This window comes from Microbacterium sp. (assembly GCF_035556355.1).
Lineage (GTDB): Bacteria > Actinomycetota > Actinomycetes > Actinomycetales > Microbacteriaceae > Microbacterium.
Map to the genome: position 1 here is coordinate 1 of NZ_DATMFG010000054.1, position 56,891 is coordinate 56,891.

Genomic DNA, 56,891 nt, shown 5'->3' on the forward strand with positions numbered 1-56,891 from the left:
GGGACTGCTGCACGGATAGGTGACAGGTTGTAGTCACGCCGCCAGTGCGACGGTCGTGTTCATGATGGTCTCGAACTCGATGGGCGTCAAACGGCCCAGGCGGGGTTGGCGCCTCCGGCGGTGGTAGGTCCTTTCGATCCAGGTGACGATCGCGATGCGTAGCTGCTCGCGGGTGACCCAGGAACGGCGGTTGAGGACGTTCTTCTGCAGCAGGGCGAAGAACGATTCCATGGCGGCGTTGTCTCCGCTGGAGCCGACTCGTCCCATGGATCCGACGATGCGATGCCGGTTGAGGGCGCGGAGCATCTTCCGGCTTCGGAATTGAGATCCCCTGTCGCTGTGAACGATGCAGCCGGCGACGTCGCCGCGCATCTGAACCGCGTTCTCGAGGGCTTGGACGGCCAGCCGGGACTTCATCCGGGAGTCGATGGAGAAGCCGACGATCCGGTTCGAGTACACGTCCTTGATCGCGCAGAGGTAGAGCTTGCCCTCCGCGGTCTTGTGCTCCGTAATGTCGGTCAGCCAGAGCTGATTCGGCTCCTCGGCGGTGAACACGTGCCGAGTCCGGCCGTCCTCGTCGATGACGGCGCAGAGGTCGTCGTGGACGGGCGGGCCGGGCTTACGTCCCTTGCCGCGCTTGGGTTTCCCGAACGCGCTGAACCAGCCGTTGCTCGATGCGATGCGCCACGCGGTCCGGTCGGCCATAGCCTCACCTGCTTCTGCGGCTTCGTCAGCGAGCAGCCGGTGCCCGAACTCGGGGTCGTCCTTGTGCGCGTCGAACAGCGCGTTCGCGCGATACGCCTCCACCACCTCGCTGGGCGTGATGGGGTTCGCCAGCCACCGGTAGTAGGGCTGGCGAGAGAGCTTGAGCACCCGGCACGTCACCGTCACAGGGATCCCTGCTTCGGCGAGCTCTGTCACGAGCGGGTAGAACCTTTTCCCGGCAGGTTCGCCTGCGACAGATACGCCGCCGCGCGGCGCAGCACCTCGTTCTCCTGCTCCAGCAGCCGGTTCCGCTTCCGCAGCTCACGGATCTCCGCCGCCTCGGACCGGGTCTGACCAGGCGCGGTCCCGTCCTCGACCTTGGCTCGGTGGAGCCACTTCTGCAACGTCATCGGGTGGACACCGAAATCTTTCGCGATCTGCTCGATCGTCACTCCGGGCTCGCGGTTCTGAGCGACGCGCACCACGTCGTCACGGAACTCGCTCGGGTAGGGCTTGGGCACGATGACATCCTTCCAGGCCAGCCCCCCGGGCTAGCCAACTCAGATGTCACCTATCCGTGCAGCAGTCCCGGTGAAGCAAGATTGTGCGGGAGCGGCATGTAATCGACGTCAGCTACTGGCAGGCGAGTTCGTACCCGCTCTGCTGGGCGATGGCGCGGTAGGTGGCGCCTGGATGGAGTCGGGTAGCGACCTCAAGAGCGTTGCCCCATTCGGCTGGTGTGCCTCCGGCTACCCGGTCGATGAGGATGCAGTCCGGGGTGGGGTTGGAGTTTCCGAGCCAGTAGACGTCGTGGTCGTCGACGAGATAGGACATGAGGCCAATGTCGGTCTCAACCGAGGAGCCAGCAGGAATCGCCTCAAGGATTGTGGTCGCTGCGTCAGCCCGGTCGGGCTGATCCCACGAGTTGGGTGCGAGAAGTGACCATAGCGGGAGTGTTGGTAGGAGCACTGTTGCTGCTGTGACAGCGATCGCGGCGCCATGGCGGCTGTAGCTGCGAAGCCAGGTCCACCGGGAGGTGGGTCCGCGGTTGATGGCATCCAGGAGTGCGACGAACACGATCGGCATGAGGACGGCGCTGTAATGCCAGCTTGGCCCCCAGTAGCCATGGTTGCTTGAGAGGAAACGCCACGCGAGGGTCGGCAGGAGGACGAGCGCGATCGGTGACCGGAGGATGAGCCCGCCGCTGATCACCAGGATCAGGGCGAGCGTGAGCCCTTTCGATGGGTGAAAGAGCCCGCCAGGGTCGGCAAGGAGTGTCAGCGGGTTGGCGTTGCTCGCGTATGCCCAGGAACCTTGGGGGTTGAGGATTGGGAGCACGATGAACACCGCGATCGCGAACCAGCCCACGCCCCAGACCGCGAGCCAGAGCCCAAGCGGCTTGCGCGAGCGGTAAGCGACAAGCAGACCGATGATCGCGACGGTGAGGCCGAGGTCTTCCTTAACGAAGACCAGGGGGGCCGCCCACAGCACGGTAGCGAGATCGCGGCGCTCGAGCAGCGCGCTGAGCGAACAGGTCAGCAGGGGGACCGCGAGGGCGATCTCGTGGAACTGTGCTTCGGCGGCATATTGCAAACCCCAGCTGAAGCCGAACGCGAGGCCGAGGAGCACGCCGCCTGCGACGGAGCCAAGGCTGCGGCTCGCGGTGCGGGTGAAAATCGCGGCAGCGACCGCGAAACACACCGCTTGAACGGCGAGCAGTGTGAACGCGTGGGGCGCGATCGCGTAGACGGGTGCGATCAGAGCGAGGAGGGGGTGGAAGTGATCGCCGAGGAGGTTGTATCCGTCGCCTTTGATGTTCACGATGGGCGGTTGCATCCGGGCGTAGTTGTCGAGCAGCTGGGCGAAGATGCTCAGGTCCCAGGACTTCACGGTGAACTGCGACCACTGCCATGCTGCGTAGGCGATGTACATCATCGCGACGATCACCCCGACGACGCACGGCGCTATCCATCCCGTGCGCCTGTGCCGATCGGGTAGCCGCGGCGCCGTGGGCAGCGCCCGGATCGGCGTGATTGTCACCGGGGTGGCTCCAGGCTGAGATCGCTGCACGCCACGCCATCCTCCTCCGGGAAGACCGCGAGCGTCCCGTCACGCTGGGAGCAGACAAACAGCTCGGGCACGGGATGGATCCGCCCATCGTTGGGGGGCGGTCCGTCGTTCTCGCCACCGAGTACGCCGATACGCCATACGGACTCACACAAGTCGATGGCGCGGGCAACCCGGTCGTCTCCGACCGGCGACGGATCGCCGACCTGCTGCGCGCGGCTCTGCAACGAGGGCGACTCGTAGCAGTACGCGGAGTTGTGCCGAAGCTCCGCGGATGCAAGGGCGATCAGCGCCCCACCCGTGGTGGCAGCGACGAGCACACCGGCGCCGATGAAGATGCTGACCCGCTTGCGAGACCGGCTCCGGTTGCTACGTCGCCGGACCTCGCGCATCAGGTTGTCGCGCATCCGGTCGTAGTTCGGCTCGTCAATAGTCATTGGTCTATCTGCTTCCTCAACGCTCCGCGCACCCGGGACAGGCGGTTCCGTACAGCCGAGTGACTGGTGCGGAGCTGGTACGCGGCCTGCTTGTAGCTGAGTCCCTCGACAACGCAGAGCCGAAATACGTCTTGGTCGATCTGCGGAAGGGCCGCAACGATCCTTACGACCTGTTCGAGTTCCATGTTCCGCGCTGCTTCGGCGTCCACCTCGCGCGGGGAAGTGAGGTCGTCTTCACTCAGCACAGTCGTGACCCGCTGCGTCAGACGCCTACTTGCCCGCTGAACGTTGAGGGCAAGGTAGTTCGCAGTGGTCAGCAACCACGGCAGGCAAGATGTGCCGGCCAGGTCAATACGACGGCACTTGCGCCACAACAGCAGAAAGGCGTCTTGGGTCACTTCCTCGGCGTCTGACGCGGAGTCAACCTTGCTCCGCGCGAGCAGATACACCGCCCGGACGTGGCGGTCATGAAGTTCGCTCAGAGCGGTGTCGTCTCCATCGCGCAGTCGTCGCAGCAGTGGCACATCGTCCTCGACACGATCAGCCGAGGCGAGATCCTGCCGATCCCGGGACGCGCGCGCGGGCTCCGCCACCAGCGACTCCCTCCGACACACGACTCTTCTCGTACCCCATGTTCCCCCACCGTGTGGGTCGGCCGGGGCGACTGTCCGTTCGGACCAAAGGGTCTCAGTATTCGTCGAGGTCTGGCGTGTGAGCAGCGATCGTCGCAAGGCTCTGAACGAAGATCGCCGATCCGAAGGGAACAGACCAACATCATGAAACGTCCACTCGCCGCCCTCGCCGCATCGTTGCTCATGATCGGAGCCGCCGCCATCACGGCGCCCGCGGCAACTGCCGACACCATCGACCGCACTCAGAGCTGTTGGCAGGAGCTCGACACCGGGAAGTCCCTGTGCGTCGACGCCGACGCCAACCTGGCAGACGCCGTGTACGAGGCATACGGCATCGTCCTGTCCACGCCCGACGGGGCGCTCGAAGTCAGCGACGAACTCGTCAACGACTCCAGCAGTGCTCGCTCCGATGTCGCGCCGCTGGCAAGCACCGTGATCGGCATCTTCTACGAGCACAACAACTACGCCGGTGCCTCGTACGCAGCGAGCGTCACCCAGAACGGCTGCTACGGCTATGCCCACGGCTACACGAGCCTCGCCGGGATCGGCTGGGACAACCGGATCACGTCGTTCCGGTCGTACTCGAACTGCAAGACCGCGATCTTCGAGAACACCAACTACGGCGGCGCGTCCTACGGTTACTACGTGAACTCCAGCAACGTCGGCGCCGCGATGAACGACCGCGCCTCGTCGATCCGTTGGGCAGCGTGACCAACACCGCCGCGAGGGCGACGACCGTGCGCCCTCGCGTGATCGCTGCGGTTGCAGCGATCCTGTTCGTCATCGCGTCCGTGTGGGCGGGGCTTCCCGCCAACGCGACCGTAGAGGATGACCCTCTGAGTGGTTTCACACAGGCTGAGAGGGATCTGTTCGAGTCCGGCGCACCGGCAATCCTGACGGTGGACCCCGCAACCGGCGACTTCACGGCGATCGATGCTGCACCGTCGCTAGTGCAGCCGTTCGGCGTGGTGCCGAACTGCAGCGGTGACCGGGCCTGCTGGCAGGGCTACCTGTCACCGCACCTGTGGTACGGATTCGACGGTACCGGCGCCAGCGGAACCTGGCCCAACCGGGGCAACTTCAAGAGCAACAACTACCGAGCGAAGCTCTGCTGGTCCTACGCAGGCAACAACCCCTGCATGTCCGGATACAGCGGCCTCAACCAGACAATCACCTTCGGGACTGAAGTGACGGGAAAGAGCGTCGCGCTCACCCGATAGCCCAGCCAGAGACGCCGGAGCGGGACACACCATCGCAAGGGGTGTCCCGCTTCGCCGTTTGCTCATCGGTCTCCGAATCGGATGCTGGTGACGTTGGCTGGCTTTCCGGTGAGTTCGCGGATGGCGGTGCGTTCGATCGCGAGATCGTCCTCGAGACTGCGGACTTGTTCGCGCAGTTGGGAGACGGTGCGGAGCAGGTCGGCGTTCTGGGCGAGGAGTCGTTCAATCTCCTGGCCGCGGTGCTCGTATAGCTGGCGCAGTCGCTTTTCATCCCGGAGCTCGAGCTGCGCGGCGAGGCCGGCGTCGAGCTTCCGGTTCAGCTCGCGGGCTTCACCCTTGAGTCGTTTGATCGTGCTCTGCGCGTTCACCAGGTCCGCGGCGCGTGCCGCGTGGAGGGGGCGGTCGCCTGCGGCTGGGTGTCGTTCCTGGTGTCGGCGTAGGCCGTCCATGAGATCGGGACGGCTGTAGAGGAACTGCCGGCTCACGCCGGCCGCGGCCGCGAGAGTCGAGACCGTGAGCGCCTGGCCGTGTGCTGCGGCCGCGTGCAGAGTCGCGGCGACATCACGGTGCTTGCGGGCGCTGGCCTCGGCCCGCGCCTGGGCCAACGCAGCGGAGTTTCCTCGGGGTGGGGTGGGCGTCGTCGTCGTCATATCTCCCTCAGCTCGATGTGTTTCCCGGCGAGGGCAGCGCTGCGGGCGCGTCTCATCACCTCGGACATGGTGGAGATCTCACGCCGCTGGTCCTGTGGGAGCTGTTCGAGACGTTCCCGCATGGTGGTGAGCACCTTCTCGTAGTCGGCGATCAGGCCGCGCTGCGCGTCCAGCAAGTAGCCGGCGGTGTCGGAGGCCTCCGCGATCCGCAACTGCGACTTCAGCTTCACGATCTCCTTCTCGATCTCTGGGATGTGTGAAGGGTTGGGGCGGAAGAACCCACAGCCCGCGCACTGATACCGCAGCTGACACGCGGTACCGCCGGCGGCGACATTGCTCGGCTCCGCGCAGTCGCCGTAAGGGACCGGTGTGATCTTCAGCTGCATACGCCCGTTCGCGATGCCGACCTGTCGGCCGTGACGATCGTGGGCGAGCGGGGCGAGCGTGTTGACGGCCTTCCGGCGACGTTTCGAACTGACCTGGTAGTAGCCCATCGTGGTGCTCAACGAGACGTGGTCCATGAGCTGCCGCAACACGTCCGGGTCTGTCCCGTTGTCCGCGTGACGTTGCGCGTAGGCGCGGCGGAAGTCGTAGGGCTGCACCGTGGTCAGGTCGAAGTCGACCGGATGCCCGTCAGCGTCCGTCACCGGCCCGGGGACCTGGGGAAGGTTCGCTGCGAACTTGTGCAGGATCTTGCCCAGGTAGCGTTCCCCGATCGGAGGGATGTTCTCGTCCTGCAGCCGGCGCCTCCCGCTCGGGAACAGGTACGACGATCTGATGCCGCGCTCGGTGCGGATGCGCTCCCACCGCCGGATCGACTCGACGACAGGTGTCTCGACGGGGAGTTCCTTGGTCGCGCCGCCGGTCTTGTGCGCCGTGTAACGCAGCAGCCAGCCGCCGTGCCGATCCTGAACGAGACAGTCCGTCCGCAGCGTCGCGATCTCTGCCGGCCGGCGGCCGGTCTCCATGAGCAGTTCGAGCACGCACCGATACATGTCGGAATGGCGACCGATGTCGAGCTGGTCGGTGTGGCTTCGCAGATGCGCGACGACCGCGGCAGGGGTCACCCGATCGCTTTCGACCTTCTGGTCGCCTTTCCCCCGCAGGGTGCGGCGCTTCTGCGCGGCGTAGTTCTGCGCGAAGCTCTCCGGGATCTCATCCCAGACGCCGAACCGTCGTGCCAGCCGGCAGAGCTCCCACCAGACCGAGTAGGTGAACTTGATCCCCTGCGCCGACCAGCGCTGCTCGAACCGTGCGATGATCGCCGCCATGTCCTCGTAGGACAATCGCGTCGGATCCATGCCCGCGTCGGAGCGGCGATCGGCCATCACCTGGGATGCCTCGGCGCAGACGTCGAAGCACTTCCGGACCGCCCCACGCGGTTCCAACGTCGCACCCAGCCAGGTGCGGAACGCGGTCGCCAGCCACGGCTGCGTGAGCTGCCGAATGTCCAGCGGTGTGCCACCGAGGTCCGGGTTCCGTGCCGACTGGGTCTCTCGAAGCGGTAGGTCCTGGAGGAAGATCAGGTCGCCTTGGAGCGAGTCGTATTCCTCGAACCGGCGATGCGCCTTCTCCAGCAGCAGCATGCCAACCGCCCGCACCCCCTTTAGGCGGATGGAGTGCTCATGCGACCGGAAGCACTCCAGCAGATCGGTGTGAGGGTCGGCGGCGATGTCGTCGATGAACGGTCGCAGCTTGCTGATCATCACCCGACCCACGCCGCGATCGGCATACTGCTGGATGACGAACAGCAGCTCCGTGCGCAACGGCTCACTCAGCGACCCGAGCGCGAGCTGGTGACGCTCCAGCACCACGTTCGAGCCCATAAAGTCCTCGATCGTGAGGGCAGGCTGCTTGCGGCGCGCCGCCCGCAGCCCGGAGTCGTGATAATCGCAGAGGCCGCTGCTGATGCTGTGTGACAGGATCCTGCCGCACGACGCAATTGGGCACGGGACTGACGGGAACACGTACTTCCCCACCCGATCGGCGACGAATGCCTCCAGCCGGTGATCGGTGAGCGCGGCTTCCGACTTCTTGCAGCGTTTCGCGAACAGGTCGTAGTGCGTGGGGCAAAGACCCCGCGTGGTCATCGCCCGCCCGCAGCGGACGCCCGCCTCATCGGATATGCCGCAGAGCTCGAAGCCGCGGGTCGTCCTCCTCGCATCCAAGCTCACCTTCGGGTGGGTGCGGGCATACTCCTCAACGCTCACGCCCGCATGTCTGGCCCGCCGCTGGCATGGCGGGCAGTAGTCGACGCGCGAAGCGGGATTCGCGCAACCCGGCCGCCGGCAGGCACGGAAATCGTTGAGCTCGTTGAACGGATCGACCGTCAGGATCCCAGTTGCCGCATCCCACGCACCAACAGCCCACTCCTCGTTCAACATCCCCGCCAGGAAATCCCGCCAACCGCCGCCAGACTTGCTGCCTGCTGCCTCCGCGGTGTCGACGATGAGCGTCACGTGCGGTCCTCCGAATACATCGTCGTGCGTGCGACCGCCGCGCGCAGCGCCTCGTCGCTGGCGTGCGTGTAGATGAGCGTCGACGCCAACGATCGGTGCCCGAGCAGCACCCGCACGACATCAAGATCCACCGCCTGCCCCTCCAGCCCGCGCAACCAGATCGTCGCGCGCGTATGCCGCAGCAAATGTGGCCGCACGTAGAACCCCAGCCGGTCCGACCACCGACGGAACAGGTCCACCACCGTCGCGTAGGTCAACGCCCGGCCCGCCGTCGGGCCCTCCAGTGCAACAATCGCGTTCGAGCTCCCGTCGTCCCCGAGCAGCCTCAGCCGCTCCGACAACGCCTCCTGATACGACAACGCCAGCTCCGCCGGCACCGGGACACTCCGCAGAGATTTCGCCCGCGCGCCGTTGACGGAACGGTTCCGCACGACATGTAAATGAGGCCCGCGGAGCCGGCAGCCGTGCGCGCTGTTGTCGGCGAGCAAATGCAGATCCTGCCGAAACAGCGACAGTACTTCGCCGACCCGCAGCCCGGTGAAGTAGAGCAGATCCACCAGGAAACGGTCCCGCGGACGCAACGGCAACTCGAGCAGAGCCCGCCGCTCGGCTTCCTCCGACAACCACAACGGCGCCGTCTCCACCTGCACCGGCCGGACCTTCAACGATCTCGTCATCACACTCCGGATCCGCCCGTGCTCACCGCCCCGCGCACCCGGGCGCACCACCTGATCCTCCGTCAGCTGCACGACCAGATCCCTGGGCACGAGATCCTCAAGCGCGGCCCACCTGTAGAACTCCACCAGCGCGACCAACCACGCGGCGACCGTTGCCGGCTTGCGAGGCGTCGCCATCGTGGAGCCTCGCACCGGCGTCACCAACAGGTGGTTCTTCCACTGCACCAGGGTGGAAGCCCTCACCTGCGTCCAATGCAGTCCCTGAGCCAGAAGCCAACTCAGGAAGCCCGCTACTCGGAGACCGTAGTTCCGCACCGTGTTTGGAGACGCGCCCGACTCGGACAGAGAACGCAGCCAATCGCACGCGCCGGGGTGAATCGTCCCCTGGGTCCGATCGAACACCACGCCGGCATCGACGCCGGAAAAAGTCGGCACCCAGCGGAAGGCGAACAGCCCGAGGTCACTCATGATCGCACCGTAGCCGCCGTCACTGACACTGCTGCGGGAGCGTCCATCCAAGGACGATCTGCATCCGACGCTGACAACCACTTACAACCACACATGACTACAGATAACGAGCGCGGCATCCGCCGGGTGCCACCGGATGCTCCGCGAATTCGACGCGGCGTGCATCACGAGCGCGGACGACGTGTGGGAGCTGGTGGGGCTCGAAGGCGACTCGAGCCAGCGACGTTCTGGATCGATGGACAGCAGATCGCGGACGGACGACGCTTCGCGAGTGACGGACGCTCTGAGCGTCCGGGTGTGGCGGGGTGCGGACGACCTCGCCCGCCGCAGCGGCATGACCCGGCAGCAAGTCGAGGCCCTCTTGGGCGTCATGCTCCTGGAGGAGCGCGTCGAGCACGGGGAGCGAGGGTGGCGCCTGCGATTCGCGACGTCATGAGGGCGGACCCGCCCGTGGCTCGCCCGTGCCGGCGAAGGTCATACGCTGGACGCGGCGTCCGCGAGCCGTCGATTCTCACCGCCGTTCGGCGGACACCGGCGGTCCGAGGAGCGGCGTCCTCACCGGTGCGGCGGCGCCGACGGCGACGACGATCGCGTTTCCGAACGGGTTGACGATCGGGTCGGCATCGCGCTTCCAGTTGTTGGTGAGCCAGATGTTCCCCGAAGGATCGAACTGGCCGCCCGTGATCCGCTCGAGCGCATCGCTCCGATATCCGGTGTCCGGAGAGATCGGGTCGCCCGTCTTCGTCCCCTTCGGGCACGCACGCGTGTCGACGCCGCAGAAGCGGCTGATGCCGGTCGGGATGTCGCTCGTCTGCCCGACGGGCACGACGCCGAAGTTGAACACCCAAACGGTGTCCTTCCCGTCGACCGCGATGCCCCACGGCAGTGTCAGACCCCCGCCCGTGAACGGCGATCCAGGGAACGGCTTGCGCGTGTCCTGGCGGAAGGCGGTGATCGACGGATTCTCGGCTTCGCCGAGCTCCGCGCGCGTCGGACACGGCGAATCCAGCCAATCGGAGTTCGCGACCCACACGTTGCCCTTCGTGTCGGTCGCGTTGCCGACAGGGTGGCTCAGGACGGTTCGGCCCTGGAACGTTCCCGGGAGGGTGTCGATCAGACGGCCGTCGGGTGAGATCACCGAGACCGCGTTTCCGCGGTTGTTCGCAATCCACACGTTGCCGCGCGCGTCCACCGTGGCGCCGAACGGCTTGAGCTGGGGGTGCCCCTCTTCGGGCGCCGGCCCGAGCGGTATGTTGACGGCCCGTGCCGGATCCCCACCGGGGAGCATCGTCACCGAGTCGTTGCCGCAGTTGGCGATCCAGATGTTCCCCGCGCGATCCGAGACCGTGCCCTGCGGCCACGAGATGTTCCCGTCGGTGTATCCGTCCGGGCCGGACAGCGCAGTGCCGTCGACTTGGAAGACGGACACGCTGTTGTGCGGAGCCGGTCGGCTGCCCTGCTCGGCGGCGAACTGCGGGTCGAGACAGGGCGGATCCTGGAAGCCGAAGTTGCCCACCCACACTCTGCCGTTCGGGTCGAGGGTGATGCCGTACCCGGCTCCGTTGAGACCTCCGCCGAAGTACGGTGTGCCGGGTAACGGCTGCCCCGATGGGGTGAATCGGAGGAGTCTGAGGCCGGCGCACGCGTACTCTCCGGGCGGCCGCGGCACGGCGTTGTCGTTGACCCACACGAACCCCTTCTCGTCGATCGCGAAGTTGCCGGGGCCGTTCATCAGGTTGTCGCTGTCCTGGGCGCTGTACGCACCTCCGGTGATCTTGAGGAAGAGGAGCCAGCTCGTCGGCGCCGCGCTCAGCGCAGGCTGGTTCACGGGCGTCCGCTGCGACAGCGCGAACACCGGATCGCCCTTCGGCGCGCGGCTCGGCGGGAAGGCGGGGTATTTCACGACGTTCGCGACAGCCTCGAGGACGGTCTTCGAGGGAGGCCCGCCCGGCGGAGCACTCGCACGGAAGAGCGTCTTGCAGTCGGCCCGATCGGTGACGCAGCTCGCGATCGCGTTCGCGAGGGAGTTGAAGGTGGCGAGCGTCGACGTCTCCGTCCCGTTCGGCGCCGTGGCGAGCACCGAACCGACCGCACCGGTCACCGGATCGGCCAGGTTGGCGGCCATGCCGACCGCGTTCGTCATGCCGTATCGATTGCCCGCGATCCGATGACCGTCGATGAACTGGGCGAAGGCGTTCCCCGTCGCAACCGTCGTGCGTTCGTTGACGACGACGCGCTGCGGAACCGTGCCGAGTCCCGCGCTGATCGCGCTCGCGAGCATCGCCGGGCCGCGCGTCGCCTCGACGAACAGGAGCGGATCGCTGCCCGCAAGGCCGTGCGGCACCGCGAACTTCAGACGGAACTTCCCCTTCTTGTCGCTCTTGGCCGAGCCCAGCGGAACCCATCGTGGCTCGCGATCGACGAACGCCGCATAGAGCGAAACGGAGAAGTTCGAAAGGCCGGCGCCACCACTCTCGACCGTGCCCTGAAGAACGGAAGCACGGGGCGGCGTCGCGGCGGCCGTCGCGACCGTCCCCGCGAACACCATTCCGCAGACCGCGACGGCGGCGAGCAATGTCCTGCGCAAGAGACGCGACGGCATCCGGTGGCGAGGTTTCGACACGAGCGGTCCTCCTTGATCCCAGTCGACAAGACCGTCATGGGAGGACACATCGCCCAGCGACAGAACCGTCACGAGCCCCAGCCCGGTCGACGATTCGGAGGGGGTGGTGGCCGCCGAGACGACCGCGCTGTCGCCGTTCGCTCCGCCCTCGGGACCAGACGGTATTGCATCCGTTGCAACGCCGCTACCCCATGCGGAGAAGGACCCGACCCGGCGGTGAGCCGCGCGCGGGCCTCTGCGGTGCGGCTCCCAGCGGGCGGCGGCAAGGTCGGGCATGCTGGGCGCATGCGGATGTCCGAGGCCGCCGATGCTTTCGCGGCGCACGTCAGCGACGTGCGCCGGCTGTCGCCCGCGACCACGAAGGCGTACCGCACCGACCTCGCCGACCTCATCGCGGTGGTCGGCGACGTCGATGTGCGTGACGTACAGCTCGAGCACCTGCGCGAGTGGCTGTGGGTCGCGACGCAGCGCGGCGACGCGCGCTCGACCCTCGCTCGAAGAGCCGCCGCGGCGCGGGGATTCTTCGCGTGGGCGCTGGAGGCAGGACACGTGTCCGTCGATCCGAGCGTGCGCCTCATCGCCCCGAAACGCGCGAAGACCCTGCCGAAGGTCGCAAGCGCGGATGCCGTCGGCGACCTCCTCGATCGGCTCGGGCGCGCCGCCGCGGCGCAGGGGGACCCGATCGCCCTGCGCGATCATGCGGCGCTCGAGCTGCTCTATGCGACCGGCGTGCGCGTGTCCGAGCTGTGCGGACTGGACCTCGGCGACGTCGACCGGGAGCGCCGCACGGTGCGGGTGGTCGGAAAAGGGTCGAAGGAGCGCGTCGTCCCGTTCGGCGGCTCGGCGGCTCGCGCGCTCGACGCGTACCTCGTCCGCGGTCGCCCCGTGTTGCGCGATCGCCGGCTCGATGCGCTGGCGGCCGCGCGAGCATCCGCGCCCGAGACCGTGACGGATGCCCCGACTCCCGGCGACGCCGTCTTCCTGGGCGTCCGCGGCGGACGCATGGGCCCTCGCGCCGTGTACGACCTCGTCGCGCGGGCCCTCGGCCCGGTCACCGGCGGGGGAGTCGGCCCGCACGCGCTGAGGCACTCCGCCGCGACGCACCTGCTCGACGGGGGAGCCGACCTGCGGACGGTGCAGGAGCTGCTCGGTCATGCGAGCCTCGGCACCACACAGATCTACACCCACGTGTCGGCGGAGCGCCTCTCGGCCACGTACCGCCTCGCCCACCCGCGCGCCTGATCGCGCGCCGCCGTCCCGGGTCAGCAGCAGGGGAGGAGGACCGCTCGCGGGACTCCTCCGAGCAGGAGCATCGGATTGATGTACTCGCCGTCGAGGCGCACCCCGAAGTGGACCGTCCCCGGCTCCGCGTGGCCCCCGACGTCGATCGCTCCGATGGGCTCGCCCCGGCCCACGGCGACACCGGGCTGCAGCTCCGACACGACCGGTTCGAGCGTCGTGACGAGACCATCGCCGTGATCGATCGTCACGAGGGAGCGCCCGGCGACCGAACCGGAGAACGCGACCACACCCGTGGCCGGCGCACGCGCCACGGGCGCATCGCCCGCTTCGAGGTCGATTCCGCGGTGCCCGGGTCCGTACTCGTGGGCGGGCGCGACATAGGGCTGCACGAGGCGGAACGACGACAGCGGCCACACCCATGTCTCACTGCTCGACGGGACGGCGTCGCGCGGCCCCGGCGTCGACGCGGAGGGGAGAGGTGAGGCATCCGCCGTCCCCGCGCCGACCGGCGCACAGAACACGAGCGTGACGAGGGCGACGAACACGACACGACGGATCGCGCGGGGCATGGGCATGTTGCCAGCATCACGTAGCCCCGATTGCACGAGCACGACACCGACCTGGCTGTGCGAACAACGCCGGGCCGGGCATCCGTGGAGGACACGACGAGGGGACGGACCCGCGGGCCCGCCCCTTCGCCGTCGGTGCCCGGTCAGCTGATCGGAATCACCACCGAGCTCGCGGTACCGACCGGGGTCGTGATCGCGAACCGGGCGTCACCGGTTGCGCCGTCCGGGATGGTGAACGTCACCGTGGCCGTGCCGGTCTCGTCAGTCGCCACCGTGTACGCCCGCGTCACGGGAGCCGTCGCGAGCACGGTGCCGTCGAACGACACCGAGACGGTGCCGGCCGGAGGCTCGGTGCGCGTGAACTCCAGCGACGACAGCGTCAGCGTGACCTGGTCGCCCGGGTCGTAGCCGTCCGCGTCGGGAGGCGACACGATCACACCGACCGCGCGTTGCGCGAGGTCGGGGGTGATCGTCCCGAACTCCTCGAGGTAGTCGACCATCGACTCGAGGTCGATCTTGCCGCTGTCGGACTTGCCTCCGCCCTCGGCGAGAGTGAAGAAGTTGTCTCCACCCGCGGCCAGGAACGAGTTCGCCCCGACGGAGTACGTGGCGGTCGGATCGATCGGCTCGCCGTTGAGCAGGATCTCGGTGATCCTGTCGCCCGGCGCTCCGTTCGGGTTGTAGGTGTATGTCATCTCCTTGCTCACACCGAGCTTGAGGAACGGACGCGACGAGCCTGCGGGCTGCCACTGCTCCTCGAGCACCTGCTTGATCTGCGCCCCCGTGAGCGTGAACGAGACGAGTGTGTTCGCGAAGGGCTGGACGTTCGCCGCCTCGCGGTATGTCACCTCACCCGATCCCAGATCGGCACGCAGGCCGCCCGGGTTCATGAACACGACATCCACGTTGCGCATGCCGTCGACGTTGAGCGCCCACTTCTGCACGTCCGCGACGAGGTTGCCGAGCGTCGACTCGCCCCCGCGGTTCTCCGGGAACGAGGTCTGGCCCGCAGGGTCGGCGAACACCGCACGACCGAAGTCCGCCGTCGCCTCGCCGATCACGACGTTGCCGAGCTCGTCGGCGACCGCGACCGCCTCCTGGACGATCGGCACGACCGCCGGGTCGTCCTCGAACAGAGGTGTCGAGCCGTCCATGAGCGAGAAGATCTCGTTCTTCATCGTGAACGTCTTCGACTTGCGGTCGTAGCGGATGTCCATCCGCGAGAACCGCTCACCGTACTGACCGCTCGAGATCACAGGGCGCCCGTCGATCACGTGGTTGTACGCGAGATGGGTGTGACCCGAGACGATCGCGTCGATGTTCCCGTTGGCGCCGAGGACGATCTTCCCGAACCGGCTGTTCGGATCGACTGCCGACGAGATGTCGGTCGTGGCCGCTCCCTCGTGCACGAGCAGGATGATGATGTCGGCCTCGCCGTTGTTCTTCTTCCCGTCGCTCAGCTGGTCCGCCACCCGGTTGACCGCCTCGGTCGGGTCACCGACGGTGATGTCGGCGATGCCGGACGGGCTGACCAGCGACGGCAGCTCGTCGGTCACGGCCCCGATGAAGCCGATCGTGACGCCCTTGAACGTCTGGGTCCAGTACTCCGGCAGCGCGGGCTTGCCGGTCGCCTTGTCGTAGACGTTGGCACCGAGGTACTCCCACAGAGCGAGGGGCATCACGCGATCCGTGAGGTCGGCGAAGCCCTGGTCGAACTCGTGGTTGCCGACCGCGCTCACGTCGAGGCCCGCCGCGTTGAGCGCCTCGATCGTGGGGACGTCGTCCTGGATGAACGACGTGAACGTCGATGCCCCGATCAGATCGCCTGCCGCGGCGAAGATCGTGTTCGGGTTCTGTGCGCGGATCTGCTTCACCGCGGTCGACAGCGCCGCGATGCCGCCCGACGGCGCCGACTGCTCGATGCGGCCGTGGAAGTCGTTGACCGTCACGAGGTCGATGTCGACCGTGCCGGGCGTGCCCTCCGTGCCCACTCCGACCAGGATCGGATCGTGGTCGCTCGAGCGGAACGGAGTGCCGGCCTCAGCCGCCGGACCCCAGTACTCGCGTCCCGACCACTCGGGCGAGTTGATCGACCACACGCCGACGCCGGTGACCTTGTCGGTCGCCGTCGGCGACGCGAGCACGTGGTCGAGCGAGCCCAGCTCGCCGTCGAACGTGTACGTGTACTGACCGCGGGCACGCGAGAAGAGGAGGTCGGTGTAGCCGGCATCCGTGAAGACCTTGATCGGGTCCTCCTTCGCGTAGGCGTTGAAGTCGCCGACGAGGTACACGTCGGTCTTCTGCCCGCGCTCGAGCGACGTGGCGAATGCCAGCAGCGACTCCGCCTGCTTCACACGATCGGCGTTGTACGGGCTGTCCGTGCCGAACTCGGGGTCGCCCTCGGACGCGCTCTTCGACTTGAAGTGGTTCGCGATGACGGTCACGAACTGCTTGCCGAACTTGAACGTCTGAGCGATCGGCTCACGAGCGTTCCCCCACACCGTCTCGTCGACGATCGTCTGCGCGGCGCCGTTGGTCTTGACGACCGCGGGCTTGTAGATGATCGCGTTGGTGATGACGTCGACGATGTCGGGGTTGTGCAGGGCCTTCGGGGTGCGGACGTAGTCCCACACCTTTCCGCCGGCGGCGGCGTTGAGGCCCGCGACGAGGTCGGCGAGCGCCTCATCCGGCTTCTCGCCGAGCTTCACGGAGTTCTCGATCTCCTGCAGGGCGACGATGTCGGCGTCGAGGGCGTTGATCGCCGAGACGATCTTCGACTTCTGGATCGCGAACTCCTCGGGGGTGTCCGCACCACGCGCGTTGGGGTTCTCAGTCGTCAGCGTCGTGAAGTAGTTCAGGACGTTGAATGCGGCGATCGTGACATCACCGCCGACATCCGGCACCGACGCGGGGCGGGGGTTCAGCGATGTGAACGTCGGCTTGACGGATACCGGGCTCGCGTCGTTGATCGGCACAGGCGGCTGCAGCCGCCACAGGTCGAACCCGTAGTCGAGCACGTAGCCCGTGGTCGGGAACGTCACGCGATCGCCGTTGCGGACGACCTGCCCCGCGGTGAAGTAGGGCTGCTCGCCCGGGTGGTCGACGTTCGCCGTCGAGACGCTGTATCCGTCGTCGAGCGCGATCCGGCTGTTCCGGTTCGCCGCCGTGATGCTGTTCGCCGCCGTGGAGCCGACGGGCTGCGTCTCGTACGCCTCGACCGGCATGGCCGAGCCGGCGTTCAGCCACAGCTCGCCGAAGTTGGTGAGGTTGTGGCTCGAGATCACGCGGTACGGCGAGGACGCGGTGCTCACCGGGGCGACGAGCATGCCTTCGAAGCCCTCGCGGGCGCTGTCGCCGACGACCGTCGCCGGGAGCGGAATCGGCGCGGGCGTTCCCACAGCTTTCTCGACGATCTCGACGGCACCTGCCGCGGACCCGTTGATCTGCGTGATCGTGCGCGGGTCGCGTACGAGGCCGGAGTTGTCGCGCCGGAACTCCGACACGGGGCCGGTGACATCGACGAGGTCGCCGATCTCGACGCCGGTCGCGGGGTTGTTGTTGAGGAAGACGAAGATGCCGTCCGACACGCGCGGGTCGGGATCGGTGCCTGCGCCCACGCCCTGCGTCTGGATGTAGATCCCTCGGTAGCCGCCGACCCGGTGATCGGCGGTGACGACGCCCCGAACCGTGACGGTCTGGCCGGCGACGGGTGATGTGTCCGTCGTTCCCTGGACTTGGGCGATCGTGTGGGTCGGCGTCGCCGCGGACGCGGGTGGCGCCATCATGAGGCTCGCGAGAAGGGCGCCGACCGCGGTGACGGTGACGACGGAGATTCGCGAGGCGGTACTGCGTCGTTGCATGACTCTCCTCGAGCTGTGCATCGGATGCCGTCTGGGGTGGCGTCGGGAGCGATGCACAGACAACTCGCAGACTACGAACCCAGCCCGGACAAGCCAAGAGGATCGCGACGATTCCGATGGATTTCCTTTCGCGTTCACCTCCGCGCCGCCGCGGCTCTGCCGAAAGGCGGACGGATGCCGCCGGCTGGTACACTTGGTCCCGCACTCCGCTCGTCGGAGTGACTCCGCGTGCCCAGAGCGTCGCGAACCGCGTGTTCGCCGGCGTGGCATCAACTCCCAACGGTCTCCTGGCAGGTTCAGGGGCGGGCGTGTGCCGGGCACCAGGCATGCCGGATCCACCGGCACGAATCAACCGCAAGAGGCGCGTGAGCGCCAGAGAAGGAGACCGGCCATGGCCGTCGTCACGATCCGCCAGCTGCTCGACAGCGGCGTCCACTTCGGGCACCAGACCCGCCGTTGGAACCCGAAGGTCAAGCGCTTCATCCTCACGGAGCGCTCGGGCATCCACATCATCGACCTCCAGCAGTCGCTGGCCTACATCGACAAGGCGTACGAGTTCGTCAAGGAGACCGTGGCCCACGGCGGCACGATCCTCTTCGTCGGCACGAAGAAGCAGGCTCAGGAGGTGCTCGCCGAGCAGGCGACCCGCGTCGGCCAGCCCTACGTCAACCAGCGCTGGCTCGGTGGCCTCCTCACGAACTTCGCGACGGTGTCGAAGCGCCTGGCGCGCATGAAGGAGCTCGAGGAGCTCGACTTCGACGACCCGGCGGCGAGCGGCCTGACGAAGAAGGAGCTGCTGCTCAAGAAGCGCGAGCTCGACAAGCTGCACAAGTCGCTCGGCGGTATCCGCAACCTCCAGAAGACGCCGTCGGCGATCTGGGTGGTCGACGCCAAGCGCGAGCACCTCGCGGTCGACGAGGCCAAGAAGCTCGGCATCCCGGTCATCGGCATCCTCGACACGAACGCCGATCCGGATGACTTCCAGTACCCGATCCCCGGCAACGACGACGCGATCCGCTCCGTGAGCCTGCTCACGCGCATCATCGCGGATGCCGCGGCCGAGGGCCTCATCCAGCGCCACCAGCCCGCGGCGGACGCCGACGAGGCCGCCGAGCCGCTGGCCGAGTGGGAGCGCGAGCTCCTCGAGCAGGGTGCGCCGGTCGTGACCGACGTCGCCGAGGTCGAGACCATCGCGACCGAGTCCGAGGCAGACAAGGCCGGTGCCGAGGCCGCCGCCGCGACCGCGGAGACCGCCGAGGCTGAGCCCGCCGAGGCTGAGGCCGAGACCGCTGAGGCCGAGACCCCCGCGGCCGAGCCCGCCGCCGAGTCCGCCGAGTAATCACTCGAACTTCGAACTCCGCCACGGCGGGATCGCTTTCCGGAGCGGTCCCGCCGAGGCATCCACGAGAACTCACGAACATCTAGGAGCCACGACCCATGGCAAACTTCACGATCGCCGACATCAAGGCGCTGCGCGAGCAGCTCGGCACGGGCATGGTCGACACCAAGAAGGCGCTCGAAGAGGCTGACGGCGACGTCGAGAAGGCCGTCGAGATCCTGCGCCTGAAGGGCGCGAAGGGCAACGCCAAGCGCGCCGACCGCTCGACGAGCGAGGGCCTCGTCGCCGCCAAGGAGCTGAACGGCAAGGTCACGATCATCGAGCTCGCGTGCGAGACCGACTTCGTCGCGAAGACCGAGCGCTTCATCTCGCTCGCCGACCAGGTGCTCGACGCGGCCGCCGCAGCCGGTGCCGACTCGGTGGAGGCAGCCCTGGCCGCACCCGCCGGCGACAAGACCGTCGAGCAGCTCATCTCCGACGAGGCCGCGATCATCGGCGAGAAGGTCGAGCTGCGTCGCGTCCGCACGCTGACGGGCGACAAGTTCGAGATCTACCTGCACAAGACGAACAAGGACCTGCCCCCGCAGGTCGGCGTCGTGCTCGCCTACACCGGTGACGACGCCGAGACGGCTCGCGCCCTCGCCCAGCACATCTCGTTCGCGAACCCGACGTACCTGTCGCGCGACGACGTGCCGGCCGCCGAGGTCGAGAAGGAGCGCGAGATCGTCACCGAGATCTCGCGCAACGAGGGCAAGCCCGAGGCCGCCCTCCCGAAGATCGTGGAGGGCCGCGTGAACGCGTACTTCAAGCAGGTCGCCCTCCTCGACCAGGACTACGCGCGCGACAACAAGCTGTCGGTCGCGCAGGTCGCGAAGGACGCCGGTCTCACCCTGACGGACTTCGCCCGTTTCAAGGTCGGCGCCTGACACGCGCACAAGGGCCCGCATCGTTCGCCGATGCGGGCCCTTTGCCGTGTGCTCCGGAACCCTTCGATAGGTTGTCGTAAGCGACGAGAGGAAGACACCGTGATCAACGAAGCGACCGGACGCCGTCGCGTCCTGCTCAAGCTGTCCGGCGAGGCGTTCGGCGGTGGCCAGCTCGGCGTCAACCCCGACGTCGTGAGTCAGATCGCCCGCGAGATCGCCGCGGCGGTCGACTCCGTCGAGATCGCGGTGGTCGTCGGCGGTGGCAACTTCTTCCGCGGCGCGGAGCTCAGCCAGCGCGGCATGGACCGCGGTCGCGCCGACTACATGGGCATGCTCGGCACCGTCATGAACGCGCTCGCGCTCCAGGACTTCCTCGAGCAGGCGGGCGCCGCGACGCGCGTCCAGTCGGCGATCTCGATGACGCAGGTCGCCGAGCCGTACATCCCGCGCCGCGCCGAGCGTCACATGGAGAAGGGCCGTGTCGTCATCTTCGGCGCAGGTGCGGGGCTGCCGTACTTCTCCACCGACACCGTCGCGGCACAGCGCGCCCTCGAGATCGGCGCCGACGAGGTGCTCGTCGCCAAGAACGGCGTCGACGGCGTGTACACCGCCGACCCCCGTCACGATCCCGACGCGACGCGCATCGACAGGATCACGTATCTCGACGCGCTCCAGCGGGGGCTCAAGGTCGTCGACTCGACCGCGTTCAGCCTGTGCATGGACAACAAGATGGACATGCGCGTGTTCGGCATGGAGCCGGCGGGAAACGTCACGAAGGCGCTTCTCGGCGAGTCGATCGGCACCCTCGTCACGACATGAGGCCGACGCGGTTCGCGCCCGTTCGGGAGCGGCCGCGCCGATAGACTGAATCATCCGCAGCTACGAGGGGAGTCCCACTGTGATCGCCGACGTCTTGGCAGATGCCGAGGTGCGCATGGATCGTGCCGTCGAGGCCGCGAAAGACGACTTCGCGACGGTGCGCACCGGACGCGCGAACCCGCAGCTCTTCCAGAAGCTCCTCGTCGAGTACTACGGCACGCCCACGCCGCTCGCGCAGCTCGCTTCGCTCAACAACCCTGAGGCACGCACGCTCATCGTGACGCCGTACGACAAGTCGGCGCTCAAGGCGATCGAGCAGGCGATCCGCGACATGCCGAACCTCGGTGCCAACCCGACGAACGACGGCAACATCATCCGCGTGACGCTTCCCGAGCTCACCGAAGAGCGTCGCAAGGAGTATGTGAAGCTCGTCCGCTCGAAGGCCGAAGACGCGCGCGTGCACGTGCGGGGCATCCGCCGCAAGGCCAAGGACGACCTCGACGCCTTGAAGAGCGAGGTGGGCGAAGACGAGCTCGTCCGCGCCGAGAAGGAGCTCGACGCCCTGACGCGCACGCACGTCGACGCGATCGACGACGCGCTCAAGCGCAAAGAGGCCGAGCTCCTCGAGGTCTGAGGATTCCCGTGACCGACACATCCGGGCCGGGCTCCGACCCCGCGAACACCCCGATGACAGGGGCGGATGCCGCGGGCAGGGACCCACGACCGGCGGGCGACGCACCGTTGACGCGCAAAGACGCGGCGGCGCGCCGCGCAACGACCCCTCCGGCCGACCAGGGTCCCGTGTTCCAGTCGCACATCCGCGCGGCGCGCACCGAGTTCGAGAGCCAGGTCGCGCATGCGCGCGCCGAGTTCGAGGAGGCGAACGAGCGCATCAAGCAGCGCACCGGACGCGACCTCATCCTCGCGACCCTCATCGGCCTCGCGATCGGCGCCGTGCTCGTCGCCTCGCTCGTGTTCTTCAAGTGGCCGTTCGTGATCTTCGCGCTGGCGGCCGCGCTGCTGGGCATCTTCGAGTTCGGCCGCGCGCTCATGGCTGCCGGGCGCCGCGTCGACATCGTTCCGCAGCTCATCGCCGGCGCGGCGCTCGTGCTCGCAGGCTTCTTCCTGTCTCCGTGGATGCTGTGGGTCACGGCGTTCGTGGCGGTCGCGTTCGTGATCGTGTGGCGGATCATCGGCCAGATGGCCCGCCGCGACGGTCGCCTGTACGGCGACGTGCTCGCCGACGTGCTCATCGCAGGGTTCATCCAGGTCTACGTGCCCTTCCTCACCGCGCTCTGCCTCGTGCTGCTGCAGCGCGACGGCGGCGAGTGGTGGGTGCTCGCGTTCATCATCGTCGCGGTCGCGGCCGACACCGGCGCGTACGCGACGGGTCTCACGCTCGGGCGTCATCCGATGGCCCCGCGGATCAGCCCGAAGAAGACGTGGGAGGGCTTCGCCGGCGCGGCCGTCGCGGCGATGGTGGCGGCGGTCCTGCTCGCGATCTTCATGCTCGACTTGCCGTGGTGGACGGGTTTGATCATCGGCCCGGTCATCCTCGCGTCGGCCACGATCGGCGACCTCGGTGAGTCGATGATCAAGCGCGACCTCGGCATCAAGGACATGAGCTCGTGGCTGCCCGGGCACGGTGGCGTGCTCGACCGCCTCGACTCCATCCTCCCGAGCGCTCCCGTCGCGCTCGCGCTCTCGTACCTCCTCGTCCCCTTGGCGGTCTCATGACGACGGCACCCACCGCTCGCCCCGCGTTCCCGCTCGCGCCCGGTCGCCGCAAGGGCTACGACCGCGAGGCGGTCGACGCGTTCCTGCTCCGCGCACGCACGGCGTTCGAGGCCGGCGACGCATCCGACGATCCCATGACATCCGCCGACATCCGGCAGGTGGCGTTCCCCCTCGTGCGTCACGGCTACGCGATCGAGGCTGTCGACGCGGCACTCGGTCGCATCGAAGACGCGTTCGCGGCCCGTGAGCGGCAGCAGGCGGTGGCCACCACCGGCGTGCGGGAGTGGGTCGGCCAGGCCCGTGAGACGGCCCAGGTCGTGCTCGACCGTCTCTCGCGCGAGCGCGGCCGGCGCTTCGACCGCGTCGGACCGCTCCGCTACGGCTACCGCATCGACGAGGTCGACATCGTCGCGGATCGCATCTCCCGGTTCCTCGAGAAGGGCGAGCCTCTGACGGTCGAACAGGTGCGCGGCGTGGCCTTCCGGATGCAGCGCAACGGCTACCGCGAGCTGCAGGTCGACGCCGTGCTCGACGCCGTCATCGAGGTCATGCTCGCGGTCACGTGAGTGCCGCTGCGGGTCGGCGCCATCTCGATGAGCGGTGCCCCGGGCCGGTCGCGTGGCACGCGCGGGACGCGGCGGCTAGACTCGGCACACTGTGACTCCCGGCAACGAGATGATTCCCGCGCCGCCCCTGCGTCGTCGCGTCCCGGCCACCACAGCCGATTCGCCCGCGCCGGCGCGGCGTGTGACGCCTGCGAAGCCGGTCGAGACGCGCTGGTCGCGTCGGCGTGGTGTGATGGGGGTCTTCGCGGCGGTCGCGGCGATCGCGTTCGTCGCCGCGTGGGCGGGACCGAGCGGTCTTCCGCTCACCGAGCAGGCGAGCGCCGAAGAGATCGCGCCCATCTCGCTGTACGCGAGTTCGCTCGGAGACGTGCAGTCGCTCGAAGTCGAGGCTGCCGAGGCCGCCGTCGCGAAGTTCGACCGCCCCACCTACGAGGTCTACGTCAAGCCCAAGCCCACTCCGACGCCCGTCGTGCAGCGCACATCGACGTCGTCGGGATCGGGGTGGCAGCCGCCGTTCGTCGCACCCGACCCGGGCACGGCCCAGGCCATCGCGTACGACATGGTGCGCGCACGCGGCTGGGGAGACGACCAGTTCGCGTGCTTGGTGGCCCTGTGGAACAAGGAGTCCGGCTGGCGCGTCAACGCGTACAACCGCTCGAGCGGCGCCTATGGCATCCCGCAGGCACTCCCGGGGAGCAAGATGGCGAGCGCCGGCGCCGACTGGGAGACGAACCCCGCGACGCAGATCGCATGGGGCCTCGGGTACATCGGCGGACGGTACGGGACCCCGTGCGGCGCGTGGGACCACTCGCAGCGCGTCGGTTGGTACTGACGGATGCCGCGGGCCAACCGCCGACGCAGGGAATCGTCGCACGACGACTCCCTCGCGCGCATGATCGCGGGCTGGAAGCGCACCGAGACGCGTCGCGGCGTGGAGTGGACCGTGCAGCCGGTCTCGGCCGCCCAGGCGCAGAAGCCGTACACGTGCCCGGGGTGCGGGCGCACGATCGAGCCCGGCACGGCGCACATCGTCGCGTGGCGTGCGGACGGCGTGCTGGGCGATCAGGCAGACCTCGCCGGCCGCCGGCACTGGCATCAGCACTGTTGGAAGATCGCCTGACCTCGCCGGGGGAGTGCCCGGCATCCGCCTGTCGTTGGAGGTGTCCCTCACGTGGAGATCCGTGGTCCGCTCATGCTGCCCGCGACACGGGAGGACATCGAGCTGCACACGCTCGATGGACTGACCCTCGTCGGCGAGCTCGCGCGCCCGCTCGAGAAGGATCCGGTCGCGACGCTGGTGACGCTGCATCCGCTGCCCACCGCCGGCGGGTTCATGGACTCCCACATCCTCCGCAAGGCGGCCGCACGGCTGCCCGCCCTCGCCGACCTCGCGGTCCTGCGCTTCAATACGCGCGGCACGACCTCACCGCGGGGGACGAGTGAGGGCGCGTTCGACGGCGGCCGGAGCGAGGCCTTCGACGTCGCGGCGGCGATGGATTTCGTGCGGGAGCGGGAGCTGCCGCATCCGTGGATCCTGGGCTGGTCGTTCGGTACCGAGCTCGCGCTCAAGTACGCGCGCGATCACGACGACGTCGCGGGGGTGATCCTGCTGTCTCCGCCGCTCCACCGCACGACCCCCGAGGAGGTGGCGGCGTGGGCGGGCGATCCTCGTCCGATGGTGATCGTCGTGCCCGAGTTCGACGACTACCTCCGCCCGGCTGAGGCGGCCGAGCGATTCGCCTCGATCCCGCACGCGACGCTCGTTCCGGTCGAGGGCGGCAAGCACTTGTGGGTCGGTGAGAGCCAGACGCGCCGCGTGCTCACCGAGATCGTCGCGGCCGTCAATCCCGACGCGCTCCCGCTCCCGGTCGAGTGGCACGGATCGGCTGAGCAGGCCTGACACCGGCCCGTCGCAGCGGCGGCGTCAGCGCTCGTTCTGCCGCGGGATGACGACCTGCCGGTAGATGATGAGGATGCTCGCCGCGACGGGGATCGCGATGAGAGCGCCCAGGAGCCCGAGCAGCGCACCGCCCGCGAGGGCCGCGATGACGACGACCGCTCCCGGTACCGAGACCGCGCGGTTCATGACGCGCGGCGAGATGACGTACGCCTCGATCTGCATGTAGACGAGGTAGTAGATCGCCGCGATGATCGCCGTCGTCGGAATGCCGAGACCGCCCGGCACGAGCAGGAGGATCAGCACGATGATGGCCGAGCCGGTGAGCGTTCCGACGAGTGGGATCAGCGAGAAGAAGAACGCGATCACGGCGAGCACCGCGGGGAACGGTGCCTGGATGATCGTCAGGAAGATCGCGCTCAGCACCCCGTTGATCACGCCCATCGTGAGCTGGCCGATGACGTAGTAGCCGACCGAGTCGGTGATCTGCTCGGACAGGTCGATGAAACGCTCGCGCTTCGACGCCGGCACGAGCTGGTACACCGCGCGCTTGAGCGACGGCGTCGACGCGGTGAAGTAGATCGTGAGGATCAGCACGATGAAGGCGCCGGCGAGGCCCGACACGACCGCGAAGCCCACGTTGATGACGCCGCCGGTGATCGAGCCCCAGTTGTCGACGAACCAGTCCTGCATGTTCGCAAGAGCGTCGTCGAGGAACTCGGGGGAGAGGCCGGGGAAGATGCCCGCGATCCATGTGCTGACGTCGTCGAAGAACTGGGGCAGAGTGCGGCTGCCGACGAACTCCTGGATCTCGCCGACGAGCTGGGCGATCTGATTCACGATGATCGGCACGACCATGAGGACGATGCCCGCGAACACGGCGAGCACCGCGAAGATCGTGATGAGCACGGCCGCCCAGCGCGGAAGCTTGCGGCGCTCGAGCCACGCGACGAACGGGTCGAGGCCGAGCGAGAGGAAGAGCGCCGTGCCGATGTAGAGCAGGATCGTCGACAGCGTCTGGATGCTGCTGATCAGCACGAGCCCGAGTCCCACTCCGAGTGTCGCGACGAAGGCGGTGCGGAAGGGGTGGTGGATCTTCACGAGCTCTCCGGTTCGTCATCGGGCCCAGCGGGGTATAGGTCAGGATACGCACACGGCACGCCGAGGTCGCGGATTGGTCCCTCCCACGCTCCTTTCAGCCGCTCTTCGCTACTCTGGACTGTCGAGTTCCTAGGCCCGTGCCCCGACCCCGGGCCAGTGAGAGGTTTCATTCCGTGCGTTTCGTGTGGGCCGTGGTGGCGTTCATCGTCGCCGCCGTGATGATCGGTGCGGGCATTGCTCAGCGCACTGTCTTCCAAGGGCCGAAGACCGAGACCGCGCCGATCTCGGTCGAGCAGGACGTGCCCTATCTGCTGATCGACGGTGCGGTGCTGAACAAGCTCCCCGGCGCGCAGACGCTTCGGGCGCAGGCCGACGGCGACATCTTCGCCGCTTACGGCCGAACCGCCGACATGGAGGCCTGGCTGTCCGACGCCGAGTACGCGTCGGCGACCCTCGACGACGAGGGCGAGATCCGCACCCGCATCGTCGAGCCCGAGCCGGTCGAAGAGCCGACGGATGCCGAGGCCGACGCCGCCGCTGAGGGCGAGGCATCGGCCGAAGAGGCGGAGGCGGAGCCCGGCCGCAATCCCGCAGGCTCGGACCTGTGGCTCGACGAGTTCAAGCAGTCCGACCTGCTCATCGAGCCCCTTCAGCTTCCCGAGGACATGAGCGTGCTCGTCGCCGTGGACGGCACCCAGCCCGCTCCGTCGAAGGTGAGCGTCTCCTGGCCGATCGAGAGCACGACCCCATGGGCCGGTCCTCTCATCGTCGGCGGCGGCATCGTGATGGCGATCGGCGTGCTGCTGTACATCCTCGGCATCCGACACGTCCGTCGCTCGCGCGGGCCGCGCCGCAAAGGCCTGCCGCTTCCTCCCACCGAGCCGATCGATCTGTCGATCGAGGGCGAGGACAAGGGCGTCATCTCGGCCGGTACGCCGACTCGCCGTGCAGTGACGGGTCGCCGCGCCTTCGCGATCCTCCCGGTCGTCGCCGTGTCCGCGCTCATGTTCACGGGCTGCACGCCCGACGCGTGGCCGCAGCTCGGCCCGACGCCGACGCCCACCCCGACGCAGACGGTCCTGGTGCCCGAGACCCAGCAGGCCCCTGCTGTCACGAGGGCGCAGGCCGACCGCATCCTCAGCCGCGTGTCGTCCACGGTCGCGGAGGCGGACGAGGCGCTCGACACGGAGCTCGCCGCGACGCGACTCGACGGTGCGGTGCTCGCCGAGCGCACCACGAACTACAAGCTGCGCGGCGCGATCTCCGACCGCGCGCCGCTGCCGGCGATCCCCACCAAGTCGCTCGAGATCATCCTGCCGCAGGCGTTCGACGGCTGGCCGCGCACGTTCATGGCGGTCGTGAGCGACGCCGACGACAAGACGGCGAACATCATGATGCTCTCGCAGGCCGACCAGTGGTCGCCCTACAAGCTGAATTACCTCGCCAACCTCGAGGCGTCGACCGTCATGCCCGAGATGGCGGCGTACTACGTGGGCGCCACTCAGGTGCCGCCCGACTCGGAGTTCCTCATGTTGGCCCCGAAGGACCTCGCCGCGGCGTACGCCGACATCATCGACAACGGCGAGAAGAGCGAGTATTGGAACCTCTTCGACGTCGAGAACGACCACTTCCGCCCCGGCGTCCTCGAGGACCGCAAGCGGCGGCTCGACGACTTCAACCAGACAGCGACGAACACGGGCAACCTGACCTTCAAGGCGGCGGCGGGAACGCATCCGCCGGTGGCTCTGGCGACGCTCGACAACGGCGCCATCGTCGCGGTCCACGTGCACGAGATGGAAGAGGCGAAGCCGACCAACGCCGACGCGGTCATCAAGCTCGGCGACAACACCGAGGTGAAGGCGCTGACGGGCGTCGATCAGTCCAGCACGGGAGTCACGACGACTTTCAGCGACCAGGTCTTCTTCTACGTGCCGGTGCTCGACTCCGACGAGAAGATCCAGCTCCTCGGGTATTCTTCGAACATCCTCGACGCGAAGGTGATCAAGTGACCGATGCCGCTCCGGGCGCCGCGCTTCGCGGCGCCGTGGATCTGTCCGCACTGCGCAACCGTCCGGCTTCTTCGTCGCAGGCCGCCGCGCCCGCGGCAGGCGGTCCGGCCGGCAACGTGCCGTCGTTGGTGATGGATGTCACCGACGAGACGTTCGGCTCTGCGCTCGAGCTCTCACGCACCGTCCCGGTCGTCGTCGACCTGTGGGCCGAGTGGTGCGGTCCGTGCAAGCAGCTCAGCCCGATCCTCGAGAAGGTCGTCACCGAGCTCGCGGGGCGCCTCGTGCTCGCGAAGGTCGACGTCGACGCGAACCCGCAGCTCGCGCAGGCCTTCCGCGCGCAGTCCATCCCGATGGTCGTCGCCCTCGTGGGTGGACAGCCCGTGCCGCTGTTCACGGGCGCAGTGCCCGAGCAGCAGGTGCGCGAGGTGTTCGCCCAGCTGCTGCAGCTCGCGGCGCAGAACGGGGTCACGGGCACGGTCGAGGTCAACGGCCAGGCGCCGGCGGCCCCCGAAGAGCCGCCGCTGCCGCCGCTGCACGCCGAGGCGTACGAGGCGATCGAGGCGGGCGACTACGCGCGTGCGATCACCGCCTACGAGAAGGCGCTGGCCGAGAACCCCCGCGACGCCGACGCACGCGCTGGACTCGGCCAGGTGAAACTGCTGTCGCGCGTTCAGGGTCTCGACCTGCAGTCGGCGCGCGACGCCGCGGCGGCGAATCCGACCGACGTCGAAGCGCAGCTGCGTGTGGCCGACCTCGACATCGCCGGTGGCCACGTCGACGACGCGTTCGATCGGCTGCTCGACCTGTTCGGCGCGCTGCCGTCCGACCAGCGCGCGCCCGTGCGCGAGCGTCTGCTCGAGCTCTTCGCGCTCGTCGGCGACGCGGATCCGCGTGTCGTCCGCGCGCGCGGTCGCCTGGCGAACCTGCTCTTCTGACCGAACCCGCCCGGGATCGACGAACGGCGGCGCGGCGCGACCGCCGCGCGAGCGCGGTCAGCCGCGCGTGGGCGACGGGATGTGCGCCTCCGGGTCGTGACGCAGCCACAGCGCGCCGAGCGGCGGCACCACCATCGTCGCGAGGCCGTTGCTGTCGGCGTTGACCACGCCGAGGTTCCCGACGCCTGAGCCGCCGAACTCCGCGGCATCCGTGTTGAGGATCTCGTGCCACACGCCCTCGGCGGGGAGCGTGAGCCGGTAGCCCGTGATCGGGCTGCCCGAGAAGTTGCACACGACGGCGACCGAGTTGCCGTGCCAGTCGCGTCGCGCGAACGCGATGACGTTCGGGTTCCACGAAGGCGCGCCGAGCCGGGTGAAGGCGCCGCCGTCGGAATCGCGGGCCCAGAGGGCCGGGTGCTCGCGATACGTGCGGTTCAGCGCCGCCACGAAGCCGGCCAGCTGCGCGTGCGTGGGCTGGTCGAGCAGCCACCAGTCGAGCGACCGCGATTCGGACCACTCCGACATCTGCCCGAACTCCTGGCCCATGAACAGCAGCTGCTTGCCCGGGTGACCCCACATGTACGCGAGGAACACCCGCATGTTCGCGAGCTTCTGCCAGTGGTCGCCGGGCATGCGGCCGAACAGGCTCCCCTTGCCGTGCACGACCTCGTCGTGGCTGATCGGCAGGATGTAGTTCTCGCTGAAGGCGTAGACGAACGAGAACGACAGCTCGCCCTCGTGGTGGCTGCGGTACAGCGGGTCGCGCTTGATGTACTGCAGCGAGTCGTTCATCCAGCCCATGTTCCACTTGAAGCCGAAGCCCAGCCCCGCCTGATTCGTGGGAGCGGTGACGCCCGGAAAGCTCGTGGACTCCTCGGCGATCATCGCGATGCCGGGGTAGCGCTTGTACGCGGTCGCGTTGACCTCCTGCAGGAACGCGATCGCCTCGAGGTTCTCGCGTCCGCCGTGGATGTTCGGCACCCACTCACCCGATTCACGCGAGTAATCGAGGTAGAGCATCGAGGCGACCGCGTCCACCCGCAGACCATCGACGTGGAACTCCTCGAACCAGTACAGCGCGTTCGCGACGAGGAAGTTGCGAACCTCGGGACGCCCGTAGTCGAAGATGTACGTGCCCCAGTCCTTGTGCTCGCCGCGACGCGGATCCGGATGCTCGTACAGGGGCTCGCCGTCGAAGCGCGCGAGCGCGAACGAGTCCTTCGGGAAGTGCCCCGGGACCCAGTCCATGATCACGCCGATGCCGGCCTGGTGCAGGCGGTCGATGAGGTACCGCAGATCGTCCGGCCGGCCGTAGCGGCTCGTCGGGGCGTAATAGCCCGTGACCTGGTAGCCCCACGATCCGCCGAACGGGTGCTCGGCGAGCGGCAGGAACTCGATGTGCGTGAAGCCGTGGGCCGTGACGTACTCGATGAGCTGGTCGGCCGCGTCGCGGTACGACAGTCCTTGGCGCCACGAGCCCAAGTGGAGCTCGTAGATCGACATCGGCTGCGAGAGGGGCTGGGTGCGCGCGCGACGCGTCATCCACTCGTGGTCCTTCCACGAGTAGGACGATTCGGTGATGACGGATGCGGTGCCCGGCGGCACCTCGGCCTGACGCGCCATCGGATCGGCCTTGAGCACCCACGCGCCTCCGCGCGACAGCAGCTCGAACTTGTAGTTCGCCCCGGCGCCGAGCCCCGGGATGAACAGCTCCCAGACGCCGCTCGCCCCCATTGAGCGCATCGCGTGGCCCTGGCCGTCCCAGTCGTTGAAATCGCCCACGACGCGCACCGCCCGCGCATTCGGCGCCCACACCGCGAACGCCGTGCCGCGCGAGCCTTCGTGTTCGCGCACGTGCGCGCCGAGCACACGCCACAGCTCTTCGTGGCGTCCTTCGCGGATGAGGTGCAGGTCCAGCTCGCCGAGCGTCGGCGTGTGGCGGTACGGATCCTCGGCCGTGTGATCGGGTCCGTCCTCGTAGGTCGCGACGACCTTGTAGCGGCCCGGCTCACCGCCGCGCGTGCCCTCCCAGATGCCCGCCCGGACGTGCTCGAGTGGCACGCGGATGCCGTCGTCGAACACCGCCGTCACGCTCCGCGCGAGGGGACGGCGCACGCGCACGGTCCACTCGACGCCGCCCGCCGCATCCGTTCCCGGATGAAGCCCCAGGACCGCGTGCGGGTCGTGGTGGCTCCCCGCGGCGACGGCGTCGAGCAGGCGATCATCGGGCTCGGGCATCACAGCTCCTTCACGTGCAGGATGTGGACGGGCTCGACGAACGAGTCGAGCCGGACGTAGTTGTGATCCGACCAGGTCCATCGGGCTCCGCTGATGAGGTCCTCCACCTCGTAGGGCGACCCCGGTGCGATGCCCCACACGCGTGTGTCGAGGTGCACCATCGTCTCGCGCACGGAGTGGGGGTCGACGTTGGCGACGACGATGATCGTGTCGGAGGCGCCGGTCGGGGAGAGGGCCGCGTCGAGGTGCTTCGCGTAGACGAGGATCGCGTCGTCGTCGCTCCAGTGGATCGTCAGGTTGCGCAGCTGTCGCAGAGCCGGATGCTCACGCCTGATCTCGTTGAGTCGGGTGAGGTAAGGCGCGAGCGACTCTCCGCGCTCGATCGCGCCTTCCCAATCGCGGAACTTGTATTCGTACTTCTCGTTGTCGATGTTCTCTTCCGAGCCCGGCCGCGCGACGTTCTCGTACAGCTCGTACCCCGCGTAGACGCCGTACGTGGGGGCACCCGTCGCCGCGATCGCGGCCCGCACCTTGTAGGCAGGGCGCCCGCCGAACTGCAGGTACTCGGTGAGGATGTCGGGCGTGTTGACGAACAGGTTCGGGCGCAGGAAGTCGGCCGTGTCGTTCGCGAGTCCGCTGAGGAACTCCTCGAGCTCGGCCTTCGTGTTGCGCCACGTGAAGTAGGTGTAGCTCTGCTGGAACCCGGCGGCCGCGAGCGCTTGCAGAGGAGCGGGTCGCGTGAACGCCTCGGCGAGGAAGACGACGTCGGGGTGTTCCGCATTGACGGTCGCGATGAGCCATTCCCAGAACTGCAGCGGCTTGGTGTGCGGGTTGTCGACGCGGAAGATCTTGACCCCTTGCGCGATCCAGTGGCGCACGATCCGCAGCACCTCTGCGCGGATGCCCTCGGGATCGTTGTCGAAGTTGATCGGGTAGATGTCCTGGTACTTCTTCGGCGGGTTCTCGGCGTACGCGATCGTGCCGTCGGGCAGCGTCGTGAACCATTCCGGATGCTCCGTGACCCACGGGTGGTCGGGCGAGGCCTGCAGCGCGAGGTCGAGTGCGACCTCGATGCCCTGGGCGCGCGCGGCGCGCACGAAGGCCCGGAAGTCGGCGAGGGTCCCGAGATCGGGATGCACGGCGTCGTGGCCGCCGGCGGATGAGCCGATCGCCCAGGGGGAGCCCGGATCGCCCGGCTGGGCGTCGAGGGTGTTGTTCCGACCCTTGCGGTGGGTGACGCCGATCGGGTGGATGGGGGGCAGATAGAGCACGTCGAACCCCATCGCCGCGACTCCGGGGAGGCGGCGGGCCGCGGTGCGGAATGTGCCCGACTTGACGGTGCCGTCCTTGAGGCGCCGGGCGCCCTCCGAGCGCGGGAAGAACTCGTACCACGCGCCGACGCCGGCACGTTCGCGCTCGACGAGCAGCTCGCGCTCCGGTCCGGGCGACAGGAGCGACAGCAGGGGTCGCGTCTCGAAGGAGGACGCGATGCGCGGGTCGTCGACGATCTCGAGGGCGCGGGTGTCCGAAGTATCCGGATGCCGCAGCTCCACCGCCGCCGTCTCGAGCACGCGACGCTCCGCGGCGGGCCGCGAGCGCTCTGCCACCGCGCGGTCGAAAAGGCGAGCGCCGACCTCGCGCATGAGCGCCGCGTCGACGCCCGCCGTGATCTTCACGCGCGCGGCGTGCCGCCACGTCGCGACCTCGTCGGCGAACGCCTCGAAGCGGAAGCGCCACACGCCCTCCTCGAGGAGCCCCACGAGGGTCTGCCACTGATCGAGTCCGTTCTCGAGGGGGCTCAGGCGGTGCAGCGATTCGTCGCCCGACGGGGACCACAGCCGAAGGTGCACGCCGATGCGGTCGTGGCCCTCACGGAACGCCGTGACGCGGAACGGCACGACCTCGCCCGCGAATGCCTTCGGCCGGAAGAGCCCGCCGGGCACCGACGGCGTGGGAGCGTGCGTCGGGATGCGGCCCGTGACCGTGTCGGTCGCCGGTGCGAGAGCGGATGCCTCGACGCCGGTTCGGACCGGGATCGATGTCGCGCTTCGCCATGGTCGCGCGGTCGCTCGTCGGTTCGTCGTCGCCACGCCTCGAACCTATCGCGACGCCTCGGCGTCCGACAGCCGCGGCGGCCCGGCCGCGGCGGGTCACTCGATGCGGAACAGCCTCATCGTCGTCCCCGGCATCGAGACGACGGCGCCCGGCTCGAACTCCTCGCCCTGGCTGCCGGGCACCTCGTCGGCGCTCGACCACAGCGAGACGAACCGCTGCGCGCCGTCGACGCGGGGGAGCGTCACGTCCATCGGCGTCTCGGTGCCGTGCACGACGAGGAGGATGCGGTTGAGCTCCTCGATCTCGGGTGTCGACGTGGCGGCGTACTGCAGCGTGCGGTGGCTCGCATCCGTCCAGCGCTCGATCGACATCGTCTCACCGCGCTCGTCGTACCACTCCATGACCGAGGCCGACGGCGTGTGCTCTCCGAGCCGCGCGAACCGGATCGGGCGCAGGGCGGGGTTCTCGTGCCGCAGAGCCACGAGCCGCCGGGCGTGCGCGAGCAGGTCCCGCTGCCACGGGGCGTGCTGCCAGTCGAGCCACGTGAGCGGGGAGTCATGGCAATAGGCGTTGTTGTTGCCGCGCTGGGTGCGTCCGAACTCGTCGCCCGCGGTGATCATCGGCACCCCTGCCGAGAGCAGGAGCGTGCCGAGCAGATTGCGCATCGCCTTGCGCCGCACTGCGAGGATCCGCTCGTCGCTCGTGCGCCCCTCAGTGCCGTGATTGAACGAGCGGTTCGTGTCGGCGCCGTCGCGGTTGTGCTCGCCGTTGGCGACGTTGTGCTTGACGTCGTACGACACGAGGTCGTGCAGCGTGAAGCCGTCGTGCGCCGTGACGAAGTTGATGCCCGCGAGCGGTCCGCGCTCCTCGCTGAACGTGTTGGATGACCCCGCGAGACGCGTCGCGAATCCTCCGACGCCCACCGGCGGCGTGCCCGCGCGCCGCGCGTAGTCGACGTCGCTCAGCCAGAAGTTGCGCACGCGGTCGCGGTAGCGGTCGTTCCACTCGTGCCAGCCCGGGCCGAAGTTGCCGGTCTGCCAGCCGCCGAAGCCCACGTCCCACGGCTCCGCGATGAGCTTCGCGTCCTGCAGGTCGGGGTCGTCGACGATCGCGCGGAGCAGCGGATGCTCCGGTGTGAACTCGTGGTTCGCGTCGCGTCCGAGGGTCGTCGCGAGGTCGAGTCGGAAGCCGTCGACCTGCACGTCGTTCGCCCAGTAGCGCATCGAGTCGAGGACGAGGCGGGCCGCCGCATCCGTGGCCGTGTTGAGGGAGTTGCCGCACCCCGTCACGTCGATGTACGACCCGTCGTCGTGCTGGCGGTAGTAGGCGCGGTTGTCGATGCCGCGCAGGCTCGAGCGCGGCCCGCCGATGCCCTCTTCGGCGGTGTGGTTGTACACGACGTCGAGGATGACCTCGAGCCCCGCCTCGTGGAGCAGCCTCACCATGCCCTTGAACTCGCGGAGGATGGCCTCCGGCCCCTGCCGCCGCGCCTCCTCGGTCGCATACGGCGCGTGCGGAGTGAAGAAGTTCAGCGTGTTGTAGCCCCAGTAGTTCGTGAGGCCGAGGTTGAGCAGGCGCGGCTCCGCGACGAACGCGTGCACGGGCAGCAGCTCGATGCTCGTGACGCCGAGGGAGGTCAGGTGCTCGATCATCGCGGGGTGGGCGAGACCGGCATACGTGCCGTGGAGGGCGGGCGGCACGTCCGGGTGCGTCTTCGTGAGTCCCTTGACGTGACCCTCGTAGATCACCGTGCGGTCCCACGGTACGCGGGGCTTGCCGACGCCGCCCCAGTCGAACGTCCCCTCGACGACGACCGAGCGCCAGTCTCGGTAGCCGCCGCTGACGAGCCCGCGCGAGTACGGCTCGATGAGCAGCGTCCTCGGGTTGAACATGTTGCCCGCCCCGGGTGGGCCGTCGACGCGGATCGCGTAGATCGTGCCGGCCCGCAGGCGGGAGGTCGTGACGCTCCACACATCCCCGTCGCCCGGCTGGAGCGGGATCACGTCGGTCGCCCAGTCGAGGTCGTCGCCGTCGAAGATCACGAGCTCGATCGCGGATGCAGCCCCCGACCAGACGCGCAGCGTCCCGCCGCCGTCGTGCAGCGTGACGCCGAGTCCGTCGAGGCGGGTGTCGAGCAGTTCGGGTGCTGAGACGGCCGCGGCGGGCTCCGGGCGGGTCATGCGATCTACAGTAGTAACGCCGCGGACCTCGGGCGCGCGGCGCAAGACGGCGACAGCGGACGGGGGCACGACTCGTGGTGTATCTCGATCACGCCGCGACGACGCCGCTGCGGCCGGAAGCGCGCGACGCGTGGGTGAGCGCCGCGGAGGAGCTCGGGAACGCATCGTCGATCCACGGACACGGCCAGTCCGCGAGACGACTGCTCGAGGAAGCGCGAGAGAGGCTCGCCGCGGTCGCCGGCTGCGACCCCATCGAAGTCGTCTTCACGTCGGGCGGCACCGAGGCGTCGAACCTCGCGATCAAGGGTCTGTGGTGGGCTCGCGCGGTAGACAGCGATGCTGTCGTGCTGCCGGACGGCGAGCACCATGCGACCCTCGACGCCGTGGAGTGGCTCGCATCGCACGAGGGCGCCGCCGTGCGGTCCGTCGCCCTCGATGCGGTCGGACGCATCCCGGTGGATGCGTTCGCTCAGGCTCTTCCGGATGCCGCGCTCGCAACGGCCCTCGTCGCCAACAACGAGGTCGGCACGGTGAACGACGCGGGAGCGCTCGCCGCCGCCGCCGACGCGGCCGGTGTGCCGCTGCACCTCGACGCGGTCGCGGCGTTCGGGCATGTGCCCGTCGACTTCAGACGGTGGCGAGCGGATGCCGCGCCCGCGACGGGCCTCGTCGCGATGAGCCTGTCCGCGCACAAGATCGGCGGTCCGGTCGGGGTGGGGGCGCTCGTCGTGTCGCGCACGGCGAGGATCTCCCCGCTCCTGCACGGCGGCGGCCAGCAGCGGTCGCTGCGCGCCGGGACGCAGGACGTCGCCGGCGCGGCGGCGTTCGCCGTCGCGGCCGAGCTGGCCGAAGCGGAGCGCGAAGCGGAGTCCGCACGACTCACTGCGCTGCGTGAGCGGCTCGTCGACGGCATCCGTTCGTCCGTCCCGGGGGCCGAACTGCTCGGCGATCCGGTGGACCGCGTGCCGGGCAATGCGCACGTGCTGTTCCCGGGCGCGCGCGGCGAGACGCTGCTGTTCCTGCTGGACCAGGCGGGCATCGCCGTCTCGACGGGGTCGGCGTGTCAGGCGGGGGTTCCCGAGCCGTCGCACGTCGTGCTCGCTCTCGGGCGCACCGCCGACGAAGCGCGCGAGGTGCTGCGCCTGACGCTCGGACGCACGTCGACCGATGCCGATGTCGACGCCCTGCTGCGGGAGATGCCGACCGCCGTGGAGCGGGCGCGTGCGGCATCCGCCCACTGATCTCTCGCGTCCGGCCGGAATCCAGGTGGCGCTCGTAGACTTGACGGATGCGCATCCTGGCAGCCATGAGCGGCGGAGTGGACTCCGCGGTCGCGGCCGCGCGCGCCGTCGAGGCGGGCCATGACGTCGTCGGCGTGCACCTCGCGCTCTCCCGTGCAGGCGGCACGCTGCGCACCGGCAGCCGCGGCTGCTGCACGATCGAGGACGCGATGGACGCGCGCCGCGCGGCCGACCGGCTCGGCATCCCGTTCTACGTGTGGGACTTCTCGGAGCGCTTCCGTGACGACGTGATCGACGACTTCATCGCCGAGTATCGCGCCGGCCGCACCCCGAACCCGTGCATGCGGTGCAACGAGAAGATCAAGTTCGCCGCGCTGCTCGAACGCGCGCTCGAGCTCGGCTTCGACGCGGTCTGCACGGGTCACTACGCGAAGCTCGTCGACGGCCCCGAGGGCCTCGAACTGCACCGGGCGTCGGATGCCGCGAAGGATCAGTCCTACGTGCTCGGAGTGCTCACGGCCGAGCAGCTGGCGCACACGTATTTCCCGCTCGGTTCGACGCCGTCGAAGGCGCTCGTCCGTGCAGAGGCCGAGGAGCGCGGGCTGACGGTCGCACACAAGCCCGACAGCCACGACATCTGCTTCATCCCCGACGGCGACACGCGCGGCTGGCTGGCCGAGAAGGTGGGCACGGCCCCCGGTGAGATCGTCGACCGCACGGGCGCCGTCGTCGGAAAGCACGAGGGCGCGCACGCGTTCACGGTCGGACAACGTCGTGGCCTCGCGCTCGGCGTGCCCGCGCCCGACGGCAAGCCGCGCTTCGTGCTCGAGGTGCGGCCCGTCTCGAACACGGTCGTCGTCGGCCCGAAGGAGGCTCTCGCGACGGCCGAGATCGCGGGCGAGCGGTTCACGTGGGCCGGCCGCGCTCCGTCGACCGATGAGTTCGCGTGCGACGTGCAGATCCGCGCGCACGCCGATCCCGTGCCCGCGCACGCGGTCATCGCCGACGGCGTCGTGACGGTGCGTCCCGAGCAGCCGTTCGAGGGCGTCGCTCCCGGCCAGACGGCCGTGATGTACGACGGGACGCGCGTGATCGGGCAGTTCACGATCGACCGCACGGTGTCGGCCGTGCCGGTCGGCGCGTGACGCACAAGTCCGCTTCCGCTGTCGGTGGGCGCTCCTAGACTGACCCTGTGACGGATGCCGCGCCCCCCGAACTGCCTGAACTGACGCTCGAAGAGGCCCGTGCAGAGGCGCAGTCGCTGACCGACCGCATCATCGCGGCGCGCGACGCGTACTACGGCGAAGACACCGTCATCGTCGACGACGCGACCTACGACGGCTGGATGCACCGCCTCGAAGAGCTCGAACGCCTGTACCCCGAGCTCCAGGGTCAGGACTCGCCGACGCAGACCGTCGGCGCCGCGGAGAGCTCGATGTTCGCGCCGGTCGAGCACGCCGAGCGCATGCTCAGCCTCGACAACGTCTTCAGCGAGGATGAACTGCGCGAGTGGTGCCGCAAGGCGCAGAACGGTGCCGGCCGGACGGTGCGGTGGCTCACCGAGCTGAAGATCGACGGACTCGCGATCAGCCTCCGCTACGAGAACGGCGTGCTCACCTCCGCCGCGACGCGCGGCGACGGGCGCGTCGGCGAAGACGTCACCGTCAACGCGCTGCGCGTGCACGGCATCCCGAAGCGGCTCTCGGGCACGGGGCATCCGCCGCTCGTCGAGGTGCGCGGCGAGGTGTTCATCCCGGTCGCGGAGTTCGAGAAGCTCAACGCGCTGCAGGCCGACCTGCGCGAACGCGTCATCGCGGATGCCGTCAAGCGGGGCACCGACGAAGAGCGGGCGCGCCGCTCGGCCGACCGGCGCTTCCCGGCGTTCGCGAACCCCCGCAACGCGGCGAGCGGCGGCCTGCGCCAGCAACTCGACAAGAAGGACGGCCTCGAGCTCGAGGCGGGTGAGGCGCGCCTGGCATCGCTGCGGCTGTTCGTGCACGGCATCGGTGCGTGGCCGAACCCACCCGTCGCGTCGCAGAGCGAGATCTACGGGCTCCTCGCCGAATGGGGCCTCCCGACGAGCCCGTACTACCGCACGACCGACACGATCGACGGCGTCATCGAGTTCGTCGAGCACTACGGGCAGCACCGCCACGACGTCGAGCACGAGATCGACGGAATCGTCGTGAAGGTCGACGAGCTCGCGCTGCACGACGAGCTCGGCGCGACGAGCCGCGCGCCTCGGTGGGCGATCGCCTACAAGTACCCGCCCGAGCAGGTGAACACGAAGCTGCTCGACATCGTCGTGTCGGTGGGTCGCACCGGCCGAGCCACGCCGTTCGCCGTGATGGCGCCGGCGCGCGTGTCGGGCAGCGTCGTGCGTCAGGCGACGCTCCACAACCAGGACGTCGTGCGCGTGAAGGGCGTGCTCATCGGCGACACCGTCGTGCTGCGCAAGGCGGGCGACGTCATCCCCGAGATCCTGGGTCCCGTGGTCGAACTGCGCGACGGCACCGAACGCGAGTTCGTCATGCCCGAGAACTGCCCCGAGTGCGGGTACAAGCTCGCGCCGGCCAAGGAGGGCGACGTCGACCTGAGGTGCCCCAACACGCGGTCGTGCCCCGCGCAGGTGCGTGGCCGCGTCGAGCACATCGGCTCGCGCTCCGCCCTCGACATCGAAGCGCTCGGCGAGGTGACGGCGGCCGCGCTCACCCAGCCTTCCGTGCCCGACGTGCCGCCGCTCGAGACCGAGGCGCGGCTGTTCGAGCTGACCGTCGACGAGCTTGTGCCGATCGAGGTCGTCGTGCGCGACTCCGAGACGGGCGAGATCAAGGTCGACGAGAAGACGGGCGAGCCCGTGCGGCGCGCGCCGTTCCGCCGCAACCCATCGCCGGCCGAGAAGAAGGCGGGGCTCACCGGTCCGCAGCCGTCAGCGCAGGCGCTCACGCTGCTCGATCAGCTCGAGAAGGCGAAGACGAAGGAGCTGTGGCGCTTCCTCGTCGCGCTCAACATCCGCCACGTCGGGCCCGTCGCCGCGCGAGCGCTCGCGCAGTGGTTCGGATCGGTCGACGCCATTCGCGCGGCGACGCGCGACGAGCTCGCGGCCGTGGAGGGCGTCGGCGGGATCATCGCCGACTCGGTGCGCGACTGGTTCGAAGTGGACTGGCACCTCGAGATCATCGAGAAATGGGCGGCCGCGGGGGCGCAGCTCGCGACCCCGGGCCATCCCGGGCCCGGTGGCGCGGTCGCCGCGGGCGGTGTGCTCGAAGGCATCACCGTCGTCGCGACGGGCAGCCTCGAGGGCTACACGCGCGAAGGCGCACAGGAGGCGATCATCGCCGCGGGCGGAAAGGCCGCGTCGAGCGTCTCGAAGAAGACGGACTTCGTCGCCGCGGGCCCCGGCGCAGGCTCCAAGCTCGCGAAGGCTGAAGAGCTCGGGGTGCGCATCATCGATGCGGCGCAATTCAAGATCCTCGTCGAGCAGGGGCCGGCGGCACTCGATGCACTCGCGCCCGACGCGGGGTGACTCACGGATGCAGTGGCTGTACCGCGTCGTGCCGGCGCGTCCTGACATGCCGGGTGCGCCGACGCCCGAAGGGTCGGCACTCGCGAGCGCGCACGTCGACTACCTGTGCCATCTCAAGGAGAAGGGTGTGCTCATCCTCGCCGGCCATACGCAGGAGCACGTCGGCACGATTCGGGGATTGGCGGTCAACCGCCGCTGTTGAGCTGCAGCAGCGACTCGCGCACCTGACGGCGGAGCACCTTGCCGATAAGGGACTTCGGCAGCTCGTCCACGACGAAGATGCGCCGCGGCACCTTGTACGGCGTGAGGATTCCGCGGGCGAAGTCGCGTACGGCTTCGACGTCGAGCTCGTCCACGTCGGGGGAGCACACGACCGCCGCCACGACCTCTTCGCCGGACTTCTCACTCGGCAGACCCACGACGGCCGCATCCTCGATGTCGGGGTGCTGCCGCAGGGCTGCCTCGACCTCGGTCGGGGCGACGTTGAAGCCGCCCGTGATGATGAGCTCCTTGATGCGGTCGACGATCCGCACGAAGCCGGCTTCGTCGATCGTCACGATGTCGCCCGTGCGGAACCACCCGTCCACGAACACGTTCTCCGTCTCCTCGGGCTTGCCGTAGTAGCCCTGGAAGACCTGTGGCCCGCGCACGACGAGTTCGCCGCGCTCACCCGGGGCGACGTCGCGCGTCGGGTCGTCGGGGTCGACGACACGGCACTCCGTTCCCGGCAGGGGAAGCCCCACGGTGCCGGGCACCCGGTGGGGTGCGACGGGGTTCGCCATGAGCACGGGCGAGCACTCCGAGAGCCCGTAGCCCTCGACGAGGTATCCGCCCGTCGCCTCCTCGAACGGCACGACCAGGTCGTGGGGGAGCGCCATCGCGCCTGAGATGGCGATCTCGGTGCCGGCGAGCGACACGCCCTTGTCTTTCGCGGCCTGGAGCAGCCGTGCGGCGATCGGCGGCACGAGGGGGAGGAAGGTCGCCGGATGCTTCTTCGTCACCTCGAGCACCATGTCGGGGTCGAAGCGTGGGAAGAGCACGAGCCGGGCGCCCATCGACATCGCGAACGCGAGGCACAGCGTCAGCCCATAGGCGTGGAACATCGGCAGGACGGCGTAGACGACGCATCCGTGTCCGCGCTTGATCGACGGGACCCACGCGCGCGCCTGCGCGGCGTTCGACAGGAGGTTGCGATGCGTGAGCACGGCGCCCTTCGGGGTGCCCGTCGTGCCGCTCGTGTACTGGATGATCGCGACGTCGTCGGTCTCGGGGCGGGGCGCGCTCGCCGGGATCGGGTCGGCCCTGACCAGCTCCTCCCACGGCGTGACGCCGCGCACGGGCTCGTGCAGTGAGGCTCGGGCCTCGCGGGCCTTCGCGATCGGGAGCTTCAGGGCGAGGCGCGTGCCGAGCGGCATCGCCTTCGTGATGTTGACCGAGATGAGCTCGTGCACGCGCAGATCGTCCGGAAAGTCCTGGATCGTCGGAACGACCTTGCTCCACGCGATGACGTGCTTCGCCCCGTGGTCCTCGAACTGCTTGCGCAGCTCGCGCTGCGTGTAGAGCGGGTTGTGCTCGATGACGACACCGCCGACGCGCAGCACCGCGTAGAACGCGACGATGTGCTGCGGGCAGTTCGGCAGCACGATCGCGACCGGGTCGCCGGGGCCCACTCCGCGATCGCGCAGCGCCGACGCGACTCGACCGATCTGCTGCTGCAGCTCGCGGTACGACATCGTGCGCCCGAAGAACTGGAGGGCCGGGGCATCCGGATATTCCCGTGCCGAGGCCTCGACGATGTCGATCAACGAGCCGGTGACCGGTTCGAGATCCTCGGGCACGCCCTCGGCGTAGCTCGCGATCCAAGGGCGGGGAGGGTCGTACGTCGTCACGCGGCCAGACTACGCCCGCGCTCAAAGCGGCACCGGAGGGCAACCTAGAATGGGCTGGTGTCTGAAATCACCCCCGATCTCGTGCGCCATCTCGGTGTGCTCGCCCGGATCCAGCTGAGCGACGCGGAGGTCGAGCGCCTCACCGGTCAGCTCGACGTCATCGTCGACAACATCGCCAAGGTCTCCCAGGTCGCAACGCCCGACGTCCCGGCGACGAGCCACCCGATCGCCATGAGCAACGTCTTCCGTCCCGATGAGGTGGGAGACATGCTCACGCCCGAGCAGGTGCTGCAGAACGCGCCGGATGCCGCGGACGGCCGGTTCCGCGTGACCGCGATCCTCGGCGAAGAGCAGTAGGGGGAGTCGTGACCGATCTCACGAAGCTGAGCGCCGCCGCCCTCGCCGACAAGCTCGCCTCACGCGAGGTCTCCAGCGTCGAGGCCACGCAGGCGCACCTCGACCGCATCGCCGCCGTCGACGGCGACGTCCACGCCTTCCTGCACGTGAGCGACCACGCGCTCGACGTCGCGGCCGACATCGACCGCCGTCGCGCGGCGGGCGAGCAGCTCGGTCCCGTCGCAGGGGTGCCGCTCGCGATCAAGGACGTGCTCGTGACCACCGACATGCCCTCCACGAGCGGATCGAAGATCCTCGAGGGCTTCATGTCGCCGTACGACGCGACGGTCGTGGCGCGTTCTCGCGCCGCCGGCCTCGTGCCGCTCGGCAAGACGAACATGGACGAGTTCGCGATGGGCTCGTCGACCGAGCACTCCGCGTACGGTCCGACGCGCAACCCGTGGGACCTCGAGCGCATCCCGGGCGGATCGGGCGGCGGTTCGGCTGCGGCCGTCGCCGCGTTCGAGGCGCCGCTCGCGCTCGGATCCGACACCGGCGGCTCGATCCGCCAGCCCGCGCACGTCACCGGCACGGTCGGCATGAAGCCGACGTACGGCGGCGTGAGCCGCTACGGGGCGATCGCCCTCGCGTCGTCGCTCGACCAGGTGGGCCCCGTGACGCGCACGGTTCTCGACGCGGGGCTGCTGCACGACGTCATCGGCGGACACGACCCGCACGATGCCACCTCGCTCACCGACGAGTGGCCGTCGTTCGCGGCTGCTGCGCGCGAGGGAGCGACCGGCGACGTGCTCAAGGGGCTCAAGGTCGGCGTCATCCGCGAGCTGCCCGACAGCGGGTTCCAGCCGGGTGTGTCGGAGTCGTTCCGTGCGGCGATCGCCGCGATGGAGGCTCAGGGCGCCGAGATCGTCGAGGTGAGCGCGCCCCACTTCGAGTACGGCGTCGCCGCGTACTACCTGATCCTCCCCGCCGAGGCGTCGAGCAACCTCGCGAAGTTCGACTCGGTGCGCTTCGGCCTGCGGGTCGACGTCCCGGGCGGCACCGTCGAGGACGTGATGGCCGCGACCCGCGAGGCGGGCTTCGGCGACGAGGTCAAGCGCCGCGTGATCCTCGGCACGTACGCGCTGTCAGCGGGCTATTACGACGCGTACTACGGCTCGGCCCAGAAAGTGCGCACGCTCATCCAGCGCGACTTCGACGAGGCCTTCGCGCAGGTCGACGTCATCGCGACGCCGTCGGCGCCGACCACGGCGTTCAAGCTCGGCGAGAAGATCGACGACCCCATGCAGATGTACCTCAACGACGTGACGACGATCCCCGCGAACCTCGCGGGCGTGCCCGGCATCTCGATCCCATCGGGCCTCGCTCCCGAGGATGGTCTGCCCGTCGGCATCCAGTTCCTCGCTCCCGCCCGCGAGGACGCTCGTCTTTACCGCGTGGGAGCCGCGCTCGAGGCGCTGCTCGTCGACTCGTGGGGCGGACCGCTGCTCGACCGGGCGCCGGCACTTCGACAGGCTCACGGATCGACGGGGGGAACCCGCTGATGGCCAAGGACAAGCTGATGGACTTCGACGAGGCGCTCGAGCTCTTCGAGCCGGTGCTCGGATTCGAGGTGCACGTCGAGCTCAACACTCAGACGAAGATGTTCTCGCGGGCGGCGAACCCCGCGAACTCGGCGAACCACGGAGCCGAGCCCAACACGCTCGTGGCGCCGGTCGACATGGGTCTGCCGGGGTCGCTCCCGGTCGTGAACGAGACGGCGGTGCGTTACTCGATCAGCCTGGGCCTCGCGCTCGGCTGCTCCATCGCGCCCTCGAGCCGCTTCGCGCGGAAGAACTACTTCTACCCCGACCTCGGCAAGAACTACCAGATCTCGCAGTACGACGAGCCGATCGCGTTCGACGGGCAGGTCGACGTCGAGCTGTCCGACGGCACGATCGTCGCGATCCCGATCGAGCGCGCCCACATGGAGGAGGACGCCGGAAAGCTCACGCACATGGGCGGAGCGACCGGCCGCATCCACGGCGCCGAGTACTCGCTCGTCGACTACAACCGTGCGGGCGTCCCGCTCGTCGAGATCGTCACCAAGCCGATCTTCGGCGCCGAGCACCGCGCACCCGAGATCGCGAAGGCGTACGTGCAGACGATCCGCGACATCGTCATCGCCCTCGGCATCTCCGAGGCGCGCATGGAGCGCGGCAACCTGCGCTGCGATGCGAACGTGTCCCTGCGACCGCGCGGACAGGAGAAGCTCGGCATCCGCACCGAGACGAAGAACGTGAACTCGATGCGCTCCGTCGAGCGCGCCGTGCGGTACGAGATCCAGCGCCAGGCGGCGATCCTCGCGGCAGGCGGCACGATCACACAGGAGACGCGGCACTGGCACGAAGACACCGGCACCACGTCGCCGGGTCGCCCGAAGTCGGATGCCGACGACTACCGCTACTTCCCGGAGCCCGACCTGCTGCCGGTCGAGCCCTCCGAGGAGCTGATCGAACAGCTGCGCGCGGCTCTGCCCGAACCGCCCGCGGCGCACCGTCGCCGCCTCAAGGCGGAGTGGGGCTTCACCGACCTCGAGTTCCAGGACGTCGTCAACGGCGGCCTCCTGGCCGAGGTCGAGGCGACGATCGCGGCGGGCGCTGCGCCGGCGTCGGCGCGCAAGTGGTGGACGGGTGAGATCACCCGCATCGCGAACGCGCAGGGCCGCGAGCCGGCCGAGCTGGTGACGCCGATCCACGTGGCGGAGCTGCAGGGCCTCGTCGACGCGGGAACGCTCACCGACAAGCTCGCGCGCCAGGTGCTCGAAGGGGTCATCGCCGGAGAGGGGTCGCCGCAGCAGGTGGTCGACGCGCGTGGACTGGCGGTCGTCTCCGACGACACGGCGCTTCTCGCCGCGATCGACGATGCGCTCGCGTCGCAGCCCGACGTTCTCGAGAAGATCCGCGACGGCAAGGTGCAGGCGGCCGGGGCGATCATCGGCGCGGTCATGAAGGCGATGAAGGGTCAGGCGGATGCCGCGCGCGTCCGCGAGCTGATCCTGGAGCGTGCCGCGCAGTAGCGCGCACATGTCGGCGGCGACGCCGACAATCGAACCATGGGACGCGGCGATGGAAGCGGTCGTGTCGTCTCGCCGGACGATGCGGACGACACCGGCACGGGCATCCTCCACGTCGACATGGACGCGTTCTACGCGGCCGTCGCGGTCCTCGACGACCCGTCGCTCGCGGGAAAGCCGATCATCGTCGGCGCGTCTGAGGGGCGCGGCGTCGTGTCGAGCGCGTCGTATGAGGCGAGGCGCTACGGCGTCCGCTCGGCGATGCCGGTGCGCCAAGCGCTGACGCTGTGCCCGACGGCGGTCGTGGTGCATCCGGCTTTCGATCGGTTCCTCGAGGAGTCGGAGAAGGTGATGCGGATCTTCCGTGACTTCACGCCCCTCGTCGAGCCGCTGTCGATCGACGAGGCGTTCCTCGACGTGCGCGGTGCGCGACGGCTGTGGGGGAGCCCCGGACGGATCGCGCGCACGGTGCGCTCACGGGTGCGCGAAGAGACGGGGCTCACGTGCTCGGTCGGCGTGGCCGCGACCAAACACGTCGCGAAGATGGCGTCGACGCTCGCGAAGCCCGACGGGCTGCTCATCGTGGCGGAGGCCGACACACAGGAGTTCCTGCGCGGGCAGCCGGTGCGCGCGCTGTGGGGAATCGGACCGAAGGCGGGCGAGGCCCTCGCGAACCGCGGCATCCACACGGTCGCCGACGTGCTCGACAGCCCCATGCCGGTGCTCGAGCGAGCGCTCGGTCACGCGATGGCGGATCGGGTCTGGCACCTCGCGCGGGGGATCGACCCGCGCGGCGTCGAGACCGAGCGTGTCGAGAAGAGCGTCGGGCATGAGGAGACCTTCCACACCGACATCAGCGACACCGCCGTGCTGAAGAGCGAGCTGCGGCGCCTCTCGGATCGCGTCGGGCGGCGCCTGCGCAGCAACGGCTGGGAGGCGTCGACCATCTCGATCAAGGTGCGGTTCGCCGACTTCACGACGATCACCCGCTCGCACACGCTGTCCGAGCCGACGTCGGTCAGCCAGCGCATCGGCGATGCCGCTCTCGAACTGTTCGACGCCGTCGATCGGGTCATGGCGATCCGTCTTGTGGGAGTGCGCGCCGAGAAGCTACGGCACGCGGGATCGACGGCCCTCGGGCTCTGGGACGACGACGAGGATTGGCGCCGCGTCGAGGGCGCCCTCGACGGCGCGACGGAGAAGTTCGGGCGCGGGGTGATCACGCGAGCGAACCTTCTCCGGCGTGCGCGCGGCGGTGCGGGACTGCCGTCCCACCACAATCCGGGAAGCCTCGAGGTCGAGTGACCGGCGGGGGTGGGTTCGACGGGCTCGCCCCCTCGTCACGGACCACCCGCGACCGGTACCGTGGGGTCATGCCCAACATCGCACTCGAGCTCGGCAAGCAGTCCGCGTCGTTCGGCGTGAAGAGCGCCTACGGCGAGGAAGTGGAGGTCGACGGCGTCCGCATGATCCCCGTCGCGTTGACGTGGTCGGGCTTCGGCGGCGGATCCGACGAAGCCGGCAACGGAGGAGGCGGCGGCGGTGGCTGGGCGATCCCCGTGGGCGCCTACATCCGCAAGGGCGACGACCTGCGCTTCGAGCCGAACCTCGTCTCGCTTCTGGCGGTCGCGATCCCGTTCATGTGGGTCGCCGGACGCGCGCTCAGCCGTGTCATCCGCTTCCTCAAGAAGTAGGCCGGATCCTGTCGCCGCCGCGCTCGACGCGGCCGCGGCAGCCGTGCTCGACGCGATCGTCTCGCTCGCCGCAGCGAATCCCGTCGTCCTCATCGACGGGCGGAGCGGGGCGGGGAAGACGAGCCTCGCGGGAACGCTCGTGCGGCGCTGGCCTCTGCGCGGGCGGGTGCAGTCGATGGCCCTCGACTCCGTATACCCCGGTTGGGACGGACTCGACGCAGGCGTGCGCACAGCCATCGACCTGGTGCTCATACCGCACGCGCGCGGGATGGTCGGCGTGTGGCAGCGGTGGGACTGGAACGACGAGTCCTGGGCCGAAGCGCACGCCGTCGACCCGTCGCTTCCGCTCATCGTCGAGGGGGTCGGGCTGCTGAACGCCGAGACGGCTCGGCTCGCCGACATCCGGGTGTGGCTCGAGTCGCCCGCTGTGTCGCGCCGCGAGCGGGCACTCGCGCGAGACGGCGACGCGTACCGGCCGCACTGGGAGCGGTGGGCGCGCCAGGAGGACGTCCACGTCACGCGCGACGAGCCGAACCGACACGCGACCCACGTCTTCGCGATCCCGTAGCAGGTCGGTCGGGAGGCGGGTCGGCGGAGCCTCGCGCGTCAGTCGCCCGACACGGCGCGGACGAGTCCGTCGAGGCGGTAGCCGAGCCAGTCGTACACGCCGAACCGCGGGTCCTCGTCGTCGTGGTCGTCCTCCGACTGGATGCCCAGTCGCGACGCGAGCACGAGCCGGATCGCGGCGAGCGCACGCAGCCACGCGTCGACCGCCTCGGGGTCGAGCGCGATCGTGACGGTGTCGGTGAGGTCGCCGGCCTCGTCGACGAGGTCGCTCTCGTCACCGTCCTCGAGCGGGTGCGGGTCGTCGATCGCGGGACGCAGCGACTCGATGACGGCGGCGGCGTCGCTGCGGCGACGCGAGAGGAGGTCGCTCTCGGTGACGGCGCGGAACTCGCGCGCGGCATCCGGATCTTCGTCGTATGCGTCGGGAACCAGGCGCGCGACGGCGGGGTCGTCGGCAGCCCGCTCGGTCGAGTCGAGCAGCTCGTCGAACTGCCTCACGAGTCCTGCGAGGTGCAGGGCCTCGAGGCGCGTGAGCTCGAGGACCACGGTGCGATCGGACGTCATCCCGGGGCCTTTCTGATCGTGGCCCACAGGCCGTAGTCGTGCATCGCCTGCGCGTGCAGCTCCATCTGCTCGCGCGGGCCCTCGGCTACCACCGCGTGGCCCTCGTGATGCACCGCCAGCATGAGCCGTTCGGCCTTCGCACGCGAGAACCCGAAGTACTCCTGGAACACATGCACGACGTAGCTCATGAGGTTCACGGGGTCGTTCCACACGACCGTCTGCCAGGGACGATCGGGCGTCGACGCGATGTCGAGGTCGAGGTCGCGATCGAGATCGGGCAGTGAGAGAGTCGACGAAGCCATCACGCCCACCCCAATTCGTGCAGTCTGTCGTCGTTGATGCCGTAGAAGTGCGCGATCTCATGGACGAGGGTCGTGTGGATCTCGTCGCGCAGCTCGTCCTCGTCTTCGCACGCGTGCAGGTGCGGCTCGCGGTACACGATGATGCGGTCGGGCAACTCGCCGAGGCCGTACCGGCCGCGCTCGGTCAGCGCCAGCCCGTCGTACAGTCCGAACAGCTCGAGGCTGCCGTCTTCGGGCCGGTCCTCGACCACGAACACGACGTTGTCGAGCCCCTCGACCATGTCGTCGGGGAGTCGGTCGAGTTCGTCGACGACGAGTCGCTCGAACGCTTCGGCGTCCATCTCGATCATGCAGAACCGCCCGTGAGGTGGAACGGCCCCTCCTTGGGGTGAGTAACGGGACTTGAACCCGCGACCCCCTGGACCACAACCAGGTGCTCTACCAACTGAGCTATACCCACCATGTCTCCCGCGCGAGCGGGCAACCAGACAATTCTGTCATATTCCCGAGGCATACGATGACACGACGGATGCCGCAGCCGCCCGTGCGCCGTCGCTCGTGGGGCCCGGTTCGGGCACGAACACCGCCTGTCGGTAGTAGGCCAGCTCGCGGATCGACTCGCGGATGTCGGCGAGCGCGCGGTGGCCCCCGTCCTTCGCCGGCGCGTGGATGTACGCCCGCGGGTACCAGCGGCGAGAGAGCTCCTTGATGCTCGAGACGTCGACGTTGCGGTAGTGCAGCCAACGGTCGATGCGGGGCATGTACTTCGCGAGGAACATGCGGTCGGTGCCGATCGTGTTGCCCGCAAGGGGTGCCTTGCCCTGCTGGGGGACGAAGCGCTGGATGTACTCGAGCGCCTCGAACTCCGCCTCGGCGACGCTCACGCCGTGGGGGATCTCGGCCATCAGCCCGGACGCGGTGTGCATCTGGGTGACGAACTCATTCATGTTCGCCAGAGCCGTGTCGTCGGGCTTGATGACGATCTGGAAACCGGGATCGAGCGGGCGCAGGTCGAAGTCCGTGACCACGATCGCGATCTCGACGAGTTCGTCGACTTCGAGATCGAGGCCGGTCATCTCGCAGTCGATCCACACGAGCCGATCGTTGTCGGAAGCCCCCACCATGCGGACCATCCTAGTGAGGACGGGGGACGCGGCCTCCGGAGGGCGCCGGGATGACGCTCCGAGCCGGATGCTTCGCCAGTGGTCCCCCCGGGGCGATTCGAACGCCCGACCGGCGGATTAGAAGGCCGCTGCTCTATCCACTGAGCTACAGGGGGTCACCTCCAGGCTACCGGTCCCGGCGGTGCGGGATCGAAGCGCGGCGCGCCCCTTCCGCCGTGCGGGGCGCCAGCGTAGCGTCGGAGTTGTCGGAAGGAGTTCGCATGAGCACGACCGAAACACCTCGCGCGCTCTGGGTCGCCTACGGCGAATCCGGAGTCGTCGGCAGCATCAAGAAGGACGAGAACGGCTACACCGTCACGATGGCGGGCGCCGATTCGGCCGCAGGAACCTATCCTTCGATGGAGGTCGCCAAGAACGCGCTCCACGCCCGGATGACCCCTGGCAGCGCGTGGCCGGAGTTCCGCGAGCACTGAGACGCAGCACTCACGTGCGGTCGCCCGCGAGGGCGGCCGCACGCCGTGTGCGGTGCGCGCGTGCTCGATGCGCGCGTGCTCGACGCCCGGGCCGCGCATCGAGAAGCGGGAGCGCGAGGTGTACGAGCGGCCCGATCAGCAGGGCGTAGAGCACCGTGCCGATGCCCACGGTGCCGCCGAGCAGCCAGCCGGCCACGAGCACGGTGAGCTCGACGATCGCACGGCACACCCAGATCGGCCAGCCCAGCCGTGAGTTCATGCCGGTCATGAGCCCGTCGCGAGGGCCCGGGCCGAATCCGGCGCCGATATAGAGTCCTGACGCGATCGCCACGATGACGACTCCGCCGAGGAGCGCGGCGAGCTGGGCGAAGAAGCCCGAGATGGGCGGGATGACCGCGAGCGTCGCCTGCATGCTCGTGCCGACGAGGAGGATGTTCAGGATCGTCCCGATGCCCGGCTTCTGGCGAAGCGGGATCCACAGCAGAAGGATGAGCAAGCCGAGGATGTTGGTCACCCAGCCGATGCCGATGCCCGTGTGGATCGACAGACCCTGAGCGAAGACCGTCCACGGATCGACGCCGAGCCCCGCCTGGATCGCGAGGGCACAGCCCGCGCCGTAGAGGAACAGACCGACGAGGAGTTGGATCACGCGTCTTGTCACCCGGCTATCCAATCTCAGGATTGGCATGTCGAGAACATGCCAATTCGGATAATCTGGCCTCCGTGGACTCCCGAGTATCCGCTCGCGCTCTGACGGCCGCCCTGGGCGGGTGGCGCACGCGCGAGCCCGCGTATGAGGCGTTGGCCGACGGCATCCGTCTTCTCTGTCTCGACAACCGACTCGCGCCGCGCACCGCCCTGCCGGCGGAACGCGAACTCGCCGCGGCCCTGCGGGTGAGCCGCAGCACCGTGACCGCCGCCTACCGCAGTCTGCGTGACACAGGTCACATCGCGAGCGTGCGCGGCTCGGGCAGCGTGACCCTTCCGCTGCGGCGGCATGACCCCGGCCGCGCGGGTGCCGGTGACGGCATGCTCGATCTGCAGCAGGCGAGCCCGCAGGCATGGCCGGGGCTGGCCGGGGTCATGGCGGAGGTGGCCGGGTCTTCGGCGGCGCTCGTCTCGAGAGTGGGCTATGACGTCTTCGGGCGCGGGGAGCTGCGCGAGGCCATCGCGGACCACTACACCGAGCGCGGGCTGCCCACGACTCCCGGGCAGATCCTCGTCACGACGGGCGCACAGAGCGCCATCCACCTCGTCGCGTCCGTCCTGCTCGCGCGGGGCGATCGCCTCGTGATCGAGACGCCCACCTACCCGCACGCGGCCGACGCCTTCCGCCGCACCGGGTCGCGCCTCGTCGGGGTGCCTGTGACGACGGATGAGGGTTGGGACCTGGAGCGCGCCGAGCAGGCGTTCGCACGCACGCTGCCCATCGCCGCGTACCTCATGCCCGCGTTCCAGAACCCGACGGGTCGCTCGATGTCGGTGCGTGAGGCGGAGGTGATCCGGGACTCGGCGGAGCGCGCGGGCAGCGTGCTCGTCCTGGATGAGACGACGGCCGACCTCGCGATCGATCCCGACAAGCGCGATGACTCGTTCATGCACGTGTTCGCCGCCGCGGACGAAGAGTCGATCGTGCGCATCGGGTCGCTCGGAAAGACGGTGTGGGGCGGCCTTCGAGTCGGCTGGGTTCGTGCCGACGGGGACTTCGTGCGCCGCCTCGTCGCCGCGCGGCCCGCCCATGACCTCGGCACGCCGGAGTTCGAGCAGGCGGTCGCGACCGAACTGCTCCGGAGGTTCTCCGAGATCGTGGCGCAGCGTTCCGATCTGTTGCGTGCGGGGCGCGATGCGGCGGTGGCGGCACTCGCGCGCGAGCTGCCCGAGTGGCGCGTGCCCGACGTGAACGGCGGAGTGTCGCTGTGGGTGGAGATGGGCGCGCCGCTCAGCGCGGCGCTCGTCATGGACGTGCGCTCGCGCGGCCTTCTGTTGTCGGCCGGACCCCGGTTCTCGGTCGATGGCGGCCACGACCGTCATCTGCGCGTGCCTTTCACCGGACCACCCGACGAGATCGATCGTGCCGTCGGGATCCTTGCGGAGGGATGGGCGCACGTGCGCGAGAGCGCACCGGTCGCGTATACGCAAGCGCTCGACGCCGTGGTGTGACCGCCATCCGCGTCACCGCGCGAACCGCAGGCAGTCCACCGCGTCGTCGGGCGACCAGAAGTCGCCGAGGTCACGCAGATCGCGGGTCAGCCGATGGAAGCGCCGCGCGCGCCACGCGACGCCCTCCGTCTTGAGGACCGCCTGAAGGTGCCCGATGGCGCGGCCGGAACGGTCGAGCACACGCCACAGGGAGGAGCCCGCCGGCACGAGCCGGATGCCGGGCACCCCGATCGGCGGCGCGACGCGGGGGAGCGGATCCGGAAGCCGGCGAGTGGTGGTGGCAGCTGCGGGGATCGTCGTCGTCATGGTCGTCTCCTCTCAGCGTCGAACATATGTGCGACCTCCGACATCGGAACGGCGCGCAGCGATTCCATTCCTCCCCAGATGAGGTGAGGGTTCCCGCATCCACGGATGCGGCGGACGCGGTCGCTCGCGCGGGCTCGCGATCGTCATGCTGTTCGCACGTCGGTGCCCGTCGGCACACGGGCACCGACGCAGCCGAGGGGAGTCCTCGGTCGTCGAGAGGAGAGAGCATGTCCGAGACCATCACCGTGAGCGGGGTCGTCGCCACGCCGCCCGAGCTTCGTCGCAGCTCTGCCGGAGTTCCGATCACGAGCTTCCGCCTCGCCGCCGGGCAGCGGCGCTACGACCGCGCGACGAACACATGGGTCGACAACGGCACGAACTGGTACCGCGTGTCGGCGTTCCGTGCGCTCGCCCAGAACGGGATCGCATCGCTCAGGAAGGGCGACCGCGTGCTCGTGAGCGGAAAGCTGAAGGTGCGCGACTGGGACAACGGCGTCAAGAGCGGCACCGACGTCGACATCGAGGCCGACGCGATGGGGCACGACCTCCGGTGGGGCACCTCCCGGTTCGCGCGACCCGAGGCTCCCGCGTCACCGCGATCCAACGTCGAGGACGCGTGGGCACCGGAAGACGACGCCGCCGGCGGAGAGGTGACGGATGCCGCCCCCGAGGCCGCCGGACCCTCGGCCGATCCCGGGCGCGACGCGTGGGCGGTGCCCGGCGACCCGATTCTCGCCGACGGTGAGCCGGCTTCCTCTCCGGAGGAGCCGACCCAGGCCGATGTTCCCTTCTGACCTGCCCGGCTGCTCGACGTGTCGGTCATAGACTCGTCGGGTGTCCAGCCGGCTCGTCATCCGCACCCGCACCGTCGGCGGCACCCCGTCGTCTGCGCGGATTCGCCGGCCCGTCGTGGTTGTGCTCGCGCTCTCGCTCGGCGCGGTCCTGAGCGGCTGTGCACCGCCGTCGCCCGACCCGGCCCCGTCGACGGCCGCGCCGAGCACACCCGCCGTGTCGCCGACGCCCACGCCGACATCGACCGAGCCGGTCCTCGTGCCCGACGGCACCGCCGAAGACAACCTGCCGTTGTTCACCCACGTCGTCGAGTCCGTGTGGGCCTCAGCCGACCAGGTAACGGGGCGTGCGTACATCGACGCCCTCGTCGCGGCGGGCTTCGACAAGTCGGCGATGCAGGTGACGAACGACCTCACGACGATCGGCGACCCGGCCGAGAGCATCCAGTTCTCGGTGTTGTGGGGCGATGAGTGCCTCATCGGCCAGGTGGGCCCGGCGACGGGCGAGCCGGTCGCGGTGGTCATGCCGGCTCTCGCCGAGGGCGGATGCCTGATCGGCAACACCCGCCCGATCGACTGGTGATCCGTGCGTGCGGTGCGGCGCGTGTGCGTCGGCTGCGGGGAATGGGCGCTCCGGCGATCGCGTTGACCATTTCGGGCATCTGAGCTCGTAGGCGCGACCGCCCGTTCGCCGGGTGCGCCGGGCATTCCGCCGCTGTCCGATGGGTAGGCTAGGAAGCCGAGTCGATCGCGAGATGCGCCACCTCCCTTCGACACCCCCGCACTTGGCATCGACAAGACGATGCAGCCGCGTCCCGTCCGGGCGCCCGTACAGACCCCTCAAGAGGAGCGTGTAAACACCCGTGGCTGAGTACATCTACCAGATGGTCCGCGCCCGAAAGGCGGTCGGCGACAAGCTGATCCTCGACGACGTCACGATGGCGTTCCTGCCTGGGGCGAAGATCGGCATGGTCGGCCCCAACGGCGCCGGCAAGTCGACGATCCTGAAGATCATGGCCGGCCTCGACCATCCCTCGAACGGCGAGGCGAAGCTCACGCCCGGCTACTCGGTGGGCATCCTCATGCAGGAGCCTGAGCTCGACGAGTCGAAGACGGTGCTCGAGAACATCCAGGACGGCATCGCGATCAAGGCGAAGCTCGACAGGTTCAACGAGATCTCCGGCCTCATGGCCGACCCCGACGCGGACTTCGACTCGCTCCTCGCCGAGATGGGCACGCTTCAGGAGGAGATCGACGCCGCTGACGCGTGGGACCTCGACTCGCAGCTCGAGCAGGCGATGGATGCGCTGCGCACCCCTCCGGGCGACTCGCCGATCGGGCCGCTCTCCGGTGGTGAGAAGCGTCGAGTGGCGCTGACGAAGCTCCTCCTGCAGAAGCCTGACCTGCTGCTGCTCGACGAGCCCACGAACCACCTCGACGCCGAGAGCGTGCTGTGGCTCGAGCAGCACCTGCAGAAGTACCCCGGCGCCGTCATCGCGATCACGCACGACCGATACTTCCTCGACAACGTCGCGGAGTGGATCGCGGAGGTCGACCGCGGCCGCCTCATCGGCTACGAGGGCAACTACTCGACCTACCTCGAGAAGAAGCGCGAGCGCCTCGAGATCCAGGGCAAGAAGGACGCCAAGCTCGCCAAGCGCCTCGCGGACGAGCTGGAGTGGGTCCGGTCGAACCAGAAGGGCCGCCAGGCCAAGTCGAAGGCGCGACTGGCGCGCTACGAGGAGATGGCCGCCGAGGCGGAGCGCACCCGCAAGCTCGACTTCGAAGAGATCCAGATCCCACCGGGGCCGCGCCTGGGCAACGTCGTCATCGAGGCGAAGAACCTCAAGAAGGGGTTCAACGGTCGCTCGCTCATCGACGGCCTCAGCTTCAGCCTTCCGCCGAACGGCATCGTCGGCGTCATCGGCCCGAACGGCGTCGGCAAGACGACGCTGTTCAAGACGATCGTCGGGCTCGAGCCGCTCGACGGCGGCGAGCTCAAGATCGGCGAGACCGTCAAGATCAGCTACGTCGATCAGACGCGCTCGAACATCGACCCCGAGAAGACGCTGTGGGAGGTCGTGTCGGACGGGCTCGACATCATCACCGTCGGCAAGACTGAGATCCCGTCGCGCGCCTACGTCTCGAAGTTCGGCTTCAAGGGCCCGGACCAGCAGAAGAAGGCCGGCGTGCTCTCCGGCGGTGAGCGCAACCGTCTCAACCTCGCGCTCACGCTCAAGGAGGGCGGCAACCTCCTGCTGCTCGACGAGCCGACGAACGACCTCGACGTCGAGACCCTCCAGTCGCTCGAGAACGCGCTTCTCGAGTTCCCCGGCTGCGCGGTGGTCATCACGCACGACCGGTGGTTCCTCGACCGCATCGCGACGCACATCCTCGCGTGGGAGGGCACCGACGAAGAGCCCGACAAGTGGTACTGGTTCGAGGGCAACTTCGAGGCGTACGAGGAGAACAAGATCGCGCGTCTCGGCCCCGAGGCCGCGAAGCCGCACCGCTACACCTACCGCAAGCTCACTCGTGACTGAACCGTCGTCCACCCGAGCCGCCGGTGCGTCCGCCGGCTCGGGCACGCGCCTGCACATCCCCATCCCGCTTCGCTGGGGCGACCTCGACGCGTTCAACCACGTCAACAACACGGCGATGCTCAAGCTCCTCGAAGAGGCCCGCGTGCGTGCGTTCTGGCAGCCGGACGCGGGTGAGACCGCCCCGACGACCGCCGTGCTCGACTCGGGTCTGCACAGCGGGGTCCTCACCCTCATCGCACGGCAGGAGATCGAGTACCTCGCGCCCGTGCCGTACCAGCGGCATCCGCTCGACATCCAGATGTGGTTCGGCAAGCTCGGCGGTTCGAGCATCGAGGTCTGCTACGAGGTGTGCAGCCCGATCGAGACAGCAGATCCCGACGGTGGTCAGACGGTGTACGCACGTGCGGTGACGGTCGTCGTGAAAGTCGACGCAGCCACCGGCAAGCCGCTGCGGCTCAGCCCTGAGGAGCGCGAGGCGTGGGAGCCGTTCCTCGGCGAGCCGATCGAGTTCGCGCACCGGCGCTGACGCACATCGCGGGGCGGCGCATCCGCATCAGGCGGGCGATTCGCCCTCCATCGGCACGCGGATCATGATCTCCTGGGCGACGCTCGCGAGCAGGCGTCCGTCGCGCGTGTAGATCCGGCCCGTCGCCAGGCCGCGGCCGCCGCGTGCGCTCGGCGACTCCTGCACGTAGAGCATCCATTCGTCGACGCGCCCGTCGCGGTGCCACCACATGCCGTGGTCGAGGCTCGCGACCTTGAGGCCGGGTGTCGCCCACGAGATGCCGTGCGCGCGCAGCACCGACTCCTGGATCGTGAGGTCGCTCAAGTACGCGAGCGCCGCGCGGTGGATCGTCGGGTCGTCGGGGATCGGGCGGCGGACCTTCATCC

General features: G+C 69.0%; 53 protein-coding genes and 2 tRNA genes (1 of these 55 running past the window's edge). 31 read left to right on the forward strand and 24 right to left on the reverse strand.

What is annotated here, in order from left to right; all coding sequences use genetic code 11:
- Nucleotides 1-33: 33 nt before the first annotated feature.
- The 4 genes from VNR19_RS14535 to VNR19_RS14550 all read right to left on the reverse strand — a co-directional run bounded on the left by VNR19_RS14535 (nt 34) and on the right by VNR19_RS14550 (nt 3,802).
- Nucleotides 34-1,226 (reverse strand): IS3 family transposase gene (locus tag VNR19_RS14535; RefSeq protein WP_325727968.1). Its coding sequence is split into 2 segments (ribosomal slippage): nt 34-939 and nt 942-1,226, totalling 1,191 coding nucleotides; the frame shifts between segments, so codons are not numbered across the junction.
- A 112-nt stretch (nt 1,227-1,338) separates the two neighbouring features.
- Nucleotides 1,339-2,745: a DUF2079 domain-containing protein gene (locus VNR19_RS14540; RefSeq protein WP_325727970.1), complete on the reverse strand. Its 1,407-nt coding sequence runs from the start codon at nt 2,743-2,745 to the stop codon at nt 1,339-1,341.
- Nucleotides 2,742-3,209 carry a hypothetical protein gene (locus VNR19_RS14545; RefSeq protein ID WP_056208527.1) on the reverse strand — a complete coding sequence of 156 codons (468 nt, stop codon included), beginning with the start codon at nt 3,207-3,209 and terminating at the stop codon, nt 2,742-2,744. The genes VNR19_RS14540 and VNR19_RS14545 overlap by 4 nt, the downstream gene beginning before the upstream one ends.
- On the reverse strand, nt 3,206-3,802 hold the full coding sequence (locus tag VNR19_RS14550) for an RNA polymerase sigma factor (RefSeq protein ID WP_162237832.1): 597 nt from the start codon (nt 3,800-3,802) through the stop codon (nt 3,206-3,208). Before VNR19_RS14550 ends, VNR19_RS14545 begins: the two co-directional genes overlap by 4 nt.
- A gap of 183 nt (nt 3,803-3,985) precedes the next feature.
- Between VNR19_RS14550 and VNR19_RS14555 the strand changes: the two genes are divergently transcribed.
- On the forward strand, nt 3,986-4,552 hold the full coding sequence (locus VNR19_RS14555; protein WP_325727976.1) for a beta/gamma crystallin family protein: 567 nt from the start codon (nt 3,986-3,988) through the stop codon (nt 4,550-4,552).
- Nucleotides 4,549-5,061 (forward strand): hypothetical protein, encoded by a 513-nt coding sequence (locus VNR19_RS14560; protein ID WP_325727978.1) that lies wholly within the window; start codon nt 4,549-4,551, stop codon nt 5,059-5,061. Before VNR19_RS14555 ends, VNR19_RS14560 begins: the two co-directional genes overlap by 4 nt.
- A gap of 62 nt (nt 5,062-5,123) precedes the next feature.
- Here VNR19_RS14560 and VNR19_RS14565 read toward each other — a convergent pair whose 3' ends face one another.
- The 3 genes from VNR19_RS14565 to VNR19_RS14575 are packed head-to-tail and all read right to left on the reverse strand — an operon-like array spanning nt 5,124 to nt 9,315.
- Nucleotides 5,124-5,711, reverse strand: a complete 588-nt coding sequence (locus VNR19_RS14565; protein WP_325727980.1) for a DUF6262 family protein — start codon at nt 5,709-5,711, stop codon at nt 5,124-5,126.
- Entirely contained in the window at nt 5,708-8,170 is a 2,463-nt protein-coding gene (locus VNR19_RS14570) for a tyrosine-type recombinase/integrase (RefSeq protein WP_325727982.1), read from the reverse strand. Before VNR19_RS14570 ends, VNR19_RS14565 begins: the two co-directional genes overlap by 4 nt.
- Nucleotides 8,167-9,315, reverse strand: a complete 1,149-nt coding sequence (locus VNR19_RS14575; protein WP_325727984.1) for a tyrosine-type recombinase/integrase — start codon at nt 9,313-9,315, stop codon at nt 8,167-8,169. The genes VNR19_RS14570 and VNR19_RS14575 overlap by 4 nt, the downstream gene beginning before the upstream one ends.
- Before the next feature lie 235 nt (nt 9,316-9,550).
- Between VNR19_RS14575 and VNR19_RS14580 the strand changes: the two genes are divergently transcribed.
- Complete coding sequence (locus tag VNR19_RS14580) at nt 9,551-9,751, forward strand: DprA-like winged helix domain-containing protein (protein WP_325728240.1); 201 nt, start codon at nt 9,551-9,553, stop codon at nt 9,749-9,751.
- A 75-nt stretch (nt 9,752-9,826) separates the two neighbouring features.
- Here VNR19_RS14580 and VNR19_RS14585 read toward each other — a convergent pair whose 3' ends face one another.
- Entirely contained in the window at nt 9,827-11,938 is a 2,112-nt protein-coding gene (locus VNR19_RS14585; RefSeq protein ID WP_325727986.1) for an NHL repeat-containing protein, read from the reverse strand.
- Between the two features lie 285 nt (nt 11,939-12,223).
- Here VNR19_RS14585 and VNR19_RS14590 point away from each other — a divergent pair, with 285 nt between their 5' ends.
- Nucleotides 12,224-13,180, forward strand: a complete 957-nt coding sequence (locus tag VNR19_RS14590; RefSeq protein ID WP_325727988.1) for a tyrosine-type recombinase/integrase — start codon at nt 12,224-12,226, stop codon at nt 13,178-13,180.
- Between the two features lie 20 nt (nt 13,181-13,200).
- Here the strand turns inward: VNR19_RS14590 and VNR19_RS14595 are convergent, their stop codons facing one another.
- Both VNR19_RS14595 and VNR19_RS14600 read right to left on the reverse strand, forming a co-directional pair.
- On the reverse strand, nt 13,201-13,755 hold the full coding sequence (locus VNR19_RS14595) for a murein hydrolase activator EnvC family protein (RefSeq protein ID WP_325727990.1): 555 nt from the start codon (nt 13,753-13,755) through the stop codon (nt 13,201-13,203).
- A 137-nt stretch (nt 13,756-13,892) separates the two neighbouring features.
- A complete protein-coding gene (locus VNR19_RS14600) occupies nt 13,893-17,609 on the reverse strand; it encodes an ExeM/NucH family extracellular endonuclease (RefSeq protein WP_325727992.1) in 3,717 nt (1,238 codons plus the stop codon).
- Between the two features lie 391 nt (nt 17,610-18,000).
- Here VNR19_RS14600 and rpsB point away from each other — a divergent pair, with 391 nt between their 5' ends.
- The 9 genes from rpsB (at nt 18,001) to VNR19_RS14645 (ending at nt 24,896) form a co-directional block, all read left to right on the forward strand.
- Nucleotides 18,001-18,948, forward strand: a complete 948-nt coding sequence (gene rpsB / locus VNR19_RS14605; RefSeq protein WP_325727994.1) for a 30S ribosomal protein S2 — start codon at nt 18,001-18,003, stop codon at nt 18,946-18,948.
- A 98-nt stretch (nt 18,949-19,046) separates the two neighbouring features.
- Entirely contained in the window at nt 19,047-19,874 is an 828-nt protein-coding gene (gene tsf, locus VNR19_RS14610; RefSeq protein ID WP_325033702.1) for a translation elongation factor Ts, read from the forward strand.
- A 99-nt stretch (nt 19,875-19,973) separates the two neighbouring features.
- On the forward strand, nt 19,974-20,693 hold the full coding sequence (pyrH, locus tag VNR19_RS14615; protein ID WP_179489894.1) for a UMP kinase: 720 nt from the start codon (nt 19,974-19,976) through the stop codon (nt 20,691-20,693).
- A 79-nt stretch (nt 20,694-20,772) separates the two neighbouring features.
- Nucleotides 20,773-21,327, forward strand: coding sequence for a ribosome recycling factor (gene frr, locus VNR19_RS14620; protein ID WP_325727997.1), 555 nt, complete (start codon nt 20,773-20,775; stop codon nt 21,325-21,327).
- Between the two features lie 8 nt (nt 21,328-21,335).
- Nucleotides 21,336-22,430, forward strand: a complete 1,095-nt coding sequence (locus tag VNR19_RS14625) for a phosphatidate cytidylyltransferase (protein ID WP_325727999.1) — start codon at nt 21,336-21,338, stop codon at nt 22,428-22,430.
- Entirely contained in the window at nt 22,427-22,996 is a 570-nt protein-coding gene (locus VNR19_RS14630; protein ID WP_325728001.1) for a DivIVA domain-containing protein, read from the forward strand. Before VNR19_RS14625 ends, VNR19_RS14630 begins: the two co-directional genes overlap by 4 nt.
- Nucleotides 22,997-23,087: 91 nt before the next feature.
- The gene (locus tag VNR19_RS14635; RefSeq protein ID WP_325728003.1) at nt 23,088-23,828 is read left to right on the forward strand and encodes an aggregation-promoting factor C-terminal-like domain-containing protein; all 741 of its coding nucleotides are present in this window, start codon (nt 23,088-23,090) and stop codon (nt 23,826-23,828) included.
- Nucleotides 23,829-23,831: 3 nt separating this feature from the next.
- Nucleotides 23,832-24,116, forward strand: coding sequence for an Rv1322 family protein (locus tag VNR19_RS14640; RefSeq protein WP_325728005.1), 285 nt, complete (start codon nt 23,832-23,834; stop codon nt 24,114-24,116).
- A gap of 51 nt (nt 24,117-24,167) precedes the next feature.
- Entirely contained in the window at nt 24,168-24,896 is a 729-nt protein-coding gene (locus VNR19_RS14645; protein WP_325728007.1) for an alpha/beta hydrolase, read from the forward strand.
- Between the two features lie 24 nt (nt 24,897-24,920).
- Here the strand turns inward: VNR19_RS14645 and VNR19_RS14650 are convergent, their stop codons facing one another.
- Nucleotides 24,921-25,994 (reverse strand): AI-2E family transporter, encoded by a 1,074-nt coding sequence (locus VNR19_RS14650; RefSeq protein WP_325728009.1) that lies wholly within the window; start codon nt 25,992-25,994, stop codon nt 24,921-24,923.
- Nucleotides 25,995-26,167: 173 nt separating this feature from the next.
- Between VNR19_RS14650 and VNR19_RS14655 the strand changes: the two genes are divergently transcribed.
- Nucleotides 26,168-28,003 carry a DUF8094 domain-containing protein gene (locus tag VNR19_RS14655; RefSeq protein WP_325728011.1) on the forward strand — a complete coding sequence of 612 codons (1,836 nt, stop codon included), beginning with the start codon at nt 26,168-26,170 and terminating at the stop codon, nt 28,001-28,003.
- On the forward strand, nt 28,000-28,938 hold the full coding sequence (locus VNR19_RS14660) for a tetratricopeptide repeat protein (RefSeq protein ID WP_325728013.1): 939 nt from the start codon (nt 28,000-28,002) through the stop codon (nt 28,936-28,938). The genes VNR19_RS14655 and VNR19_RS14660 overlap by 4 nt, the downstream gene beginning before the upstream one ends.
- A gap of 57 nt (nt 28,939-28,995) precedes the next feature.
- Here VNR19_RS14660 and glgB read toward each other — a convergent pair whose 3' ends face one another.
- From glgB to glgX, 3 genes are read right to left on the reverse strand one after another with little or no spacing between them, the layout of a single operon-like run.
- Nucleotides 28,996-31,176: a 1,4-alpha-glucan branching protein GlgB gene (gene glgB / locus VNR19_RS14665; protein ID WP_325728014.1), complete on the reverse strand. Its 2,181-nt coding sequence runs from the start codon at nt 31,174-31,176 to the stop codon at nt 28,996-28,998.
- A complete protein-coding gene (locus tag VNR19_RS14670) occupies nt 31,176-33,266 on the reverse strand; it encodes an alpha-1,4-glucan--maltose-1-phosphate maltosyltransferase (RefSeq protein WP_414684190.1) in 2,091 nt (696 codons plus the stop codon). The genes glgB and VNR19_RS14670 overlap by 1 nt, the downstream gene beginning before the upstream one ends.
- 60 nt (nt 33,267-33,326) lie before the next feature.
- Nucleotides 33,327-35,411, reverse strand: a complete 2,085-nt coding sequence (gene glgX, locus VNR19_RS14675) for a glycogen debranching protein GlgX (RefSeq protein ID WP_325728015.1) — start codon at nt 35,409-35,411, stop codon at nt 33,327-33,329.
- Between the two features lie 74 nt (nt 35,412-35,485).
- Here glgX and VNR19_RS14680 point away from each other — a divergent pair, with 74 nt between their 5' ends.
- From VNR19_RS14680 to VNR19_RS14695, 4 genes are read left to right on the forward strand one after another with little or no spacing between them, the layout of a single operon-like run.
- Entirely contained in the window at nt 35,486-36,652 is a 1,167-nt protein-coding gene (locus VNR19_RS14680) for a cysteine desulfurase family protein (RefSeq protein ID WP_325728017.1), read from the forward strand.
- Nucleotides 36,653-36,699: 47 nt separating this feature from the next.
- A complete protein-coding gene (gene mnmA, locus VNR19_RS14685) occupies nt 36,700-37,797 on the forward strand; it encodes a tRNA 2-thiouridine(34) synthase MnmA (protein ID WP_325728019.1) in 1,098 nt (365 codons plus the stop codon).
- A gap of 47 nt (nt 37,798-37,844) precedes the next feature.
- Nucleotides 37,845-40,178 carry an NAD-dependent DNA ligase LigA gene (ligA, locus tag VNR19_RS14690; protein ID WP_325728021.1) on the forward strand — a complete coding sequence of 778 codons (2,334 nt, stop codon included), beginning with the start codon at nt 37,845-37,847 and terminating at the stop codon, nt 40,176-40,178.
- Between the two features lie 7 nt (nt 40,179-40,185).
- A complete protein-coding gene (locus VNR19_RS14695) occupies nt 40,186-40,380 on the forward strand; it encodes a hypothetical protein (RefSeq protein WP_325728023.1) in 195 nt (64 codons plus the stop codon).
- Here the strand turns inward: VNR19_RS14695 and VNR19_RS14700 are convergent.
- On the reverse strand, nt 40,364-42,067 hold the full coding sequence (locus VNR19_RS14700; protein WP_325728025.1) for a long-chain-fatty-acid--CoA ligase: 1,704 nt from the start codon (nt 42,065-42,067) through the stop codon (nt 40,364-40,366). The genes VNR19_RS14695 and VNR19_RS14700 overlap by 17 nt on opposite strands.
- Before the next feature lie 57 nt (nt 42,068-42,124).
- On the opposite strand from VNR19_RS14700, the gene gatC reads away from it, so the two are divergent.
- The 6 genes from gatC (at nt 42,125) to VNR19_RS14730 (ending at nt 47,738) form a co-directional block, all read left to right on the forward strand.
- Nucleotides 42,125-42,424 (forward strand): Asp-tRNA(Asn)/Glu-tRNA(Gln) amidotransferase subunit GatC, encoded by a 300-nt coding sequence (gatC, locus tag VNR19_RS14705; protein ID WP_325728027.1) that lies wholly within the window; start codon nt 42,125-42,127, stop codon nt 42,422-42,424.
- Nucleotides 42,425-42,432: 8 nt separating this feature from the next.
- Nucleotides 42,433-43,965 carry an Asp-tRNA(Asn)/Glu-tRNA(Gln) amidotransferase subunit GatA gene (gatA, locus tag VNR19_RS14710; protein WP_325728030.1) on the forward strand — a complete coding sequence of 511 codons (1,533 nt, stop codon included), beginning with the start codon at nt 42,433-42,435 and terminating at the stop codon, nt 43,963-43,965.
- Entirely contained in the window at nt 43,965-45,479 is a 1,515-nt protein-coding gene (gatB, locus tag VNR19_RS14715; protein WP_325728031.1) for an Asp-tRNA(Asn)/Glu-tRNA(Gln) amidotransferase subunit GatB, read from the forward strand. The genes gatA and gatB overlap by 1 nt, the downstream gene beginning before the upstream one ends.
- Before the next feature lie 36 nt (nt 45,480-45,515).
- Complete coding sequence (gene dinB, locus VNR19_RS14720; RefSeq protein ID WP_325728033.1) at nt 45,516-46,781, forward strand: DNA polymerase IV; 1,266 nt, start codon at nt 45,516-45,518, stop codon at nt 46,779-46,781.
- Between the two features lie 68 nt (nt 46,782-46,849).
- Nucleotides 46,850-47,170, forward strand: coding sequence for a hypothetical protein (locus VNR19_RS14725; RefSeq protein ID WP_325033220.1), 321 nt, complete (start codon nt 46,850-46,852; stop codon nt 47,168-47,170).
- The gene (locus tag VNR19_RS14730; protein WP_325728035.1) at nt 47,145-47,738 is read left to right on the forward strand and encodes a nucleoside/nucleotide kinase family protein; all 594 of its coding nucleotides are present in this window, start codon (nt 47,145-47,147) and stop codon (nt 47,736-47,738) included. Before VNR19_RS14725 ends, VNR19_RS14730 begins: the two co-directional genes overlap by 26 nt.
- A gap of 38 nt (nt 47,739-47,776) precedes the next feature.
- Here the strand turns inward: VNR19_RS14730 and VNR19_RS14735 are convergent, their stop codons facing one another.
- The 6 genes from VNR19_RS14735 to VNR19_RS14760 form a co-directional block, all read right to left on the reverse strand.
- A complete protein-coding gene (locus VNR19_RS14735; RefSeq protein WP_325728037.1) occupies nt 47,777-48,301 on the reverse strand; it encodes a DUF2017 family protein in 525 nt (174 codons plus the stop codon).
- Entirely contained in the window at nt 48,298-48,603 is a 306-nt protein-coding gene (clpS, locus tag VNR19_RS14740) for an ATP-dependent Clp protease adapter ClpS (RefSeq protein WP_325728039.1), read from the reverse strand. The genes VNR19_RS14735 and clpS overlap by 4 nt, the downstream gene beginning before the upstream one ends.
- Nucleotides 48,603-48,953 (reverse strand): metallopeptidase family protein, encoded by a 351-nt coding sequence (locus VNR19_RS14745; RefSeq protein WP_325728041.1) that lies wholly within the window; start codon nt 48,951-48,953, stop codon nt 48,603-48,605. The genes clpS and VNR19_RS14745 overlap by 1 nt, the downstream gene beginning before the upstream one ends.
- Before the next feature lie 34 nt (nt 48,954-48,987).
- A tRNA-His gene (locus VNR19_RS14750) sits at nt 48,988-49,063 on the reverse strand.
- Nucleotides 49,064-49,100: 37 nt separating this feature from the next.
- Nucleotides 49,101-49,727, reverse strand: coding sequence for an oligoribonuclease (gene orn / locus VNR19_RS14755; protein WP_325728043.1), 627 nt, complete (start codon nt 49,725-49,727; stop codon nt 49,101-49,103).
- A gap of 79 nt (nt 49,728-49,806) precedes the next feature.
- Nucleotides 49,807-49,882, reverse strand: a tRNA-Arg gene (locus tag VNR19_RS14760).
- Between the two features lie 105 nt (nt 49,883-49,987).
- Here VNR19_RS14760 and VNR19_RS14765 point away from each other — a divergent pair.
- Nucleotides 49,988-50,200, forward strand: a complete 213-nt coding sequence (locus VNR19_RS14765; protein WP_325031887.1) for a methyltransferase — start codon at nt 49,988-49,990, stop codon at nt 50,198-50,200.
- Between the two features lie 10 nt (nt 50,201-50,210).
- Here VNR19_RS14765 and yczE read toward each other — a convergent pair whose 3' ends face one another.
- The gene (gene yczE, locus VNR19_RS14770; RefSeq protein ID WP_325728045.1) at nt 50,211-50,861 is read right to left on the reverse strand and encodes a membrane protein YczE; all 651 of its coding nucleotides are present in this window, start codon (nt 50,859-50,861) and stop codon (nt 50,211-50,213) included.
- A gap of 62 nt (nt 50,862-50,923) precedes the next feature.
- Here yczE and yczR point away from each other — a divergent pair, with 62 nt between their 5' ends.
- A complete protein-coding gene (yczR, locus tag VNR19_RS14775) occupies nt 50,924-52,360 on the forward strand; it encodes a MocR-like transcription factor YczR (protein WP_325728047.1) in 1,437 nt (478 codons plus the stop codon).
- A gap of 12 nt (nt 52,361-52,372) precedes the next feature.
- Here the strand turns inward: yczR and VNR19_RS14780 are convergent, their stop codons facing one another.
- Nucleotides 52,373-52,666 (reverse strand): hypothetical protein, encoded by a 294-nt coding sequence (locus VNR19_RS14780; RefSeq protein ID WP_325728049.1) that lies wholly within the window; start codon nt 52,664-52,666, stop codon nt 52,373-52,375.
- Between the two features lie 227 nt (nt 52,667-52,893).
- On the opposite strand from VNR19_RS14780, the gene VNR19_RS14785 reads away from it, so the two are divergent.
- From VNR19_RS14785 to VNR19_RS14800, 4 genes are all read left to right on the forward strand, one after another.
- A complete protein-coding gene (locus VNR19_RS14785; protein ID WP_325728050.1) occupies nt 52,894-53,460 on the forward strand; it encodes a single-stranded DNA-binding protein in 567 nt (188 codons plus the stop codon).
- A gap of 40 nt (nt 53,461-53,500) precedes the next feature.
- Nucleotides 53,501-54,040, forward strand: coding sequence for a DUF6993 domain-containing protein (locus VNR19_RS14790; protein WP_325728051.1), 540 nt, complete (start codon nt 53,501-53,503; stop codon nt 54,038-54,040).
- A 280-nt stretch (nt 54,041-54,320) separates the two neighbouring features.
- On the forward strand, nt 54,321-56,000 hold the full coding sequence (gene ettA, locus VNR19_RS14795) for an energy-dependent translational throttle protein EttA (RefSeq protein WP_325728052.1): 1,680 nt from the start codon (nt 54,321-54,323) through the stop codon (nt 55,998-56,000).
- Nucleotides 55,993-56,526: an acyl-CoA thioesterase gene (locus tag VNR19_RS14800; RefSeq protein ID WP_325728053.1), complete on the forward strand. Its 534-nt coding sequence runs from the start codon at nt 55,993-55,995 to the stop codon at nt 56,524-56,526. Before ettA ends, VNR19_RS14800 begins: the two co-directional genes overlap by 8 nt.
- 27 nt (nt 56,527-56,553) lie before the next feature.
- Here the strand turns inward: VNR19_RS14800 and VNR19_RS14805 are convergent, their stop codons facing one another.
- A protein-coding gene (locus tag VNR19_RS14805) for an acyl-CoA thioesterase (protein WP_325728242.1) crosses the window boundary here: on the reverse strand, nt 56,554-56,891 show its 3' portion. Its footprint extends 523 nt past the window's final position; 338 of the gene's 861 nt are visible here — the last part of the coding sequence; its start codon lies beyond the right edge, outside the window — the gene reads right to left on this strand; the stop codon is at nt 56,554-56,556.

Bases quoted from the DNA above. Each gene is read 5' to 3' on its own strand.
- VNR19_RS14545 (WP_056208527.1), bottom strand. From the start codon at position 3,209: ATGACTATTGACGAGCCGAACTACGACCGGATGCGCGACAACCTGATG.
- VNR19_RS14555 (WP_325727976.1), top strand. From the start codon at position 3,986: ATGAAACGTCCACTCGCCGCCCTCGCCGCATCGTTGCTCATGATCGGA.
- VNR19_RS14565 (WP_325727980.1), bottom strand. From the start codon at position 5,711: ATGACGACGACGACGCCCACCCCACCCCGAGGAAACTCCGCTGCGTTG.
- VNR19_RS14575 (WP_325727984.1), bottom strand. From the start codon at position 9,315: ATGAGTGACCTCGGGCTGTTCGCCTTCCGCTGGGTGCCGACTTTTTCC.
- VNR19_RS14580 (WP_325728240.1), top strand. From the start codon at position 9,551: ATGGACAGCAGATCGCGGACGGACGACGCTTCGCGAGTGACGGACGCT.
- VNR19_RS14590 (WP_325727988.1), top strand. From the start codon at position 12,224: ATGCGGATGTCCGAGGCCGCCGATGCTTTCGCGGCGCACGTCAGCGAC.
- VNR19_RS14595 (WP_325727990.1), bottom strand. From the start codon at position 13,755: ATGCCCATGCCCCGCGCGATCCGTCGTGTCGTGTTCGTCGCCCTCGTC.
- VNR19_RS14600 (WP_325727992.1), bottom strand. From the start codon at position 17,609: ATGCAACGACGCAGTACCGCCTCGCGAATCTCCGTCGTCACCGTCACC.
- rpsB (WP_325727994.1), top strand. From the start codon at position 18,001: ATGGCCGTCGTCACGATCCGCCAGCTGCTCGACAGCGGCGTCCACTTC.
- tsf (WP_325033702.1), top strand. From the start codon at position 19,047: ATGGCAAACTTCACGATCGCCGACATCAAGGCGCTGCGCGAGCAGCTC.
- VNR19_RS14630 (WP_325728001.1), top strand. From the start codon at position 22,427: ATGACGACGGCACCCACCGCTCGCCCCGCGTTCCCGCTCGCGCCCGGT.
- VNR19_RS14640 (WP_325728005.1), top strand. From the start codon at position 23,832: ATGCCGCGGGCCAACCGCCGACGCAGGGAATCGTCGCACGACGACTCC.
- glgB (WP_325728014.1), bottom strand. From the start codon at position 31,176: ATGCCCGAGCCCGATGATCGCCTGCTCGACGCCGTCGCCGCGGGGAGC.
- glgX (WP_325728015.1), bottom strand. From the start codon at position 35,411: ATGACCCGCCCGGAGCCCGCCGCGGCCGTCTCAGCACCCGAACTGCTC.
- mnmA (WP_325728019.1), top strand. From the start codon at position 36,700: ATGCGCATCCTGGCAGCCATGAGCGGCGGAGTGGACTCCGCGGTCGCG.
- VNR19_RS14695 (WP_325728023.1), top strand. From the start codon at position 40,186: ATGCAGTGGCTGTACCGCGTCGTGCCGGCGCGTCCTGACATGCCGGGT.
- gatB (WP_325728031.1), top strand. From the start codon at position 43,965: ATGGCCAAGGACAAGCTGATGGACTTCGACGAGGCGCTCGAGCTCTTC.
- dinB (WP_325728033.1), top strand. From the start codon at position 45,516: ATGGGACGCGGCGATGGAAGCGGTCGTGTCGTCTCGCCGGACGATGCG.
- VNR19_RS14725 (WP_325033220.1), top strand. From the start codon at position 46,850: ATGCCCAACATCGCACTCGAGCTCGGCAAGCAGTCCGCGTCGTTCGGC.
- VNR19_RS14735 (WP_325728037.1), bottom strand. From the start codon at position 48,301: ATGACGTCCGATCGCACCGTGGTCCTCGAGCTCACGCGCCTCGAGGCC.
- clpS (WP_325728039.1), bottom strand. From the start codon at position 48,603: ATGGCTTCGTCGACTCTCTCACTGCCCGATCTCGATCGCGACCTCGAC.
- VNR19_RS14745 (WP_325728041.1), bottom strand. From the start codon at position 48,953: ATGATCGAGATGGACGCCGAAGCGTTCGAGCGACTCGTCGTCGACGAA.
- orn (WP_325728043.1), bottom strand. From the start codon at position 49,727: ATGGTGGGGGCTTCCGACAACGATCGGCTCGTGTGGATCGACTGCGAG.
- VNR19_RS14765 (WP_325031887.1), top strand. From the start codon at position 49,988: ATGAGCACGACCGAAACACCTCGCGCGCTCTGGGTCGCCTACGGCGAA.
- VNR19_RS14780 (WP_325728049.1), bottom strand. From the start codon at position 52,666: ATGACGACGACGATCCCCGCAGCTGCCACCACCACTCGCCGGCTTCCG.
- VNR19_RS14785 (WP_325728050.1), top strand. From the start codon at position 52,894: ATGTCCGAGACCATCACCGTGAGCGGGGTCGTCGCCACGCCGCCCGAG.